This is a genomic window from Leptospira alexanderi serovar Manhao 3 str. L 60 (assembly GCF_000243815.2).
GTDB classification, from domain to species: domain Bacteria; phylum Spirochaetota; class Leptospiria; order Leptospirales; family Leptospiraceae; genus Leptospira; species Leptospira alexanderi.
In genome coordinates this window covers 1-47,777 of record NZ_AHMT02000050.1, presented here as the reverse complement: position 1 = coordinate 47,777, position 47,777 = coordinate 1, and the positions used below count along the sequence as shown (strand labels likewise).

Below are 47,777 nucleotides of genomic sequence, written 5' to 3'. Positions count from 1 at the left end.
AAAATTAGCCATATAGTTTTTCTTCCAACGACACCAGATATATTCTTGCGGATTTAACTCCGGAGCATAAGGAGGCAAAAATTCTACTCGAAGCCTTTTCTCATTTGCTTTTAAAAATTCATTCATTGCTTTGCTTTTATGAGCAGATAGATTATCCCAAACTATTAAAATCTTTTTGCGATTTTCCTTTAGAAGTATATTTAAAAAATAAATAAGGTCCTGGCTTTTAACAGAGCCTGTTATGATCTGGAAGTGAAAATCTTTTTTAGAAATAGCACCGATTACTGATAACTTTTTCCAAGACATCTTGTGACGAAGGATCGGTGTCTTTCCGATTAAGCTCCAAGTTTTATCGTATATGGATTCTGGCTGATTCCGCTTTCATCTAAAAATATGACCTTAAACCCTTCATTCTCTGCTTTTTTTTATACCGGGCCAAGTTTTCGTTTTCCAAGTTTCAATTGCCTTTTCATCTCTTTCCAACGCTCTTCTTTTAGGTTTTTGATACGAAAATCCTAATTGATGTAAAAGAATTCCTACGTAATCTTGATGATACGTTACTCCGAATTTTTTTCGTATGATTTCCGATACGCGATACGTTGACCAAAGTTCATTCGGATAACCGTTACTGATCGGACCTTTCAAGATGATTCTTTTTAATTCTTTCTTCTCTGAAATGGTCAATTTGGTCGGTCGACCTCGTCGACCATTCCATTTTACTCCTTCGATTCCTTCCGATTCATATCTTTCTCGCCAACGCATTACCGATTGCTTACTGACTCCAAGCTTTTTTGATACTCCGTAGCACGTGTAGCCTTTCTTCAATAGAGCAATTCCCTTCAATCTACGCTTTTCCAAACGTTTTAACTTTTCCCTTTCTAAGTTTTGCATTATGACAATGGGATATTATTGTTATATTTTTGGTACTCTTTTTTGTAGGGATCAGTAAATTCAACATGAAGCGTTGATATTCAGGAATCAATTCGAAAGTGAAATAAGTTTTTAAATCTTCAAAAACAAAGTCACTATGTCCGTTGATTGCGGATAATAGCTCTACATCCTTTATCGATAGGAATCTACTACAAGGGACAGGTTGATTATTGACAGGAATAACAAAATCTTTGAATCCAATAACTCTATCCATGAAATTGTAGCTGCGATAGCTGCCGTCTTGATTCCGTAAAAATAAAAAAAGAAATGTTGAATTTAGTAACGTGTATTTAGTGAATATGGCTGCATGGACAGAATCGAAAAATAAAGAATCTGAATTTTTCATATTGAAAATCATCGCATATATTGTTTTAATATTATCGCTTAATTCTTTAATCTTAACTTTATCGTAATTAATACCAAGATTTTCTAAAAGATCGCGCGTATCATCATAAAGATCCATTAGCTCTTGAAAGATTCCAAAGTTTAAAATACCATTGAACGTTATCTTAGAATTTCCGAATTTAATTTTTTTTGCTTCGGACAACGCTTTTAAAAACTTTAAAGAATCTAGTGCCTCTGGAAATAGTAAATCTGGTGGACTATTGAAATTTACATCTACATCGTTTTCGGTAATAGTAATCGTGAGAGAATTATTAATTTTCAAAATATTTGAAGTGGAATTTGAGAATTCAACAGAATACGACTTAAAATAGACTTCGTCATCAAGCAAAACTTCGCCAACTTCTGAAAATGTAAAAGAGCTAAATTCATTTTTAATAGGAACCGTGATTCCATTTATGAGTTTTGCGTAAAAGAAAGTATTTGGGGAATATAAGGATGATCGAAAATCCTTTTTTAGAATTGTTTTTGCGATAATTTGTATTTCTTCTTTTGGGTCTATTGAATTTATATCAATATAGTTTGAAAGATTCTTTTGTTCAGAATGGTTGTCGAGGAAGAATTTACAAATAAATTCTATTTTCTTCGCGTTCTCGGCTTCTTCCAATGAAATCTTAATTTTCTTTTTCGTAGGGCTGACGTCTTTTAAGTATCTTTGAATATTAATCGGCAATAGCAAGCAGTAGAAAATTTTATATACTTTATCATTTTCAAAGATTGGTCTTAAGAAAATAATACCACCATCGTTTAAGTAATTATTTAGATCACTTCTGTCAATGTTTATTGATTCATTTACAACTGCTTTCCGCATCGTTGATTTTATTTGTATTGGAATCTTACCTGTTATAGATTCTTTTTTGTTTGTATTGGGTTTTGAATAGAGTATTAAATGTCCGTCCCAACTTGGACCGCGATCATCTTTATTTATTCCTGAATCCAAATATTCACTATTTGTCAGCAAAGATTCAAAGATTGCAATTCCTGTTTTTTCAATTTTTGATGTGTTCATACTCATTCGATATAATTCAGATTAACTAAATATTCTTCAAAAGAAATATTCAGTTAACAAAATACAAATTTGAATTCGTGTCTGAAATTCTCAACTGCAATAAAGTTTTAATTCCTCAACAGGTTCGCTTTAAGTTGGTGAAAATAAATTAATTATTAAGAATGTATTTAATTGTCTTTAGAATTCTTCTTTAAGTAATTCTATGCAAGTCGCACCACTTCCGGTACTTGTCCGTTTCCAAGGGCGCGGAGCTGGTCCAACCGATTGGCCATCCCATTAACCACTCTACCCACCTCGGGTTCAGACTCCCACCATTCACACTTTGGTATTCCGGTCTCTGGCTTGAATGATATTGCGCTTGAAGTAGATCGCCTTCCGTGACCATCGACGCGGTTGGTGTCGGAAACTTCCTTACTGCGGTCGCAAGTCCGTCGCCGCTTTTTTTCGAAATCCCCTTCCGGTTGCTGTTTCCTGAAACTGTAGGAGTCGGCCATAGCCTCGGGTCTCGGACCTGATCCTTTAAGCATAACTGCTGTCGATGCCCCGAGGCTCGTTTTTTCCCTTCGACGATTTCGTTTAATTTCTCTTGCGAGATTTCTCCCCCAGCGCAAGCGACCGGAGTACGCCAATATCCAAATTCGTTTTCTAATATGGGGAGCTCCGGCGTTATCCGCTCCCAACACTCCCCATTCTGCATTGAACCCCACCGAGGCCAAATCCCTAAGAACTCTGTCGAGTCCACGTTTGGTAAGCATTGGGGAGTTTTCCACGAAGACGAATTTTGGTCGAACTTCGCAAATGATTCTAAACATTTCTTTCCAAAGACTTGATTGTTTTCCTTCGATTCCGGCGCCTTTTCCGGCAATGGAAATGTCAGTGCAAGGAAAACCTCCCACTGCCTGCGAAAAGTGCCAGCTCATTCAACTTCGTAATTCGAGATTTATTTATTAGGAAATCTTAAATTACGATTAGAGTTTGAAAGATTGATTTGTGGAGTATCGTGGTTTTGATCCTCTTCTGATCGAAACCACGACAGAAAAAAATTGAAAGAATCGATAACAACACGTGAAAGAATCGCCATTGAAAAATAAAAAAGAATTGTTGAGAAAAAAGTATAACTTAAAATCAAATAGAAAACTTCCGTGTTTGTCAAGGGAGTTCTCCTCTTTTAATCTCTTTTGCCTTTTGAATTCTCTTCTTTGCTAATTCATAAAACTTTTTCTCCTTTTCTACTCCTATAAATCCTCTTTCCGTTTCGATACAAGCAACGCCGGTTGTACCGGATCCCATACAATTGTCTAAAACCAAGTCACCGGGATTCGAAAAAGATTTTATTAAGAAACGCATAAGTCTCAATGGTTTTTGAGTCGGGTGCATTCCTTTCGCCATTTCCGATGGGAAACATAGAACGGAATCGGCAAAGCGTTCGCCTATATCCAAATACTGATATTCTACATGCTTCGGACCACTGAGATTAAAAACATTGGAATATTGTTTCATATTTGATTTTCCTTTTTTTTGAAACTTAGGATCGATTGTATATTTTTGTGGGTTAAAGATTGGCGATCGTTTGTAAAAAACTAAAATGTTTTCATGCGATTTGATGGGCATTTTCTTTGCGAGAAGAAATCCGGAAGCCTTCGTCTTGTACCAAATGAGTTCGTATCGAAACCATTTAGGATTACTGTTGATGAGCTTTGTAGTAAAAGGATGATTTGCTGTAAGTACTACGGCACCATTTTCTTTTAGAACTCTTTCATATTCTTTCCAAAGACTTGATAAATCAAGAACCTTGTCCCATTCGCAGTTGGTTATTCCGTAAGGAAGATCCGTTAAAATTAACTGAACAGATTTGTTGAGAATTTTAGGAAATATTTTGAAGCAATCGCCGTGATATAGTTTTACGTTTTGTTTTTGTCCTTTTGTCAAAGGGACAAACCCACGAGGACGCCGATCGCAAGGGATGGAATCGCAATCTCTAAAGTCCCTAAAACTTTTTGAAAATAGGAAGGCGAGTAAGTTACCTGATCGTAGGTATGACAAAAATACTCGGACCAACAAATCCGTTTCTTTTTTCGAATAAACTCTCCTTCTCTCGTTTCAGAAAGAAGCGTTACGACGGCCTTTGAAGATTCGATTTTTTCCCATCTTGCATGTAAACCCTCAAGGCATTGGAACCAGAGTCCACCTTTGAATTTAGCACAACCGGTTTCCCGTACGGGCGATGGAGTAAAGGTCTCTTGTTGTTTCGTAAAAGAAGAACAGTTAAGAGCGATGAATCCGGTAAGAAAAAAAATAAACATGAATCTCATCGGTTATTCCCCCGCATCCGTAGGAAAAGCACCGTCACAGGTTTTCTGAATCTCTTCGGGAATCCGCCTCGAATAACAGATAAGGCGGGTCCGATCGACCGAGTAATCGACAGGAGTTACTTTGTCGAACGTATCAGTATCCGAATTCATTTTGATTTCGATCCGGTTGACTTTGATAAAAAGAAAAACGAGAAGTAAAAGAAACGCCCGCGAGATAAGAAAAGTTTTGTGCGTTTGAAGAAACGATTTTAGTTTTGTAAGATATGAATTCAAAGAGTAAGTCCTTTTGTTAAAATAAAGAAATTACGTTTGAATGTGTTACGTGACTTTGACTAACCTCCCCCGCCGCGTGCTTTCTGGATAAACTCTCCCAAGGCTTTTAGGATTTCTCCCGTCTTAAACCAAGACATGAGAAGAACACCGGAAATTAAAAAAAGACCATAAACGCTTACCGCGCCGAACCCCTCGGAGACTTTCGCATCCGGAGAAGTTTTTAAGAGATAGAGACCGATTAAGAGAAAGAAAAGCCCTAGAAAGAATGCCTGGTTCGTAATTCGAAGCGGATTTTTTTCTACGACAAAAGAGTTTGAAAGTCTTTTCTCGTATTCAGCAGCTTCAGGTGAACTCGGATCGACTTTAAGAATTTCGTTTGCTGGAATTTTCTTTTTCAGTTAGTTCTCGCTTTTAAAATCTTTTTCGCAGTATCTTGATTGAATACCGCATAACAAAAGCCTGGGAAGCGCGGATTTGTTTTTTTTACGCGTAGTTCCGCGCCTTTGAAAATGGAAATAAGTTCAATCCATTCGGATTCTTCCCAAGTAGATTTCGTAACCGTGCAACCGAGAGACGATACACCTACATTTTCTTTTGTCGTGCCTTGTGCGTGAATGTTCAGACCAATTTTTCCGCTAAAGACTGGATCATCACTTGACCAAATATGATTTCCGTCTTTGTCGCGTCTAAAATTGAAGTTTGATCCTTGATTAAAAGCTTCGTGTCCGTGATGCGAACCGATTTTTACAAGATAGAGTCCCTCTTCCGTTCGCGCTTCCCCTTCCCTTACTCCGTACTTTTCTAACGTTTCTTCGGAAGCCTTACCGGGATCAATCGTAACGACTCTGCTTCCCCAAGATTTCCCGCCAGGGTAGATATCGAATAGAATGTCGTTAAACTTGTCGAAAGAATCGTCGTTTAGAACGACTTTGTTTTGTAGGACGCTGATTCCCCGGACGCCGATGAGAACATTTTCTTTTTCAAAATCAAGAAAGGGAAAGTTTTCACTCTCCTTAAACCTCGACTTTGTTTCCGCAATCAAACGAGGAATGAATGTTTCGTAATTCATGTCGGAGAGAATAACGAGTCTTACGGTATCGGTGAACGTTTTAAAAAATTTTTAGATCGGTCTTCGGAATAGTCATTCAAATAGAGTTCGATTCTTCCACCGTTTGATTTTGCGCGATGTCTTTGAAGTGAAAAATAGAGATTGATTGTGTCTTGGGAATTCGTCGGAAATTTCAAAACAAGCCTAAGACCGTTGTACACTGTCACGTAATCAAGAAACCTTTTCAATGCGTGTTTGGCGGGAAGAGAAACCGTTCCGTAGTGTGCAAATTCGATCTTGATCGACTCAAGATTTCTTTCCCGCGCAGATTTGTAGAGTGAAACTAAGTCCAGATAAAAAATCTCCGAAGATACAACAGACAGATTTTTAATCAAAAAAATGTCAAGACGCGACACTTCCCCAAACGAATGAAAAAACGGACCTTTTACCGTATATGGATTTGATTTCGTTTTTTTAAAAAGAACTTCTCTCCATTTCTTTAAAAACCAAAACGCGAATTGAGAAAGAAATAGAAGAATACTCGCTGCGTATCCAAGGACTCCGTGAAGGTTTTTATCCTTCATTTCTTTTAAAGAATCAAACTCATCCATTATCCCAACACTCCAAACGTAAATCCCGTATACCGAATTTTAGCAGTCTTCCACCATTCTTTAAGCTCATTACCAAGTTGTCTGATTCTGGCCCCAAAAAATGCGTTTTCCGCCGACATAGTCGTCCCGATGGATTCGCTAATCACACCAACCGACGTAGAATAGTTCGCAATCCCTCCGATGATTCCTTCTCCGTACGAAGACAGAAGACAGATCGCAAAGTATTTTAGAATTTGATCCTTTAGTTCTCTTGGAACTCGAGTTGCATGGTCGTATCCGGTAGTATAATCAACTTGATAGGCACCGGGAAGGTTTGTAATATTTTGATTGAGTGCACGAAACCCTTGAATTCCAATAGAAGAAATTCCGACATTGCCGAAAGGGACTCGTGTAAAGACCGCACGTAAAATTCCCGTTTTGTATTGAATCGTCGCTCGGTTTGTAAGGTCAAGAACCGTATTCCCATTCCAAGGAAGCGTTAAGACCCACCTATGAAGACGACAAATATTTTTTCTTCTCAGTTTAAGAAAGAAATTCGAACTTTTGGAAGGATCATAGTCGTATGTGTCATCCCATTCCGCAAAGCCTTCGATTCTACCGGTTTTAGGTTCTAGATCAAATCTTCCGGATTGCCCAACAAGTGGACGGGATCGAAAAAGCCTAGGATAAATATCCCAGTCAATTTCAGAGGCAAATGCCCGAACGGTTTGGTCACACCAATTTTTTAATTGGAAATCTTCAAGTTGAGTTCCGCGCGTAGTGAGAAGCGGTTCGTTCCCGAAAAACATGATCCGACGAAGCTCATCCGGATGAATGAGAGTTCCCCAGCCTGGAAGAGGAGAATCGGATTTTACAAGTTCCGGATAAATGCACGCACTAAGATCGTGGTACTCGTAATCCTCTTCCTGTTTGTTTAAATCTCCGTCAAATCCGTAATTCAAAGTAAAAAACAACCAAAAAAATATTTCATTCTTCTAATGTGCGGAATTGACTTCAATCGGAGAAGAGACCGGATTTCGCAAATTCAAGGTGCTCAAGCGGGAGTGTATGCGTCACGCCGCTTGTCAGTTCGCAGACTACACTTTTTCCGTCTGAAGCCACTTCTTTGATTTTTGCAAGCATTCCTCCCACGTTTGCCCGACCTTTCGCATACACTCGCATAATCATCCCCGGTTTTGGAAGTTTCGGACCGGTTCCGTACGTTCTTCGTTGTTCTTTGGAAAGGGATTCAAATTCCAGGTGTCTTTTAGAAATTTCTTTCTCTCTTTGGATTTCTTTTTCCGATTTTTCATTTTTGTAATTGATCCGGTTTCTTTCACTTCTTGCGTGATCGATTTTTTTCTCGCGGGGAGTTCTTACGTCTTCGTTTACTTTTGTGTTTCTAAACGCTTGATAATCGCCGTTTTTTCCGTGAACCGTGACCTTCTTTTTAACGAGTGCCGTGTTTGCGTTAGAAAACATGTTTAGTGTAGAACCTTCGTTGCATTGATCCAGAAACCGGAAACTTCGCTAACTCCGTTAAAACTTGCTTCACTCGCACAAATTGGCCGAAAGAATTGTTTGTCGCCTGACCCATGACGATCGTAATTTCGTAAATCCTGATCCGCGTTATTCCCTTTTACATGAATGGTCCACGCACCACTCGCTGCAATTTCGGTAATAAAGTACATTCGGTCAGGTGCGTTTAGAATTGTGTTACCCGGAGCCGTAAACTGGTTTTGAATTTCGAGACGATTGTAATCCTGAAACGTAAAAGACTTTGAAGACATAGACTGAACTTAACCGGTAAGTTCATATCGGAAATTAAGAGAAACGTATCCTGGATTCCGATATGCGAAAAGTACAAAACCGGGGTTTTGCACGTAAAAAACCCTGCAAAACCCCACATCCGATTTTTTAAAATTTTTTAATATCGGAGACAGTGAACGCAAAAAACGGAAGACCCCGAGGGGTGAACTTTGAACGAAATTTAGAACGAAGAACTCGAAGTAACGAAAACCAAAAACAAAATATAGACGCGAAAGTCGTAAACGATAGACTTCAATTCCTCGCAAAATCGTTTTTTAATCAGATCAATTCCGACAAAATTGCGGGAAGAAATCCCGTATATAACTACGACCAACTCCAACAAATCCGAGACGGTGTAAAGCTCCGACCGACATGGAGAATCCCTTACCAACAATTAAGAAATTCCACGTATGGTACTTCTCTTATTTCAGCGATTCACACAGTTCGGGTAGAGGATCTTACCAAATTCGCTTGTATTTCAAAAAAAACCGGTCTTTGGTTTCGAACCGAATTTGAAGAAGATCAGATTGACGATGAACTTAATTTCAAAATGCGAAAGTGCGGCCGTTTCTTCGAGAAAATGGGAGACTTGACCGAAGGTTGGCAGAACCGAGATCATCTAGGATCTGTTTTCGAGATGATGATTAGGGACACTCTCACACTCGATAGTATCGCGTTTTATTTGGTATATAACAGTTTTGGAAAGTTAATTGAGATCAGGTATCTTGATCCCGCGACAATCTTTCAAGTCGATCCGGAAAAAGGATATGGAGGGGACAAAGGAATTGCGTTCGTACAAATCATTGACGACAATATTGTAGAAACGTTCTCTTCTTCGGAAATTCTTTGGCTTCATAAAAACCATATCTCAGACGTATCGATGCGGGGTTTTGGATTCTCTCCGCTCGAAGCGTGTATATTGGATCTAGTTGCGGTCATCAATTCCCTCAAATTCAACCGAGATACTTTCACAAGACAGCACCCGCAAGGGTTCATGTCGTTTCAAGGAGACGCAACCCAAGAAGTAATCGAGTCGCTTCAACTTCAATGGCAGGAAATGATTTCGGGACTCGACGATTCACACAGAATTCCGATCATCGGCACGTCCGCCGGTGAAGTGCGCTGGACTCCTCTTTCCATTCCAAACGATATGTTATTCAAAGAGCTCATGCAGTGGTGCACGAGCTTTGTTCTCATGGGTCACGGAATGGACCAGTCGGAACTTGGCCTCAGACTCATCGGATCGCAGGCAACTTTTTCGGAAGGGAACCAGGTTGAAAAAAGTAAGCTTTCCATGACCCGCGCTAACCTTTCTCTTTTAACATACTTCGAGTTTTCGTTTAACCGAGTGCGCGAGTTTAGAGAAGATGATTTCGTGGGGATCGTTTGCGAATTCTCGGGAAAAAATCCGGAAGATGAAAAAGACAAACTCGCTAAAAATAAAGACGAGGTTTCAAACTGGAAACTGGTCGATGAAATTCGAATCGAACAGGACAAACCGACTGTTGCGGAAACTCTCGCTGAACTGTATGGAGTCAAGGAAGAAGATTACAAAATGGCGGGTGCCGTGATTCTAAATCCGATTTTTCAGCAAAATCTCCAGCTTCTTCAAAACAGAATCGAAAACTCTGAAAATGATTCCAATTCAGAATATCCTGAAATGGGATATTCTGAAAATGAGAAAGAAATGGAAACCGAAGAGGATTTAGATGAGGATCTTCTTTTTTAGAAAAGGTTTAGTTTTGCATTGGCGTTTCGCATTACACCGCCTATTGAATTAAAATAGCCATTGACCCAAATGGAATCAGGACCGCATGGAGAAAAATTGTAGATGGAAGCATTGGGACCTCCTAGACCGCCTGGAGGGTACCAAGAAAGAACGTTTAGAGAATTTGAGTCCAAAGCGGCAATTCCATTCCTTACCTGACCGCCTACGGAATCAAACCAACCGCCGATATAGAGGAACGAATTTTTTAAAACGAAACTTTTGTATGCGGTTGGGCTTGAAAATCCACCGTTTGGATAGTTAGACAGGAGACTTCCTGTCGTAGCATCTAAAACGGCAAAACCGCTTCTAGTTTGACCTGCGACACTCGAAAATTCCCCACCAATAAAAAGTTTTGATCCAGATTGTGCAAGACAACTGATATAGGGTACGGAAGTGCTAGAACTTAAAAAAGAAGGAGGAGTAAAAGACAAAACCTCCCCAGTAGTTGCGTCAACGGCGGCAAGTCTTGCTTTACTAAGTCCGCCAATTTTTTGAAAACTTCCGCCGACATAAAGAGTATTACCGTCTTCAGACAAAAAAAGTTTCTTGGGGTAACCAGTCGCCGCGCCGCTTGTCGGATACCAAGGTAAAACACTCGCATTCGAAAGATCCAGAGCCGCAATCCTTGCCCTTTGTACCCCGCTTATGCTTGTAAAACTTCCAGCAACGTACAAAATATTTCCTTTTTGACAAAATGTATAAAGTGTGAAGCCCGTACTTGTAAGGCCACCACTTGGATACCAAGAAAGAACGTTTGCATTAGACGGATCAATAGCCGCTATACCATTTCTCGAAATACCTCCTAGGGAAGAAAACGCACCTCCGACTAAAAGCATCGAACCGGTATAATGAAACGAAGAAACAAAGTTGATTCCCCCTACTCCGCCAGTTCCTTGAAAAAATGGAAGAAGGTTGCCAGTGACAGAATCAATCGCCGCAATACCGTTACGAACAACTCCGCCGATAGATGTAAAATCACCTCCAAGGAAGATTGTATTTCCAACTTGGATCACTGAGTAAATAGCCCCCGATGAATTTAAAGCTCCGATAGAAATTGGATCTACATAAGGTTTAAAATTTACTTTTTGGAAATGCGCAAATGGTAAAAACATTCATTAACCCATGTTTAAAACACCCGAAGAAAAAATTTGACCCCCCACTTTTATAAAAGAGTAAAAGTCTTTTCTTCCGGATAAAGAAGATGGTGTTGGAATAATGGCACCCGACCAGAGAAACGTTCCTCCAGACCAGGTAATTGTATACGGCGAACCAGTAGATTCAAAGACGACATTTACTACTTCGTTTTCAGTCATATTTGAAAACGTGATCGTAGCGTTTCCGCCTGTGATTCGAAAAAGATTCGAGGTAGAGCAATCAAGTGTCCTATTTCCCGCTGAAAATAGATTTGTAAAAGGAGAAGTTTGCCTGACGTAATCGCATAACGTCTTCATTCCTGGAAGAGAAAAAAGACTACCAAGTGAAGCTGGTTTAAATCCTCCTTGCGAGCTTGAATCAAAGATTAGAATCTCATTATTCAGTCCGGGGGAAACCGAAATGAAATTTCCCGAAGCGTCGCGTGTTACAAGTTGTCCTTTGGAGATTAATGTTTTTTCAAAATTGGACGAGGGCCTTTGATTGGATAAAAGGAGACCGTCCGAATCAAGAGTGGCGACACCGAAAGGTACACCTTTTTCGATAGAGTTTAATTTGGTTAAAATTTGAGATTGCAGGTAAGAATCTACGGTAATTCTCGTAGATATTTCTTCTAGAAGTTTTAAATCCACGTACTGACGGATTTGATTGTCCTTTAAATAATCGTTTTTAAAACTCTTCATTTGTATTCTACCACAATACGAACATTACGGTTAAAAAATATAGAACTTCCCGTAAACTGAATCGAAACATTTCCCTGATCGTCGAAATACCCGGTTACCGTAGTTCCCGAAGGAAAAAGAAAATACCATTTTCCTGCGTTATCCGATACACATGCGAAAACAGAAAGAATGGAATTTGAAAGACCTGTGCTGATAGCACAAAGACCGCTTGCGTTAGTTGTTCCTTCAAAAAATGCGTTTTTTACCAAAGTCCCTTGTGGCGCATAATTGCCTCCGAAGAGAAAAACACTACCTTGAGAAATCAACTGCATTAAAGACATTTGCAGTCGGTCAAAATATTCCCGGACTGAGTTTGCAGACGGTGCGAGTGAGGTTTCAAAAAAAGACGGTGAATTTGTAAGAATCCCGTTTGTAGAAGCTATGTTGTTATATCCTTTGAAGCTTAAAAAATACCAACTACCCTTTTCTAAAGAAAAAGCGAGTTCCCATGATCCACCATCAAGGTCTAATTGCCAGTCTTCAGTTTGGTCTTCAATTTTTTGACCGTTACGAAGAACAGTAATCGGATTGGTTCCGGCAAAATTGGAAATATCTAATATACCTACGACTTCGTTATCGTCCGGATTTAAAGGAAGTGTGATTGAGATTTGATTTAACGATACGTCACAAAGAACTCTTTCGTATTTGGTAGCGGTATGGGGGGAAGTTTTTACGGATGAATTTTTTAAAGAACCAAAATTTGTTCTCCAAACTCCGTCTCCTGACAAAAACTTTTCTCTGTCTGAAATAAGCGGTGCGGGAACTAGACCTTTTACTCCGTTTAAAAGTGAGGTTGAACCTTGAAACTCCGTGTCGAGTGCAAGAGTTCCCGAACTATCGGGAAGAAGATATTCCCTTGCAAGGTTTGTAAGGGATTTTAACACACTTCGAACACCGCCGGGTGACGTGAGTTCTAAACCGAAATTGGAATCAAGACCTGGGTAGCCGTTTGATGAATTTTTTTCGGACCTTAGTTGGTATTGCGGATGATCGTTTAGGCTAAGGCCGATTAGTTGAAAATGAAGGGCCGTTCTTGCGGTTGTTTTTAACCACCTACCGGGAGAGTTCATCGTTAAATCATTCGGAAGAATTATGCGAGTCGGATCGATTAGATCGGGGACAGGGGCCATTGACTGAGAATCGAATTGATAGAAAGAAAGTTCGTCTTCTACTTCTCTGATTTGTTTGTCGTTTCTTTCAGAATTGGGAATTGATTTTAATTCTAACAAACTTTGAACAGGAGTATTCCAATTCGCTAATACTTCTTTTCTAATCCAATCTAGGTTTACCGCATCATCCGGATCTATCGGAGACGCAACTTTTAGGTTAGTGAGTCCCGTATCGTCCGGAAGTCTGAATTCGACGTTTGAACCGGAACTTTTCAGCCTCGGTCCGTTTTTACCTAATTTGACCGAACTTCCGATTCCTCGAAGTAAGAAGTTAAAAACTGAGTTCAAGTTTAACCTAAATAAATTTCGATTAAAATTTGATTCGTATCGTAGGTTGTCGCGACTCTTAAAGAATTGATTCCACCGGCCCACGCAACAAATCCTTGAGAAGTCGGATGGTCGTGGTTTGAACCGTTGATTCGAACGACAAGCGGCGCGGGATCATCTTTTTTAACACCGATTGCAGTATCATCCGAGAGATATTTCGCAAGGATCAAAACATACTTAAACGTGATTCCATTTGGAATTGGAATTGTGACGAGGTTATCGGATTGCCTAATCGCTTTTGTAAGTTTTTGAGGCTGTTGGACTTGGAACTCGGTTGCAAATTCCTCCACTTCTCGTTCGATCGAAATTCCATTTCTTTGAAATAATTTAAAAAGAATTCTGTGAATTTCCATTCCTCTAAAATAATGAGAAATGAAAAATCGGAAGTTTCATTTCGGTTTTACAAGGATTCCGGCGGGAGAAACAAGCGACGCGAGTTTTCCGATTCCGTTAACAAGAGGTTCTGCATATTCACTAAGTTTTTCTATCCCTGATACGATTCCCGTAATCGAGGTTGAGACTACCGGAAGAAGTGTTTTTTCGATATTTTGCACCGTATTTGTAAGTTTCAACATAGCGCCTTTGTTCTCTTCGAAGAGTTTCAACATAGCGTTATTCAGTTCGTATCCAACCTTGGCCGCCTCTTCTCCCGTTTTGGAAGCAAATGTTTCTTTTTTTAAATTATCAAGTTCAAGGCCTTTATTGTATCCCGCATGTATGGAAGAATTGTCGTTTGAAAAAGCTCCATAACCAAATTTTAAAGACGACATTTCCGAGAAACTTCCACCCCCCATTTTGTGAATGATCCCGCGCGTGTTTGCATCCATTCCGGATAACGCCGAGGACATGTATTTTCCCGGATTTGATTCGGATTCTCGGATCGCTTTAAAAATGTCTCCTCCGTTTGCGCTTAGTGCGCTTGCCATGGAAAGGGAACCGAATATTCCACCGCCAAACGCGCCGCTTCTTCCATGATTTGATAATTCTTCGGCGAGTGACATGCGCCTATTGGGATCTAGTTTCGTTTTATCGGTTCGATTTAATCCCACCGCAAATTTCGAGTAATCGGAGATTTCTCCAGAATATCCTTTTGTGCGCAAGTTCTCAGAAACACTTGCAAGTTTTGAAATATATTCGGATTGACGAAGACCTGAAAATCCGGAAACGTTTGCTCCACCTCTTAAAAACCCAAGATCGGCGTGTTTGTTGTCTTTTCGGATCGTTTCGAGTTCTTTAACAACTTCACCGATTCCTTTTCCTTGCGACGCGGCAAACTTCATAGTTTCGGAATCGATCTGGTTTCCTTTACCAAAAATCGATTCACCCGTTATGCGCCCTTTTGCGAGATTTGCGGAAGCAAGTTCCGAGTTTGCAAAATATCCGCTTCCACCTCCGACATATCCACCGGTTGCGCCAATCGTTGCGCTTTGCGATTGCATAGCGGCGTGATATTGTTCCCCGATTGCAGAGATTGTTTTTAAAATTCCACCGGCAACCGCAAACGCTGCGCCTGCAATGGGGATCGCCATTCCCATCGCAGTCAGTCCGTTTCCTTTCGTATCGGCTCCCCCACCGCTATTTGTGGGAGGGGTTCCAATTCCAGGGAATCCACCCTTATCAAAGTTGGAATTCTGGATTTTTATTTCGGCTTTTTGGATTTGAATTTGTTTTGTTGCATTAGAATATTTTGATATTCCAGACTTCTCATTTTCTTCGTCTGCTTCTTCATTACCTTTTTTCTTTTTTTTGGAAGCGAGGTCTTTGGCGGTGGAAATTTTTTTGTCGAGTGTGTTATAGAAACCGCCGTGCTGTGTTTCATCGAGATCCGATCCGTCTGCGCCGAGTTTTAAGGCTCCAGCACTTCCTCCGTGATATTTAGAAGCAGCTTCCTTTGTATGCTTCCATCCTTTTTTAAAAGATGATTTGAGTTTTTTCCCAGAACCAAAGTTCCAACTTTTGGAATCAAAAAAAGAAAATCCTTTTTTTCCCTTTTTTGCAATCCTTTCTAAATCCTTGTCAACGTCTTTAAAATCCGGTTTTGCGTGGACCGTTATATCAAGCGATTCGGAAGACATTTAGATTCGTAACTCTCGTTCTATTTTTTCGAGTATTTCTTTTTTCTTATGTTCTCCCTGAGCCTGAATCTGTTCTTTCGAGAACCCTGCCTCGTCCTTTAGGATATTTATCATCTGCGGACTGATTGATTCGAGAAATTCGCTTGGATTCATCTTTTCGACCTGACGTTTCTCCGAAAGAAGGCGCGTTCGTTTCAGATATATTTCTGTGTCTATTCGGCTCAACGCTTCGATCAGGAATTTTTTCTGCTCGTGAAATAGGTTGCCGAGGTTCGTTACTCCGTGAGGTAGAATCTGAAACTCTTTTATCAGAATGAAATCGATTAGGTTTCTCTCGTCTGAAATTGCCTCCTCGAGTGTCCCGATTTTTTTTTAACTCGGTTTGAAACCAGTTTTCTTTTTTCTTGTATTCGTTGAAGAGTTTTACGACAAACTCTTTGTCTAGTATCTCCTCGAAGGAGTTAAATCGAAACGGAAAATTTTCCGGAAACTTTTGGATTACATAGTTGAGCGTGCATGTCGCGACTATGTATCCGTAAACCGAGTTTGGAATTGATTCAAGGGATGCGCCATTCAGACGTCTGGCGACAGCGATTTCAATGTCCAGCTCCGTGGAAGGATCTGCGATTTCAGCTTGGAAAATTAATTGTTCGCCTTCGCATCTTACCTGCAGAAATACGCGCCTTTCGGGTTCTAGAATTCTCATTCCGTGATTGTGAATGACCGAAATCTATCGGAAATTTCAATTTTTCATTAAAATTTGAAATAATCAAGATGTATCCGATTTTAGGATTTTCCAAGATTTCGGAGCTATTGGACATAGCCCTTGGTATGTTTCTTTTTGTTCTTATTTGTATTTTTTTACACTTGCTTGTGGGAAATAGTCCGTTTAAACTATGCTTGAAATTGTTAAATTCGGAGAAAATACCGATCAGATTCGTTTTATATGGACTCGCAAATAAAAATTCATCCTATCGAAGCTAACTTTTTAGTCGTAACAACTGAAAATAAAGAATATCCTTTGCCCGTTCTTATTTATAGCGTTGAGAACGAAAAAGAAAATTACGTATATGCAGAACTTTTAAGTTACAGCATCTTAGGTTATGGAAAAAATATCCAGGAAGCCAAAGAAGATTTAGTGAATCTCTTTGATTTGTATTCGTTCGATACTGCAAATTCTGAAAAACGTTCGACAATGATTCAGTCTGAGACCGAGAAAAAAAAGCTCTTCTTAAATAAGATCGATGTTAAAATGTGGGATTACTTTTTTAACCTAAATCCGCCAGGTCAGGAAGACTTTAAAGGTCTTCGTGAAGCACACTACGCAATCGCTTCTTAAGAATGCGACTAAGCGAACTTTCGAACATCCTTAAATCTCTAGGATGCGAAATTCATCCGGATACGAGAGATTACGTTATTGCTTCCGGAAGTAAAAAAATTCTCTTCCTAATCAAACGGAATTTAAACAGCGGGCATTTTGTTAAATGTCCAATTTCATTTTATAGTAGCGAAGATCCCGAAGTCCCGCTCAACTTACAATCTACAATCCAAAATGCACTACTTCTTACTAAAGACTGGAAGAAAAAAGAGGAAAGCGTTTAATTAAACGCTTCCATCGAAAAGTTACTTGTTCGCCTTCGCATCTTACATGAGAAATATGCGCTTTTCGGGTTTTAGAATTCTCATTCCGTGATTGTGAATGACCGAAATCTATCGGAAATGTTAAAATCTATAAAAATTTAAAGAAAAATTTATATTTTTTAATTATACGTGAATTTTGGACATAATTTTGGGTGTGTAAAATAATTCAAAAGTGTATTTTTTAGCACTTGATCGAGATCAATAGTCGAAGTATTGTAAACTTGAAATTGTTAAATTCGGTAAAAATGCCGAATGAATCAGTAGGAAAGTAAATCAGAGTTTTTATGAACCCTTTCGATGAAATCATTCCAATTAAAGCCATTTCTTTAATGAGTAAGATTACCCCCTCATTGAATTTTCCAGTTTTGCTGTATAAAATAAAAGGCGATGAGAATGATCTATTTTACGCAGAGCTATTAGAATTTAGCCAAATTGGAGCCGGGCGTACAGAAGAGGAAGCCGCTGAAGATTTAATTGAAGGTTTTATTTGGTATCTAAAAGAAGCGAATAGTAATGTTGAAAAAACAATGGTTGTACCATCTCCCAGAGAAAAAATGGAACTTTATAATGAGCTTCAATTAAGAAATCATCACCCTGCTGTCAGTTTTAGCGATTCTCCTTACCGCAACGATATTCCTAAATTAAATAAATCTAATTTAGTGTTAGCATAACTTATTTTTAATGGTCTTAGAGAACTATAAAAGATTTTCTGAGATATTAAGTAGATTATTGCATTTTGCTTGCGAAGTAAACCCTCATCCACCATTAAAGATAGAAGGGAATAAACCGGTCAAAGTAAGAATGAAAAGGACAAATGAAAAAGGTTTTGTTTATCCTTTTTCTATGAACTATTATAATCCTGACCCAAAATTTACAATAAGCCAATTGGTTTCATTAGGCAATACACTTGGATTACCTGAAAAATGGTGGGAGGAATAAAAGCGTCTAATTAAACGCTTCCATCGGTTCCCAGTCCACTAACTCAAACTCTATCTCTCTCCCCGACATTTCGTTATTCACTAGACTAAACCCTTCCGTATTCACTGCGCCAATTAGAAGTCCGATCCTTTTCCCCGATCGTTTGTCGATTATGAGAATGTCATACAAGTCATCCGCATGTGCATCGTCGTATGTATCGATTTTTACAACGCCGTCAACGGGAGTAGTAAGGATATGAAATTCACCCGAAGCGGTTCCTTGCCAGTCAAGTGATTTTAGACCTTTCGGTTTTCTTACACCCAGAGCTTGAATTCTTTCGATATGGTTGTTAATGTTCACGCGAATGGATTTCATAAAACCAACCGCTTGCCCGTTGATTTTCACAATCGCGTCGTTACCAGTTAATATATTCGGATTCGGTCTTGAACTTCTAGCCAAGTTTAGTTCCCCTTGCTGACGCCGCGAGCGACGTCTATTTGCAAGAGAAAAAACATAAAGTTAATCGGAGTAACGATCAGCCCACTGGGGAAAACGAAGTAGATTGCATCACCATCGCGGCGTATGTCAAAATTTTCATCAAAAGCGTCCTCACCCGTATAAATGTTCCGGGTGAGCCAACCGTATTGCGAAATATATACATTACGAAAACGTTGTGTAACTGCAGTGCGAATATCGGCGTCTGTTAGATTTGTGCCGAGTGCGTTCGGATCGGTTGGAACTTCGCCCGTAAAAGAAACATTCAGCCATTCTCTAAAATCTTTCACCAAAGCAAGCGCCGTGCAAACGGTAGAAGCCTGGTTTTTAATTAGGTTTTCTGTTTGATAACTGGTTAAAGCGAACTCGATTTTAAAAGGTCCGTTGTTTGGTTTTTGAGTAACAACAAGACCACCGGCGCGAAGAATCTTTTTTATTTGCATTTTAGAAAGAGCCTCAGGCGCATCAAGAATATTCAAATCTTTGAACGTAGCAGTTTCTCGGACATTCCCGGATGCCTTGATCGCATTGTGTAATACGGCAAGCATCCAGCCTGGATATGTTTTTAAAGAAACGCGGTCGGATGCGTATCTCGTGACGGGAGAGAACCCGAGAACCATATACTCGGAGTTCGTCGATTTAATATCGTCGATTCGCTGATCGATTGTGCGTGAAAGATCAAGACCCGCGCCTGCGAACCGTTCGTCGGAACCTTCCGGAGAATTTCCGTTAGCGAGTTTGTCCGCGAGATAGAGTCGAACCGTTTCAAGGGACGTGCAGACATTGACATAGAATCCTTTAACGAGTTCTGTATCGAAAACAGTATCAATCGCATTCAAGTAGTCGGTTGCGGTTGCAGGCGCAGAAGTCCCGCCGGCGAGATATGAAAAGGATGTCATATCTGCGCAGGGTTTTCTTTCTGTTCCCGCTTCAATTTCTGCAAGTCCGTTTGTAAGAAAAAACGTCTCCTGCCAATAGAGAAGAGATCGTAACGTGTATGGACCTGTCTTTATATCAATCGCGTCGGAAGAAGAAATGAAATCTAGAGTCTTTGTTTTTCGATCCGGTTGGGATAATAATACCGCAGAATACCCGGGACGTGAGTTGATAAATCCTACGAGTTCCGAAATTGTCTCGTAATCTTTAACCGGAACGGATAAATCCGCACTTCCATCGGTCGATGGCGTAGCGGAAAGTATAACTCTAAAATTTATACCGTCGTACGTCAAACTTGCAACACCGGCGTTTCCGGTATAAGAAATTCGAAACTCGTTTGCTTCGATCGGAGCCGAATTTACGATTCCGTCTTTGTCCCCTGCTTGGATTACAGTTCCGCCATTTGCAATGCGAAATCGGATTTGATTTCCGCGCGGACCGGGAATCTGTGCTTTGATAGTATTCGAAATTCCTGATGTAATAGAGGGTATGGAAATGGATGCGGATAAGTTTCTAGAAACATTTAACGCTTTGATCGTTTGAGGACCATTCGCAAACCGGGAATCTTTCGAAGGAGAAAATGCGTTGATTACTGCATCCGCCAACTCACCCGATCCGAGAATAGACCTTGCTTCGTCGGCACTCGTAAATTCCAAGATCCGTTTTGAGTTTGGAAGATTTGTATCGTTTGAAAAAAATCCGTTATCTGCCGAACCGATTAAAACTAACGTCGTGAAATCTTGACTGATTCCGCCAGACTGCGGTTTTGTTCGAAAAGCACCTCGCGCACCTGGCTGGATGTATCCGCGCCCAAGGAATTCAACTTCACGCGCGCCCAAAAACGGACTCCCAAACCTGCTCGTAAGTGCGGTTTGAAATTCTGTTTAGTTCTCGATAGAAATACTCGCGAAATCGCGGAGTAATCGTTTTTCCGAGTTCAGTTTCTTTTTTTAAAAGAAATTCTTCTGATGTTTGCTTTTTTGAAAGGGTGAGAGACTGTTTACTCTCTTTCCCTTTCAGATTCAGTCCTTGATCCAAGCCGTTTGTCCTTAAACCCAAAGTTATTTTCAAAACGGGTTCTACTTCGAGAAAGAGATATATCGAACTTCTTAGTATCGGGGAAAAGAAAACTTGGTTTTGTTCTAAAAATCGATTTGGTTTGAACGATACGAATCCTAATCTCAAACCCCCAGAAGGGTTCTGCGAAATCCATCGTTGTTAAGTTTGGTTCAGAATCTTCGGGAAGAAAAACGCTTATCCCCGGATGCAAAATTGGAAGATCGTTTGAAAGAAGTAAAGTAACTGCGAGTGACGAATCATAAAGAAACCGGTTTGTCGTTCTTCCCGCGTTTCCAGTTACAAAACCAGTGATAACGACGTCGCTTTCGCATGTAAATTGAAATTGTTGAATGTGTTTTTGTCTTGAGAAAGAATCTAAGAATGCTTTCGACGGAAGTCTTTTTGATTCCGGAAGTTCTGCAATCGATTCTAAATATTCCAAAAAGGAATTTGAGTTTTGAAAGTGAAGTTCATTGAGTCCCAAAAATTGAGTGTGTTTTTCAGTCGCGCACTCAACTCCGAGTTTTGGAAATTTTGTATTTGATCCTTTTGTAGAAATACCCTGCTGATAAAGTGGGTGACCGTGTTCAATGGGAACCGAGATATTTCGTTCTTCGAGTCCAAAAAGTGGAAGACAACTCCTAAAATAATCGACTACCGCGTCTTCGGGCGGTGCGGGATACGTGACAAGAACGGCTCCTTTGTCGCGTCCGTCTTGCCGTCGCGAGTCTTCTTCGCGGAGTGAAATGTCCATTTATAAAAAATAATGGAAGAATGAGAATCGGAATTAACGTTGTGTTGAAAAATACTTGGATTAGGAAAACCGTCGTCAAAATGAAATCTTACAAATTTTATAAATGCCTTTCAGTATTCGTATGCATTTTAATTCTATATTGCAAAAAAGAAAATTCGGAAGAAAAGAATATTCAAAAAATCGGCATCATCAATTCGAAAATTGGGATCAGACTATTTTTTGAACCAATCATGGGGCCAGGTTATAGGCAGTTAAATTTTCCATTTGGTACGGTGGTATCAATATTAGAAACAATTCCTCCCGAAGAAAATCGTGGATCAAAATACGAAAAATATAGTTGAGATAGACTCAAAAAATAAAAAATGTTTTGATCCCGTTCGATGGTACTAATTTTTCTTTTTTCTTAAAAGCTCCCTTATTAAATCCTTCGTGTCCATAGCAACCGCACTTTTTAGTTGTTTTGATTTTAACGCGCGCTTTACGTCTTCTTTAACTCCACTGAAAACTTTCTGCGCGGGAATTGCGGGTTGAAAAAAATCCCGACTGAACTGGTTTACAACGACGAACTTTACAAAAGATCTTTGAACGTGACCATTTTTGTACACCTGTTCTCTCGCAAAAACGTTTCCTTTCCCAGTCATTCCAGGGTCTTGTCTGTATTTGTACCGGTTCCGTGTCACAACCTGACCGTGCGCGTTAGGTTCTTTGTAGGTTCCGGTTTTTATTAGAACAGAATTGATTTCGTTGTGTTGGGGCGACACGGGAGTGCCGTTTTCGTTTTTGAAAATCGGAACAACAACGTAAGGTCCATGCGGACCCATTCTTGCGCGGCTTCCGCCAAGAAGTGCAGGACGCATATCATACCGACCGCGACCGTTCTCGATAACCTTCATGTAATTGTATTTACCTTGATTCGGATGAAAAACCTGAAACCCTCCCGGAATTTTTTTGATTAAAATCCCCCCTCCTCCACCGGCACGATTGGACATAGCCATCCTTCCCCACCATGCAGGTTTTGCGGAAAGAACGTTATGACTCCACGAACTTTTGGCAGCGACCGCGATTTTATTAAGGAGTTGTTTTGTTCTTGGAAACTTGCCTTTTTCGTAAAGTGATTCGTAAGAGGACATTTAAAAAAGGGGGCTTTTACGCACCCCAAAAGAATTCAGAAACACAAAATCATATTAAACTTAAAGTCTTACCGGAACGTTTGTGAAAACTCTAAACTTTTCAGGTGCTACGTTTTGTAAGACGTGATAGCCTTCCACGATTCCATGGCGACTTCTAAACGATCCGCCCGCGCCGTATGGAAACAAAGTTTTCGTGTATGGAAGCAGCTCCGAAAGAACCAGAGTTCTGGTCGCATCACTGGAAGATTTTGAGTTAAAATCTCCGACGACCATGATTGTCGTTCCGGGTAGATTTTCGTTCAAATCTTGAATAATCGTATTTGCACCAAGGTGATTTCGATTCACTTCGGTCATGTACAAAATCAGATTCGAGTCCGGTGCTGTTTCTCGAAAAATCACGTATCTTGTTTCGGGTGCACCACCGGTTTGCGGCGTTATTGTTAATTCCGCGGCGCCTCCGTTTGGAATTGAAACTTGGATTTCATTACACGCGCCTGAGAATTCTCTGAGAGTTCCCGAACAAACGCGGTATTTGTAATTTCCGACGTAACTTCCCGTGAAAAAAGAATTCGGAACACTTGCGATTGGATCAATTGTTACTGTCGGCGTCGGAGGCGAATCTGTGTCGCTTGTTGCGCCTTCCACTAAGTTCCCTGCGGCGTCGCGTCTCATAGGAACGCCCCACTCGTGGCGGTCCATCCATATATCGTCGTCAAACGCAATCACGTTTCCTTTCGCGTTCGAGTCCGCGATTCCATAGACGATATTTGATAGAGTAGTATTTCCAGGCGATTGGCTATTGTTCTGTAGTACAACGTTACTTCCCAATCGATCGAAACTTTGATCGTAGAGTGCCTTTGTGGCCGGGTGCATTTTTGCATAGTTCACAAGACCAAAGGCTTTTGTTCTAATTTTAGAAGAGTAATATTTTAACTGATCAATCGGAGGAAGCGATCCCCTACAATCGTAATAATATTCATTTCCAAGAGCTTTGATTTGTGTTTCGAAACCGTCTTGTTCGTTTCGATTTAATTTTTTTCGTCCGAACCAAATTCGTCTCATCTGGTTTTCCATCGCTCTACGGAGTGCTGAGTTTGATTGTATGAGCTCCGGATCTTGTGTGTTTTGAACCGTGTCTACGACTTTGTTAAACGTAAAACCTTCCGCGGTATAGTTTACTTCGTTGTAAAGCCTTTCCATCTGTGCATCTCTAAAACTCGGTTCGTCGGACTGCCCTATATTCGAAACTCTGTACCAAGCGCCGCCGTGAGACGTCTGGCGATTGTATTCGGCGAGTGTTTGCGTAATCGTTCTTCTTGGAACTTCTTTAAGAAATTTAAAGTCCTTGTCGGTTGAAACGATCGCGACTTCCACTTTATCCATCAACTGCATGGACAAAGTCGCACCCGAAGAATTGAAATCTACAAACGGACTTGCGCCGTTTTGGGCCGTGTTTGCTTGGAAACTTTTTTGAATTTCGAGTAGTTGATCTAATGAATACGGACCGATCATTATTTTTGAACCTCTCTGAACTCGTTTACAAATTTAAAAGCACGGTCTGAAAGTTTCCAAGTGGACTGAAAATAGGAAACGTCTTCTAAAGAACACTGACCGCATTCCATTCCCTTGATGATAAGTTGTCCGACTTTGTCTCTGCCTTCAACCGAAACATAATTTTGAGGAAGTATGTTTGAATTGGATTTCTGCACGGTTATTACAGGTGTCTTTTCGTTTGCCGGACGATTCGAAAGTCCTGTAAAATCAGATTTTAATTTTAGAAAATCGTCTTTGAATTTCAAATTTTCTTCGGAACGATCGAGAAGGTGTTCAATTGCCTCCGCAAGAGTTTCCTGATTGGATTTCAAGACCTCTAATGCGTTTTGAATATCAAAAAAGGAAAATTGAGCTTTTTCGATTTCGTCTTGCTTATCTTCTTTATCCTTCTTTTTCTTTTTGAATTGTTCTTTTTCCTCTTCTTCGTCTTCATCAGAACCATTTTCCGATTTTTGAATTTCGTCGAAATATGCGTCTACAACGTCAGATGCGAAATTCGCCGCAGACTCCTCGTCGACTCCTTGCGCAACCGCCCATTCTTTGATTTTTTCCGTGTCGGCAGTGATTGAACCTGCATCGAGTAGTGTCGTGGCTTTTAAAGCTAAAACTTTCAAGTCGGGTTCGTTATCGCCCGACTTCAATACATTGCTTACATTTACGCGTCTTTTAAGTCGCGTTATAGCGTTTTTGAGCATTCGTTTTCCTCGTTTAACTTTAAAAAAATTATATCCGCAAGGTTTTCTAAATCCTGACCTTCAACACAGAACTCGTTTTGAAGAATCGAACGCACCCAAGCGGAACGGATCTCGCCTTCTCTTGTAATTCGATTGGCAATATCGGAGTAAATTAAATCGACGTATCGGTCTTGTGCATCCGGATCGGATTGAAAGATTTTGGAAAAAAAATCCAGACGCCTTTCGATTCGAGAGAGTCGATCTTCATCAAAGATAACTTGAGGAGTTGCGGGCATGATTTCACTCTTTTCAAGATCCTTTAGAAATACCGCACCCTTTAAAAGCTGAACGGCAGTATCCGGATTGATTACTTCCTGGAGTGGCGCAATCGCGCATTTTTTTAGTAAAATCTTACGGATTGTTTTTCCAGAATAATCTTGAGGTCTCGCAAATCCTGAAACGGACGCACCCCAACCGTTGAAACCAGCTTGAAGCCCTTTGCGAATTTCTTCCGCGAACGTGTTCCCTGGAAAAAGACTTCCTTGGATGTATAACCCGTCTTCTTTGATTCCAAGACTTGAAGGAAAATCATCTTTAAATCCGATCCGGTTTGGCGATCCTATGATCGCTTCTGTTTTTGCTTTTTGAAGTTCTACCAGTTTTGAACCCGTAAGGGTTCCGCTTGTTTTTAACTCCCTAATTTCTTTGTCAATATGGTCGGTAAGATGATTGTAATCAAAATAACCTTGTTGCAGAAACGCGTCACGCATACCGCGGTCTTCATACGCGGATTTTAAAATGATTTCACCTTGTCGGTCTTCACGCTCGGAAGAGGCTTTGACTAGAATTTTGATCGCACCGGAACGTTCTTCCGGCGAGGCCTTAAGGATATGAAATGGGTGTAAGAAAACGGTATCCGTCATAAAAGACGGAATACAATGCAAATCGTTATCGGATTTTTAGTTTTTAGAGATTACCTTTTGATAAAGTTCTTAATTGCGAAATCGCCTCTTAGAAATCTGAAAAGGTGTATAAAGTAATTTCTTTCTAAAACAGTAAATGAATATAGATCGAGGCCCAAAAGTGGGTTCATTACCTTGGGAACAATTCCTTGAACTCCGTAAACGGTAAGCCCGAATCTATCGAATTTTCCTTTCATCGTAATTCCCATGTAAAATAGATTGTACAACTTTCCTTCTTCAATGCGAAAGTTTGCTATAATGTTGTATCGGGATTTTATCATGATAATTTTAAGATTCCGAATATACGAAAACTATACTAAGGCGGCCCCTAGTGGAACTCCCCGGATTCCAATACGCCTTGCCTTGTGTTTGAGATTTTATCAAGTCGGGCGAAATATTTTCATATACCCCAACCTCTTTTAAATCAATACAATTCTCATCTAAATAACACTTAGGATCAGAGTTATTTCCAATTGTTAAAGAAGAATTTCCGTCAAAAACACTTTCTACTCGTATCAAATTTAGAAATACGATAGAATTGATAGGCAGGTTTTCCCCTAAATTGTATGCTCCTAAAGGACTCGAAAAATCAAGTTCGATCCGCGAAACGTTCAATTTTTTAATTGGATTGGAAGATTGTATTTCATCGTTCGAAAAAGGTCCGAGGAAGGAAGGCATTTTTTACTCCTCCAAGTAATTCGAAGCCGACGGACTCCACTTGAAAGACACTTGCGTATTTGCTTTTACTTGCCCTTCGCTGAATTCGTCCACAACGTCCGTAATATACCCGAAGGTCGAAATCTCATCTTCGGGAAATGGATACTCCTTTCTTGGAGTCGTCGTTAGCTGAAACGGCATACCGGGTCGGATCGGAATAAACGGAAGATCAAAAGATCCGTTTGCAATTTTTAATTCTTCCAAATTGCAAAAAATGGAAAATAGCATATCTCTGATTCTTGAAAGTTCACCCTTGTAATTTTCTTTTTTCCCGGAACTTAAATTCTCTTCTTTGAATACAAGACCGGGGATCTTTACATGCAAAAGCCGCGGGCCGAAAATCGATCTGATTTTGTCCTCGTATTTCGGTTCGGAAAGCACAGTTCCAAAAGTTTGAAATGTGTTTTGGATAACATGGACCCCTGAAACAACCCCTTCTTCTGATTCTTCAATTTTGAAATTTTTTAGATCGTCTAAAAGAAACACATAACCCTGATCGATACCGGCGGATCTTAGATCCCGGTATTTACCGTCTTTCGAAAAAAAATAAAACGGAGTCGGACGAAAGACAACTTTGGATTCGTATCTGCCTACCTCGTATTCTTCGAAACTGCCGGATCCGATTTCACCAAAAAAAACGCCTTTTCCGAAGTGATCTTCAATTTCAAAAGATTCTAACGGATCGACAAAAAGTTCATAGAGCGGTTCGCAGAGATAGGAACGAAGAATTTCCCAAAAATTCACATACTGACCGATTGAAAATGAACTAAGAACTTGGGATTCATAAACGAAGTGTTCCGTGTATGCTTTTTTGGGAGGAAGAAAAGTGAGAAGCGCATCCGGATCTTTTTGGTCCGTCGGACAAAGAATCTTTTTGTCTGAATACCGCGGAACATTCAAAAGTTTACAAAAAAATTCGTCCCAAAAGTTCTTTAAAAGGTCGCAGAGTTGACCCTGCAAAAAAACCTTTGCCGCGCTTGTGATTACGCCTGCATAAGATTCTTGGGTTCTTGTTTGCGGTTCTCCTTCGGTTCTTTGAAAATCTAAAAATAGATCCGTATCGGAAAGAACGGTTTCCATCGGTGAAATACTAACAGAAACAAAACTTTTTCCTTCGGGTGAATACTCGCGGTTTGCGGTTTTCACCTTACCTGAGTTTAATTTTTTAAACCGGACTTCTTTTGAACCATTGGATGAGTTGTCATAATACAAGAAAACGATACTACGAACTCTGAAAATATTCTTGAACCGCTTTGATTCTCCGTCTTTTATTTCAGATAACGGAAGCGGATCAGCTTCGCCTTTTTGAACTAAATACTCTTCTTGATAGGGAATCGAAAGAGAAATTCCGCCGCGACCGGCGGACAAAGACCTGTGTGACCGGATATGAGTAACGTATTCGATGGGAAAAAATATTCCTTGCGATGAGCCGGGAAGTCTAACTTCAATCCCAAGGCGTTTCGGAGGAATTGAAATATCGGTTCGTTTTGAGATAGAAAGAGTTTCGTCTGTGGATTGAGGCACAAGAGCGAATATATACGAAATCCGTTATATCGGCGGACCCGATTTAGTCGGTGCGAGTGGGCCTGGGCTATACGTATGACCGTGTGAGTTAAACTCCTTACCGGATGATACGATTCCTTCGCCGGATTCAATTTTGCCTGTGGCTTTGATTTTACCTGTTTGATCGGTATCGCCTTGGATTTTTAGATTTCCCTCGATTTCAACGTCAGATTCAATTTTTAGTTTCGAAAGAGTGAATTTTCCTTCTCCCGTTTGGAAGTTCAGTTCAAAGACAACGCTTTGTGACGAGTCATACACTTCAATTTTGTTTGTCGTTTGCCTGACCGCATATCCGGATTCGTGAAAATCAATTACGTCCGTTTCCGGATCGAGAAACGAAAACTTTTCCCAAAACCGCGCAAGGTTTGAAAGATCAGTATCTTTTGTCGGGAATGGAAAGACCTGCGTTACAATCGGGCTTCTGTAAGAACCTGACAAAAACTCAACTAAAACGAGTTGGTCTTTTTTGATTCCGAAGGCGCGTCCATGCGCGTTCCCGGAAGGGAAAAGGGCCAGACCTAAAGTTCGAACGTTTTTAAAAATCTCTCCGAAGGTCGTTATCAAATTCACTCGAAAACGGGGAAGAACTTCTGTAACGCGTGCGATTACAGGAGGCGCAATTCTTGAATCCGGGGACTGCGGCCTTTCCTGCCATTCGAAAGAATCGTTTGAAAAATTTCTCATACAGACAAAACCACGCTACCGCCGGAAATCGATTCGATTCGGAATTGAAACAACAGATTGTCTCCGTCTTGGATTACATTTAAAAAACTCGCGGAACGTATTCGCGGATCGGACCGAAATTGATTTAAGAATTCTTGAATGTATTTCTTTTGAATGATCTCATCGGAATGAATTCCTAAAGGAATCGGATTTCCGAGATTCAACTCTTGAAAGAGCGAGCCTTTAGGAATATCAATCAAGTCGAGCTTTTCGTTTATGAGTGCCTCATCCCCTTCCACAAGCGCCAAATCACCAGTCGGCGAAACTTCAATTCCACGGTTAGAATTTAGGCGTATATCACATCCTAATAATGCAATTTCCAAATCTTTTGGATTTGGGTCTTCGGGAAGAGTTGTAAAGACGTTTGTATTTGTTGCAAAAGGAATTCGGATTGATCGTTTGAGACTCTTTGAAGAATCCTGAACGTTATTGTACCTTGCGAGTGCTTGACCCAGTTTTAGGTCTCCCAATTTTTCTTTTGCGATACTCTCCCAGGTGTCACCGGGGGAGGTGTAATAGATTCCGAACTCGTTGTCTACGGATGCGTAATTGATCGCGGCCTTGGTTTCAGTTAAAATTTCTTTTGCGGTAAATGCGTATCTGTAAACGTCGTTGTCGATCCAAAGACTCAAATCAGCGTTTGGCTGGAGTGACATTGCCTCAATTGAACCGGAAGAATCTACTGGAATTAAAAGTTGGGAGATAAGGGAAATGAGAGCTTGGCACTCGGTAACGGAAGAGTCCAGGTTTTGGCGGAATTCTGCTTCGTTGGAACGTGCTTTTCTATTTGCCTCATCGATACGATTGGAAATCTCTTCTGCGTGAAACCCACGCCTTTTTTTTGGATTCCAAAATCTTCTTTTGCACTTTCAAACGTTTTACGCGCAAGACGACCTTGTGAGTCAAATTGATCTTTCATCCTTTCCCAAGAAGTGGAAAGACGTTTTATGCCGGAAGAAAAAACTTTCAAACCGTTTGCGGCTCCGAGAAGCGCGCCGGAAAGTCGGAGTGGAAGATTGACCAAATTTTCAAGTTCGTTTACAAAACCTGCAATCGTCCTAAATGGACTAAATCCAGAGCGAACTAGTTTTCCGGTGATTCGAGATTCCAGTTCTTTTACGACTAAAAGATTTAAAGAATATTTGTACGTATTCGTATCCGAAACCGAACGTGAAATCGTAAACCCACTCGCGGGAACAATCACCTCAACCGTGCGGCCACGATCATAGTCACGGAAAACAAACGCGTGCGTTCTCCAGGTAAGTCGTTTTTCAGAAAAAAGTTTTGTGATCTCCTGCGCTTGTGAGTCGGTGGATGAATATTCCACTCGTTCCAGGCTTCTTGCAAAGTGTAAAGAAAACATAAAGTCTTGAAACTCAGAAAGTCCAGAACGGAAATCTCCACCGGCAAGACTCAAATAACTACTTCGAATTTTGTCGTAGTGAGAGGTAAGTTTATTTTTTAGAATCGCTTTCCCGGCAGAGAACGCGGACTGAATAAATCCGGAACCCGAATCCCCTGGAATTGATGATTTTGGTTTCTGCGGTAGCCCAAGATGGTAAATATGAAACTCACCTTCGAGTTTGATTTCGTGATTGTCGGGTCCGTAATCGATGACCACGACTCCGCCGAACGTTTTTTCGGAGTTCGTGCGGTTTTTAAAATTCTCTGTGTAGGAAAGCGGTCCATTGACAAAAAAATATTCAGACGAGTTCAGTGAATTGTGGGAATAGGTACCGTTTTTTAATTTTTCGTAAAACGCGAAAGAAAATACGTTTTCCGGTTCGTACGTAGGAGAAAGACTCCCTGAAAATGCGTTACTCGTTACCGAGTTAAAACCGGACTTCGCAACATCTAAAACACCCACATCCACACAGTAAGAAGGATTTTCGTATCGGAGGATTCTCCGATTCTAATTCGCAATTTACCTTGTCCTTCGTGACTGCGCCTTTTATTCCAAAGACCGAACTCGAGTATCGTCTCGCGATCCAAAACTACCTTGTCGCATCCGGATCGAGGCTTTCGAATTTCAATCCGGGTTCACGTATCTCTACGTGGATTTCCGCGATCGCTTCGGTTCTGGCCGAAGGCGACCTTAGAACGAAAAACGGATTTGAATATTCCATCCAAGAGGGAATGTATTCCGTTTTGGGATACTCAAGACTTCCGGGGCTCAAATCCGTAGGGATTGTTCGAATTGAGATAACTGGACATTCTGAAAACGTTATATTAAACGTTTTTACTTTAAATCTTTTCGGGCTTAGTTTTGAATCGGTTGCACCCGTTACGATTGCAGTCGGAGACACTTACGCAGAAATCGAACTCCGCGCAAAAGAACCCGGATCGGATTACAACATTCGAAGGCTTTCGATTAACACAAGCGAAGGTCTAGGAACCGTAAGTGTTGAACTTCCTCCAAATACAAGGATTTGGAATCCGACGGATTTTGCCGGAGGAACGAACAAAGAATCCGAAGAAAGTAGGCTCAAACGTTTCAGGAATTTTATTATCTCACTCGGGCGCTCAACCTCACTCGGAATCTATACCGCGGCGATTTCGATTCCGGGGATTGCGGGTGTGCAGCTCACAACTAATAAAAATCCGGTTTCCGGAGAAACTGAATTTGGTTGGATCAATCTCTATGTTTCCGATGGAACTTCAAATCCACCACAGACCCTTTTAGACCTCGTTCAAAAAACAATCGAAGGGGATCTAGAAGATCCGGAGAACTTTCCGGCCTATGCCGCCGCAGGAACCCAAGTCTGCGTTTTTAAAATCCCCGTAATCGGGATCAGCGTTCGTTTTGAACTCGATATATTTAAAAACTCGCAACTTTCTCCAGAAAATGCGCTCATCATAGCGACTAACGCGGTCACGTCTTACATAAACACGTTGGCAGTTGGCTTTGATGTTTTACTCAAACAGATTGAGGCAACGATTCTAAAATCTCATCCGGATTTTTACAGAGTTCGAATTCTAGAATTTTTTGGAAAACTGGCAAATGATCCGGTCCCCTCCCCTCTTCCAACACTTGCAGACATATCCGTTCCCTCGACTCACCTTCCGAGAACCGGCGGTACGTCCGGAGGTTTGATTTCCGGAAGTGCGACAAAAGTGGATCCGGCATGACAGACAACAAATTACTCGCGAGACTTCCTCAGTTCAACGAAACCGATCCTGTTTTCAAAGAACTCTTCGCAGACAAAGAAAGACACGAACTTTCTCCTCTAACCAATATCAATGATATAAACGCAGGCGCTACATACAACTCGGTCGAGTGGCACCTGCGATTTCAAGAACTTGCGGCGCGTTGTTCTTCTTTGTCCGAAGCGGAAGGTCATTTCTTAAGAAAATGGGCGGAGTTCCTCGGAATTGAACGCCCTGTCGGGATGAATGATCCCGAGTTTGTCGGGTACATCCTTGGTTATGTTCTTTCAAACGAACCTACTATCACAAAGACTGCACAACTTTTTCCGCGCCCGACCTTTGCGGTTCTTCGTCCCGACGAGCTTGGTTTTGCAAGTGACGTCTCGGCAACGGACCTTAGTCTCACTCTTCCAGGACCTGGAACAAAAGCTGTCTCTTCAATCATTACCCCCGATCGTTTGGTCAGCTATATCATATCAAACGACCTTTCGAATTTCACCGACCTTTTACTCACTGAACTAAACCGAATTCTTGCGGCGGGTACAGCCGTATACATTGGAGAAAGCTAAACATGTCTGAGGCTCAAGTAACTATCACAAATAACGAAGTCAAAATTTACTATCAAAACCAATTTCAAAAAATTACTGCACAGGATATTAACAGAATGTCGGGTGCGGAGACTGAAAACTCGATTGTTCCGGTTCTTTTGTCTGCGATTCTTGCAACGATCGGTCAGGACTCTGAAACCGCGATTGGTTTTGAAATAACATTCGTAAATTCGAATACAATCCGGGTTAGTTCAGGGATTATCATTCGAACCGACTCTGTGTATATCGTACCGGAGCTTTTACTTTCGCCGAGTTCCGGTTCCCTCGAAGGAATCTTCGAAATTGAACTCACGTCCTCTCTCACTGACCAGAAAGCGGTTCCGCTTTTTAACACTCAAACGGAAAGATTCACTCCACAAGCTCGCCCGACACGGAAAACTTTTTCCTCGCAAGTGTTCGAACAGTGGTCGGCTATTTCTGGAACTCCACCCGTATCAAATAACAGAATTGGTCTTTTGTCATATCGAAAGAATTCGGTCGGCGGTCCTGTCACCACTCTTTCCCGACTTCTTCCCGTATATGATCCGAAACTTATCGGAATTGATGTGGATCTTGATCCCGATATCGGGGAAAATGATTCACTCGCCGAAGCCATCAACTGGATTTACAATCACTTCGAAAACAAAGACTTTCTAAAAACAACACCCTCGCCCGGATACGACAACGCAAACTTTCGAATACGAACACAAGGAAACCTAGCCTTTTGGAGTAAGAACGAGGGAGGGAACTGGCTCCCTTTCGCATAACCCCGCCCGTGGGTCCAAGTTCACCCGTTCCTGGAGCGGGCGGCCACTGGGCGGGGAATATAGGCTCAAACCGGTATGACGTGTATCCGTTTGGATCATATACGATCGGAGATTTTTGGCACGTTGTGGATGCTCATATCGATTACGGATCTACGGTTACGGACTGCAATACGTGCGGGGGACAAGACTCCTGTCACCAAGTAGGGCCTTGGTTTGACTGTCTTTCTTGCCCAGGAGGGTATTCGCGTTCGGTCAGCATCGGGCTTTGTTGGGTCGGTGGAAGCCTTTTTGTGCCTTGCTGTACTGTGACTTGTTGCATCAACTCATGCAATACTTGTAATATTCCGAATTGGTATACGAGATACCGCGTTTTTAAATACGAATTTTTACAGTGGAAGCCCGTTCAAACCTATCAGGTCGCCGGACGGTATTGGAGTTAAGATTCTGCAAAATGAAACAAAGAAAACGGAATATTATAACAAACGGCTCTCCCTTTGTCTTTCCTGTCCGCTGCTTCTAAAAACCTTTCTCTCCGAAAGATGTTCTTCCTGCGGCTGTTTCGTGCGGCTCAAAGCAAAACTCGCCTCTCAGTCTTGTCCGATAGGGATTTGGGGGAAAGAATAACGGTATGGGATGTTGTAACGGAGGTAAAAACACATTGAACCAGGATTTAATTTTACAGCAGATCGGACAACTAAGCCAGATCGGAAAGAACAAAGGGAAAAGCGACGAAGAAGCGGGAAAGGATGCGTTTCGGTTTGTGAAAAGTCTTCTTGTTAAATCGCAGGAAATCGCAAGAAATTATCCTACCATAAATAAGGAGTTGATTTTTCATCAAATGGCTTCTCAAGCATTTTCTCAATATCACACAAACGACAACCAAGATGAGATTTTAGATACGGTAACAAAATCCGTTTCTGCTTTTGTGGAAATGAGTAAAAAACTTTCCGAGGAATTCGCCGTATGACCTCAATTATTTTTAAACTCATCCATCCGTTCCGGTTTTTACGATCGGGTCTTTTTACTTCCATTTCTCTTTGGTCGTACAAAAAAACAAAATTCATTTTTCGAAACTACTGGTCTTTGATTTTTGAGGAGATTCCCGTTTTTTCTTTCAACGTTGTAAAGCGCAATAACCAAAAACCCTTTAGCAGTTTTCGAATCGCGGTTCTTGGTTTTGAGTTGGTGGTTCTTTTTTACAAGAAGTAAAATACTTGCGGTCAGAGGTTATCCCCTTGGCCGAATTGTAAAAATTTTTCATAGTCTCCGAGTAAATCCTCCTTTACGATAAATTCTAAAAGTCTGTCTCGATCGATGTAGGTTCTGTCAATACTTTGCAGGATTTCATCAAAGACCCTGTGTGTTAGTTTTTGAAAATAGAGACCTTCGGTTAAAAGTGCGCGGATTCTTAAAACTTCCGGATGATGCCTAAAGGGTACGTTCAAAGTTTTTCTCCCACTAGTAGAACTTACCCCGCTTTGAAGTATCGGAAACGTTTTAGGTTATGTGACGGTTTCAGACTTTAATACGTTAGAAAGTTCGATTGCTTCCTCTATGTCTGCGAGAAACGACCTCGCAAAAAGCATAGGAATACTCGAATCATCCTCAATTTCTTTCAGTTTGGATTGAATCGAGTTTTTGATTAAAGTCAGGTCTTGGATAATGACTCCTAGTTTCCCAAGAATCGCGACTGAATTCACTCCTTTGTCCGAGGTAAGCGCAAGCGAAGCGGCAAGTTCTTTCGCAACATCCGGAGACAAAGACGTGATGTTATCGCCTAAAACTCGGTTATACGTTTTCATAAGGGTCTCGACCATGACTTGAAGCATTTTTGTATTCGCAGACGCTTTCTCTCTGGAACCGACTATATTATGAGCTTCTTTTTGTACGTTCGATGCCACGGAATCAAAGTCGAAATTCTCAAATTCTCCGGACTGTAATTCTTTGATATAGTTTTGAAGGACACTCGGACCGCGACTTCCGTATTTCGAACGGTTTTCTTGGTACCATTTAAAGGCGCGGATCTGGATTGTAGAATTTGGTTTTCCGTTTGCGTCTTTTGTAAAGGTTCCGATCACTTCCGCGATTCCTAAAGGAAGTGATCTGTCTTTTTTCTCGATCAGACGAAATAGTTCGGGACAAAGATTTGTAAGTGAAAGTCGTCTTTGAATCTCACCGAGTTTTTTTCCTAACTCTTCTGAAATTCTTTTTTCGTCCCACCCGTCTTCTATCATCTTCGCATACGCTTTGGATTCGTCGGTTGGATTTACTTGTCTTCGTTGGTTCTCCGAAAGTTGCGCGGCCAGTCTTTTGTTATTACTCGCAAACTCTTTTACAACTACGGGAATCTCTATATTCTGGTTTAGCTTTCCTTCCTCGATTAATTCTTTTACCGCTTCGTAGCGGTGGTGTCCTGCGACAACCGTCCACTGATCGTCTTTGAAATCGATGGTCATAGGAAAACCAGGATCGTATCCGTTTTTTTCGATCAGGACTTTTAAGGAATCGATCTGGTTTCGGTCATAGTCTTTTTTCGCGGTGTATTGCTCGATGACCCGGATCTTTGGAAAGGGAAGACTTGTCGGATTTGTATATCCTTTTTTCGGGCGTTCCACTTTTGGTGCGGCTTTTCTTTTACGTTTTGGTTTTACTTCTTTCTCATTTTTATTTTGGGGTTCTGAAACGATCTTCCAGCCGTCTTCCTTTTTTTCATGCGTAAGACCGTCGTTCCAAACTTTCTTAGTTCCAACCATATCCGCAGGGCGACCAACGTCGACCTTTAGGATTAAGTCAAATGCGTCTCTTGTTTCCTGGTTGGATTTTCGCACCCTTTGAAATAGTTTCTGCTCTTCGGAAAAGGAAGACGTATCCGCACCTTGAAAATTAAATTCATATTGAAGAGGTTCACTCTTTAGAATCTGAAATTCTTCTTTAGAAGTTTCACTTTTCAGAATTTGAATTTCGCGGGCGTTCTTTCTTACCTGCAAAAGTCTCGATTTTAAAAATTCGATTTTTGGGTTTTTAAGTTCTCTCTTTGTATCCCCTCTTTCAAGCCACTCCTTAAATTGAGGAAGTGTAAGAGTCACGATACTTCCAAGTCCTTTCCAGTTTTTTGAATAGTTCTTTAGGTATCCGGCGCGAGCGGCTTTTTCATCGTGAAACCCAAGCATAATCTTATGTTCATCGAAAGATCCGTCTTTGTTTTTCTGGTTGATTATAAAAACAATACCCGACTCGATGTCCGGACCGACGAATACGTCTACGTGATCCCCGTCCGCTCCTTTTGTGCGCTTTAGGTATCCGTAGTCATAGTGGATTTTATTTTTCCATGTGTTGCCGTCGTGGTCAGTTCCTGATCGATACGATCCTTTTTTGTTTTCGATCGTGATCGGAAGACCTTTTACCCAGATATGAGTTTTTTTGTAGTTCCCGGCGCGAAGCTGGGAGGGTGTAGGATCTGATTTGAGAATGTTTGAAAACAGACCCGAAGAGACAGACTTGTCTGTCTGTATTTTTTCCTCTTCGTTTTCGTTTTGGAATTCGGTTCGTTCGAAAAGGAAGTCTGATAAAAACTTTGCGCCGAGTGCTTTAAACTCTTTTGCGAGTTTCTTTCCGGCTTCCGGGGAAAGTTCTTTGGATGAATTTTTTAGAACGCGGAGAAAACACTTTCTCGAAAGGAAATTCAGTTCTATCTCTTTCCATTCTTCTCCTGCCTCATCCATAGCCCATTCTTGCCAATCGGAATTTTCCTTTGACATAGCAAGGTGAACTTTATCTAAGATTATTTCCGCAAGTTCCGGGTTAATTTCTTCTTTCTCTAGTACCTTCAAGGAAAAAGAAAACCCAGACCCGTTATACCGCTTCCGACGGCATTATGATTTCGATTTTTGTTTCGTTTCTTAGTTCATGGATTGCGCTTACAAGTGCGCTTCTTTGATCGCGGTCGAGAGATCTTACAAACCCCTTAAAATCCCCTGTCTGAAATAAAGATCCCCAAGGCAAAATAACAATCGCCGGATTTAATTTGTGAAGAAGCCTAAACGGTCCGACGAAAAGATCCTCAATCCGTTTTACAAAGGTCGGGACGTCTTTCACTGTTGCGGGATCATAGTGCAATGTCATAATTTGACCTGGAATTTCCGACTTAAATTGAATTTTGTGGATCCACGACTTAACTGCGATTTTATTCATTCCATAGAGATACAAAGGAAAGATTAAAGAAAGCCTCAGTCTGTGTTTCAATTCCGCGAGATAGTAAGTAAGAATCTTGTGAATTTGCGTTCTCTCAAAGGTTTGTTTGAACCTTTTCATTTTTTCTTTTAAATTGAACTTCATGTAAATTTTTTATTCTCCTGGAATCCCCCGCGTGTTTAAATTCGAGATCGGTTTCATTTTGAATAGCTTTGGCTTGTCCCGGTCTTCTCCGGAGCCACCTTCAATGAACCCGGATATTCGAAACGTCGAGTGATAGTCATAAATGAGAGAATAACCGTTTCGCGGCTTATCGGTTAGCCACTTGATCTTTGAATCTCCAAAGAGTATAAAATCTTTTCCTTTCTCGTGCGTTACAAGGCCGTGTCTACCTTTTGAAAAAATCCGGTCTATATGAGAGACAGGAGAATAAGAAAGTGTATCGTAGTTTCCAGTTTGAAATTGGATATACTCGGAATGCCTGAGCGTTGAGACAAGAAGCGTTACTAAATCCCCTTCACCCATGCGATAACCTCCGCCAGCGACGGCCATCAGTTCGCCTTCCTGAAACGTGATTTGGCTTCGATCAAAAATTTTCCGCGCATCCGAATCTTGACGATACGTTTTATATGCAACCTTGATTGGATACAGGAACTTGAGTTTGAAACGGAATAGCCCCGTGACCCTTTTTGGAAATACGACGCTATTAAAGGTGAATCCTGAAAACTCTACTTCCTCGGGTTCGCCTTCTCCGGAAATAAAGAAAACTTCTTCAACGCCGACGATCGCACCGAGTGGAAGTTTTGGAAAAAGAACGTATTCGTTTTCTCCTGTCCCCTCTACAAAAAGGCTTTCGGCCATCTTGACCTTGTAGCGGAGTAAAACGCTATTCCAGTATTTGAGGTCCTCTTCAACTTCGAAGAACTCTTCGTGGATTCGTTTGATCGACAAGGGTTTAAACGTTTCTCTTGAGATAAGAGTCGCAGAAGAGATTTCGGAAATCGGAGCAAAACGTGTAAAGACCTTCTTTCCTTCCACCCTGTAAGCCATTTCTTCCGAGATTTCCAATTCCTCTTGGAATGTCCTTACCAAGCCTTCAAAACAGAATTTGCAATCGGGAATTCTTTCCTCTTGCGGACACGGACAGGGCGTAAGCCTGTACCAAAGCGCAGACTCACCCCGTCTGTCGATCATCTCCTCGTTTGTTAAAGGAGTAAGAACATTCGGTTTTGTTGTGATCGAAAAAGGGGTTGTACCCCCAAGGCCCGATTTTCGCAATGTATTAGAGTCTTTGAATGTGTGTGGCTTGCGTTACGAACTCGGATCGTTTTTTGTCGTAACCGCGACGCAGTTCAAAAGAGACGGTCATTCCCACCTTTATGTGTTCGTCCTTTATCTCAGAATACTTTGCATTGAAAAAGTAATCTCTTCCGTCCGAGGTGATAAATCCGAAACCTCCTCGATTTTCTGTTCTGTTCCAGGGTACGTATTTTTTGATTGTTCCTATAAAGTAATCTTCTGTAGTGTCTTGCATTTCCAACTGATGTAATTTGCGAGCCAAGTCCCCGAATCTTCGGGTTCGTGACTACACATGGGTTCCTCCCAGACCCCAATTGAAAATAACTCAGTTTTTGTTATCGGGCCGTATTTTCTTTCGAGCCTGATTCGTTCCTCGTTAGCCTCCTCGTTTTGTCTGTATCTTTCATTGGTGACGAGTCTTCGTTTTGCGTCCCGGACTCTTCCCTCTCGAAATATTTCTGCGATTTCATCGTCGTCTTCTTCTCTTTCTTCTTCAAACTCTTCGTATTCGTGCGAACAGTTGGGATGAACCGGACAGCAAAGCCAAAACTCGGAAGTCTTTCGGTCAGCGTTGCTTTTTCCCGGCCACACCGCTGTGGTTGTAACTGGATCACCGTAAAACTGATCGGCTCCCAAAAAAACAAGACCAAGTGATTCCATATACTTTTTGTCGTGTAAGTGATCCAGAGAAGGAAAAACGCGCGCGATTTGGCCTAAGAATTCTTGGCACGTCTCACAACTCACAGGTTTGTGATTTTCTTCATGCAAAGAATTAGTAACTTCCGCCGGCGAAACGCACATACGTCACAGAGGGTCTCTCGTTTGCGAGACAGAGAAGTTTTCCGTTGTTAAAGTTTATCTGAACCTCGGTATATGCAAACCGAGCCATGTCCCGGTTTAGATGATCGGTGACAAGTTTCTCATATCGTCTTTCCCGACGTCTCCTGAGTGAATCCGAAATCCCTTCTTCAAAAAGATCTAGGCTTTCTTTGATTTCGTCGTCATCGGGTGAAATCATAAGGGAGCGGATTTCTTCCTCGGTTGCGTTTCGCGCGAGTGCTTCCGCGATCTGTCTTCGATACATCTTCGTAATCAGCTCATACGCCTTTCCTTTTCTTTCTCCGTTTTTGTCATATATGGCAAGCCATTCCGCGCCTCTACCTTGTGCATATAGAAGTCCATATGTTTGTTCTTTCGTGAGTCCAATCTCTTCTTGTAAAAGTTCAATGCCTTCAAGTCCCGGAAGATTGTTCGCCTTTGCGGTCTCGGAGAATTCCGGCAAAGTCATTTTTTTAAGTTCGTCTTCGTTGACTCCGCGACCGAGTAAGTACTCTGCGACATATCCAAGGATTGACGCCTTGTTTCGTTCGTTTAGATAGATCCGGTTCCAGTCTTGCGCGAGAAAATCAAAAATCTCCTGATCGACCGTTTCTAAATCTTCACGTCTTACGACTCCTTCGGGAAATTCTAACGTTCCGGTTTGATTTCGAAGATATGAGTAGTCTTGACTCGGTTCAGGCGATATATTTAACGTTCTTGGCATATACCTCGGCCTATCAAGTAACTCCCCAAAAAACTTTCTTCGCAAAGCTCCGAACACGTCCGACCAAGTCGATTTTGAAACTCGAAAATGAATTCCGTTCTTTGGATCACCAAAAAACGCGTATTGGAGTGAAAGAAAATAGAAAAGCCAGGCATAGGTCAGTTCACGGACCGAGCGGTATTCTGAGAGCGGAGATTCCCGTTTCAAAGTGAATTCTCCTTATCTATCTCGATGATTCGGTAAGAAGTTTTTCCGCTTTCCAAAAAAGGATATGAAGAATCGTATCCCGAGAGTTTTGGTTAAAGGTCGCAGAAATTACGGAATCAAATACGACTTGCCTGTCTTGCGCGGAAAGAGACTGCACGCGATTGGAAAACTCGGTATCGGTTTCGATAGTCCCAAAACGGATTCCAGTCTCACGTAGAATCTTATACGCCTTTGCAAACGTAAGATACAAAATCGTATCCCGATTCTGTGAATTCGATATCGAAGAAATAAGGCTGTCAAAAAGGGTTTGTTTTGATTTTTCGTCTAAACCCAAAATTTCCTTTGTAATTTCTAAATCCTGTCGGTCTTCTTTTTTTGCTTCCTGTTTTGAAATCTCTTCTAACTTTTCTTTTTCTAATTCGATCCTTGCGTCCGTCTTTTCCATGTCTAACCTCGTTTTCTTTTTTAAGGCTACTTGGTTTCAAGGAATCGGAATTTAGAATCTATTCCAACTCTCCCCGATTCCAAAACGGGAGAGTCTTTCTTTCCTGAGTGCATCAAGACCTTTCGGTTTTTGACCCATTTCTTTTTTTAGTCTTGCGAGTGAAGACGTTACGATTTGATTTTTTTTACCGACTACCCTGAGTGAAAAATACCGGAGTGCGTCCATTGCGTGGTCGTAATTTTTAATCGGAATCTCTTTCGCGTTCTTGTTATCCTTCGGATCCTCCCAAGAGTAGATTGAGAATTCTTCGATCGTATGAACGCACGACCGAAAGATACGAAGTTTGATTCCTTGCTCCACCTCGAGTAGTCTTATAACGGCCTGGATTCCGGTGGAAATATCCTTGTCGGCGGTGAGCGTTAAAAACCCGCACTCGGCCATAGTCGCACGGTCCTCCGCGTCGTGGTCGGCTGTGATAAAGAGATTCGGTTTACGTTTTGTTTTTAAAACCTCGCAGTGTGCGCGGACTGTTTTTTCGGAAACGTAATACTCGTCCGCGAGATACCAAGTTTCGTTCGACTTATCGAAATAGAACCAAAGGAACACGAAAGGGTTTGTGTAACCGAAGTCGATCGCACCGGCACAGTCCCAGCTTAAAGGAATCTCAAACGGTTCAACGATTGCAGATTCAAATTTCGGATATACAAGACCTTGAACGTCTACCCACTGTCCGAGATAAAGCCGGTCTCGTTCGATTCCCGTCATCTCTTCGAGCATCTGTTTATACTCATCACTTATATACGGGTTGTCGAGTGGCGTCCAGTGCCTGCGACTCATCCTCGCTATGCGGTGAAGTGGTAACGCGTTTCCAATTTCAGGGTCTTGTCTAAGAACGAAGTATTTATATATCCAGTGGAACCGGTTTCTCGGGTTACAATCTACAATCAGTTTGTTTGTAAGATCGGGTCTTACAAACGAGAGACGAGTTTTAATTTTTTGAAACGTGGAATACGAAACTTGAGTCGCCTCGTTTATAAAGATCGTGTTATACTCGGTTCCCATGATCTTTTCCACACGGTCGGAATCATCAAGTCCCGCGCCGTAAATCTCAGAACCGTTCGTAAACGTTACGATCAAATCCGATTCGTTGATTTCATAGTCGCGGCCTTTTACAAAACCCATGTCTCTGAGGCAAGGTAAGAGGGTTTGTTTCCAAACGGAAAGTCTTAGGTGATTGAGTCTATAACGAGCGATTAGGTGACGGGATTCTTTGGAGATCCAAGCGCGTGATATGATCGCTTTTATGACGAGATAGGTTTTACCGGATCTTGCACCGCCGTCGTAGCAGATTTCTTGGATATGAGGATCGGACCAATCTTCTTCAATCGCAAGGGATTGTTTTTCACTAAAGACCTTGGATCTTTTTTCAAATTGAAATTTCTTATTTTGTAAATTCTCCCGCTTCTTTGTCTTCAGGTCTCATCGTCCCGCCGATCAGCTTTTCAATCGTTCCGGGCTTCTCACCGACTCCTGAGACAATTTGAATGTTGACCGTTGCTTTCTCGTTTCCGTTTCCGGACTCTTGCCTTATAGTTTCCGGCAAATTGAGGGATCGGAGAAGCTCGCGGGTAAGTAGATTTCGAGATTTTAATAGGAGTGAAATTTCCATATTCGAGGTTTCAGAGTCATAAAGCTTTTCCCGCAAAAGGTCCAGGTACTGAGTCGCTTCCTGATTCAAACGTGCTAGCGCCGTGACCTTATCCGTCAATATTTGCACCGCGAATTCTTCCCTCAAATTTCCTACAATTTCCTCACGGTCCTTTGTCCAAGCCCGTCTTTGAACGAAGTTGTCTAAAGTCTTGTAGGAAATTTTAAATTTCCTACAAATATCTTCCCGTTTTTGTCCTCTAAGATATTCGCACCGTATGAGTTCTATTTTTTCTTCGGAAAGTGCGTTATATGAAACCTTTTTCTTAGGTTCCTTTGTTTTTTTTGGAAAAGATCTCTTCCCCACCTTTTTTTTCGCGACCGCCATTTGTAAAAATTTAGTGTCTTATTCTTAATCGTACAAAAAGTTTTCTTTCTTCTTTATTAAGCAAGTTTCCTGGCAAAACTTTGAAGATAGTTCTTTGCTTCAGTGCACGAACGAGAATCCAAATCGATTCCAAAAAATCGTCTTCCGTTTTTAAGTGCGGCCTTCCCTACCGTCCCCTCCCCTACAAACGGATCAAAAACAAGTCCGCTGTATGGACTGCCTGCTTTGATACAAATTTCAAAGAGTTCCTCGGGTCCGACCGCCGTATGACGGTTATGGGAATTCGGGGTTGCAATTTGCCAAACCGATCGTCTGCGCGCTGTGAAGTCCTGATTTTTGATTTTGTTTTTGATGATTCTGTTTTTTACGTTTGTCGGATCTTCCGCGCTTGTAAGGGAAAAGTTTTTGAGGCTGTGCGTTTTTTCGAGGGAATGCTCATTCACCCCCATTGCTTTTAAAAGTGATTTTGGGTTTTGATTTTCGTGATGGATTCCGTTTAAGGGAACGACAATCGACTTGAAATCAAAGAAATACCTCTCCTTATCTTTTACGAAAAACAAAACATACTCGTGCGAGTTTGTGAATCTTTTCGTAACGGATTCCGGCTTGCAAGACCCCCGATTTCCTTCTTTCGTCGTAATCGATTTGGCCCACACAATTTCTTGAATAAAATGGTATCCGATTCGACTCATCATCCGCACAAATCCGGATGGAATACAAAGTGCCTGCCCGTCTCGAAACGTGTCCCCTATATTGACAAAGATTGTCGCAGAATTTCTTAAAAGCGGACGAACTTCTAAAAATACTTTTCGAAGATTTTGTAAATAGTCCTTCGATTTTCTTTCTCTTCCTATCTCCATTTTCAAATTCAAATCGTCCTTATCAAGATACGTCCTTTTTTGAAAATACGGTGGTGAGGTCACAACCGAATCCACTTGACCTATATATTCCTTTGTCTCTTTCAAGGTGTGAATGATTTGAGCCGCATCGCCGTGGAGAATTTCAAAACTCATACAATTTTCTCCTGACAGAAAAGCGCAATTGACTCGAACAAATTATTCGAACACTTCCATTTCCCTGACTCAATTTCTGCTAAATACGACTGCGAATATCCTAACGCCTGTGAAAGCTGAAACTGTGTAAGACCGGCATCCTTCCTAAGTTTTTTAATTCTCTCTGCGGTTTCCAGATTTTCGTTTTTAAAGGTTTTGTTAAAATATTCGGACTTTGCGGCATCGATACATTCTTTTACGACTGTTTTGAATTTCCCTCGCCACTCATAATTGAGATTCCTTCCGGAGACTTGGAGGATAAAGTTTTCGTCGGACAGACCGCTTAAATTTACTCTGAGGCCCTTAATTTTCTTCTTCGCCCAAAGCTCAATTACGGTTTGTATGGTTTCGTCTTTTGTAGATCCGTTTCGAATTTTTTTCAGATCGGATTTGAGTGTTGCGACTGCTATGCCTGTCTTTGAGGAAATTTCATTTAACCTTGTTATGGTTATTTTCTCACAGGTCAAAAATTCGGGACAAAACTCTTTATATATCTTGATCCTTGTTTTGTGACCTAATTGTTTTTTTAATGTATTTCGTCTAATTAAATAACTTAGCTCGTCTTCCGGATTTACTTTGTATCCGTCGATTTGCTTCCATCCAAGCAGTCTTACGGCCTCTATTCTATGCTCACCCGATAGACAAAGGTAGTTGTCATTTCGAAAATCGTATTTTACGGATATGGGTTCGTGTAATCCTTCCTGTTGTATATTATTTGCTAATTCTCTAATATATTCCGGTTCTTTTTTTTCAAATAACTCCTTATTTTTTTCGTGATACTTTATCTTGTGAATCGGTATCTGCTCTATTTTTAAATTAGTTTTGATTACGTGTAAAAATTGGCGTTCTTGCATACCCCCTTGTTATTTTTTCGTATTTAAAAGAGTCCTTTCGTTTTTTTAAATTCCTTGAAAATAATTAAGGACTGTCCCCTTTTATCAATCAACAAAACCTTTTATTCTTTTTTGCGAATGTAGTTTAACAAAAAAGAATTACGGGGGTTATTTCATTCTCCCCGCGTTAGTTTTCAGATTTGATTTTATAACCTCCTTATTTTAAGCCGCTTCGCCGTTTTTCCAAACTCTCGTTTTTATGGGTCTGTAGTTTGTCTTTTTGGTATATACGTATTTTTGTACGGAATACTCCACTCCTAACGGCGCGCTTTGTTGCAGATCCAACGCCTTTTCGATCGCTTTTTTTAAACCTTCGTTTCCCGTAAAACATTCATGACCGGCCGCTCCCCAAACCCTGGGGGAATTATTTTGAGGGGCTATGTGTTTGTAGATATGATATTCTATTCGTTGGTCCATACTAACACTTTACGCCACGTCGTCATAGCCCTTTTGGGATTTTAGTATTCGAATTGCATCCATATATCTGATTGCATCACGGCGGTTCATATATAGATGTTCTTCGTCCTTTTCTCTTACAAAAAACGTATTTGTTTCTTCTAAGGGTTTTCGAACTTTATATTCTTTTTCTTTCTCGTACGAAATCGGTTCTAGTACATTTTGGTTGGTTAAATTTAAATGGCTCATGCAACACTTTCCTTTGAATTTTCTTTCCCATTTTCAATTATTGTTTTTTTAATTTCTGAGTTTTGAATAAGACCCGGATATATTTCGTTTACGAATTTTTCGAAAAGGATCTTTTTCGTTCCTTCGTATTTTAGAGGATCTGAGTTTTGTTCGTAATATTCTAATTGGGGTTTGAGTAACTTAGTTTTACCCCATACTAAAAAGCATTTGTAGGGATCTAAGTCCTTTATCTCTATTGGTTTGTCTGGCATCGGTTTTCTCTCATTGAATTTGGATAGATTTTGTTTTTCAGTTCGCATGATACTTTTTTCAGCTCGTCTTTCTTCTCTTACAAATAACCTGGACCAAAACTTAAATACGGATTCGGGACTTACCGACTGTTCATACCAAAACTTGGAATCTTGTTTTCTCAGTTGGATGAGTATCTTGATCTTGCTTTCGATAACGTTCCATTCTCCTTTAGAAAATTCAAAGAGTAAGTTGAGTGCTTTTAGTTCCGAGGCCGGTTGTCCCATTGCGCTTCCGTGTTCCTTTAAATAGTAGTCTTGGAAGTTAGTTAGCCAAGCAGCCGGGAATTGAAATCGCGGATTCTCTTTTTGTTTGTGCTGATCTTGATTGTGTTCTTCTCTGCGCGCTTGTGCGGGCGGGCGGTACTCTCTAGAAGCATTTAGTATTTGTGAAGAGAGTACTTGTTTTGATAGTCTTTGGTATATAGTATTTGGTAGGGTTTGATTTTCCGGGCTTGGATTTACCGCGACTGGATTTTCCAGGTGTGGGTTTCCCTGTAGTGGTAAATCAATTCTATGATTTTCTTCTTTCTGAATTTTTATTTCTTTTTCTATTAAAAGTTCCTTTTGTTCTTCTCTGTGCGCTTGTGCGGGCAGGCGGTACTCTCTAGAAGCTTTTAGTATTTGTGAAGAGAGTACTTGTTTTGATAGTCTTTGGTATATAGTATTTGGTAGGGTTTGATTTTCCGGGCCTGGATTTACCGCGACTGGATTTTCCAGGTGCGGGTTTTCCTGTAGTGGTAAATCCGGTCCTGGATTTTCCACTACAGGACTTTTTATTTCTTCTTCTGCAAAAAGTTCCCCTTGTTTCAATTCCTCCTTTTTAGAACGGTTCGGTATAGACTCAACGTCTGGCTTTTGAGATTCTTCGAAAAAGTACCATCCCGATTCAAATTTACCGGTTATAGTATTTCGAGTTTTTCGGTACTCCGCATAGCCAAAGGCAACTAACTCCTTAAATCCGGATGAGATACTTGACTCTTTGTCGGATTTCAGTCTAGTCATCCCTTTTACGGACATCCTCCAGTTATCCGGGTAACGTAAGGCTAATAACAGGATCGCCGTTGCCTTCAGGCTTAAGCGTCTGTCGTCTATAAAATGATTTTTGACTACGGTAAAGTTTCGGTCTTTTGGTACCCGATATACTCTTTGATTCTCATTCATAGATTAAACTCTTATTATGCGGCTTCGTGATTTCGGTTAGAGGCTACTTGCAAATAACGGGAAAACGGAATGTCTAATCCCCGTTTTCCTTCTTGTTCCCACTTCGTTTCGATATAGTCGAGAACTCTCTCGACCTCAGTTACGGAATGCGAATAGTAAAATAGATTCCCCCTATCTAAGAAACTAAGGCCTAGCTCCCCTACTCCGATTCGGATTTCAAAGTCGGGTATTTTTAAGTTTTTGTACAATCCGAGATCTGTAGGTTGTATCCGAAAATCCTTCTTATATAACAATATTTCGATTCTTGCTTTATTCCGAATCCTGAACCGGTCTACTAGATCCGGATTGTTTGCCTCAATTGGTTCCAACTATTTTTCCTCGTTAGTGATTTTTTTGTTCTTTTTCTTTTTATAGATGGGCTCACTCTCTTTCTTTATCATCACACGATCGATTTTTCAAAGTTCGTATCTTGGATGACCCATTTCTGTTCCGACTCTGTTTTGTTCGGATCTTTACAGTGAGTTATCTTTGAATACCCGAACAAATTCAGATTCTTTAAAATCTCATTCGTCTCGTTGCGGTATTTCCAGTGTATTGAGAAAGTTCTTTACGGAATAATTTGCCTGCGGCCTTAGATACAGTGCGTTGTAGAGTAGTCCCAGCTCGGCTGGCCCAAGCCTCTTATCATTCAAGAAAGCGCTGTCCACGCCAAACTGTTCGTTTATTTTATCTGTGTAGTAACTTCGAATCGCCCGGAGCTTTTTCATACGGCTACCTCCAAGATACGGTTAGAATTTTTAATT

Annotated in this window: 55 protein-coding genes and 3 pseudogenes; 10 read left to right on the top strand and 48 right to left on the bottom strand. The window is 41.0% G+C overall.

All coding sequences use genetic code 11. The features are described from left to right. The 12 genes and pseudogenes from LEP1GSC062_RS25610 to LEP1GSC062_RS15775 form a co-directional block, all read right to left on the bottom strand. Nucleotides 1-891 (bottom strand): annotated as a pseudogene (locus tag LEP1GSC062_RS25610) (IS630 family transposase); the annotation flags it as partial. Further along, nucleotides 845-2,341 (bottom strand): hypothetical protein, encoded by a 1,497-nt coding sequence (locus tag LEP1GSC062_RS15825; protein WP_039942347.1) that lies wholly within the window; start codon nt 2,339-2,341, stop codon nt 845-847. The gene LEP1GSC062_RS15825 and the pseudogene LEP1GSC062_RS25610, both read right to left, overlap by 47 nt. Before the next feature lie 200 nt (nt 2,342-2,541). Continuing rightward, the gene (locus LEP1GSC062_RS23335; RefSeq protein WP_010576941.1) at nt 2,542-3,261 is read right to left on the bottom strand and encodes a DNA cytosine methyltransferase; all 720 of its coding nucleotides are present in this window, start codon (nt 3,259-3,261) and stop codon (nt 2,542-2,544) included. 229 nt (nt 3,262-3,490) lie between these two features. Then, nucleotides 3,491-4,270 carry a DNA-methyltransferase gene (locus LEP1GSC062_RS15810; RefSeq protein ID WP_020984757.1) on the bottom strand — a complete coding sequence of 260 codons (780 nt, stop codon included), beginning with the start codon at nt 4,268-4,270 and terminating at the stop codon, nt 3,491-3,493. After that, nucleotides 4,267-4,653 carry a hypothetical protein gene (locus tag LEP1GSC062_RS15805; protein WP_020984771.1) on the bottom strand — a complete coding sequence of 129 codons (387 nt, stop codon included), beginning with the start codon at nt 4,651-4,653 and terminating at the stop codon, nt 4,267-4,269. Before LEP1GSC062_RS15805 ends, LEP1GSC062_RS15810 begins: the two co-directional genes overlap by 4 nt. A gap of 3 nt (nt 4,654-4,656) precedes the next feature. Then, nucleotides 4,657-4,803: a hypothetical protein gene (locus LEP1GSC062_RS24990; RefSeq protein WP_244265118.1), complete on the bottom strand. Its 147-nt coding sequence runs from the start codon at nt 4,801-4,803 to the stop codon at nt 4,657-4,659. Between the two features lie 182 nt (nt 4,804-4,985). After that, complete coding sequence (locus tag LEP1GSC062_RS22140; protein ID WP_078125848.1) at nt 4,986-5,324, bottom strand: hypothetical protein; 339 nt, start codon at nt 5,322-5,324, stop codon at nt 4,986-4,988. Then, nucleotides 5,321-5,995: a hypothetical protein gene (locus LEP1GSC062_RS15795; RefSeq protein ID WP_020984764.1), complete on the bottom strand. Its 675-nt coding sequence runs from the start codon at nt 5,993-5,995 to the stop codon at nt 5,321-5,323. The genes LEP1GSC062_RS22140 and LEP1GSC062_RS15795 overlap by 4 nt, the downstream gene beginning before the upstream one ends. Nucleotides 5,996-6,015: 20 nt before the next feature. Continuing rightward, nucleotides 6,016-6,585: a hypothetical protein gene (locus tag LEP1GSC062_RS15790; protein WP_020984766.1), complete on the bottom strand. Its 570-nt coding sequence runs from the start codon at nt 6,583-6,585 to the stop codon at nt 6,016-6,018. Further along, nucleotides 6,585-7,526, bottom strand: coding sequence for a hypothetical protein (locus LEP1GSC062_RS15785; protein ID WP_039942355.1), 942 nt, complete (start codon nt 7,524-7,526; stop codon nt 6,585-6,587). The genes LEP1GSC062_RS15790 and LEP1GSC062_RS15785 overlap by 1 nt, the downstream gene beginning before the upstream one ends. 52 nt (nt 7,527-7,578) lie before the next feature. Then, nucleotides 7,579-8,046 (bottom strand): hypothetical protein, encoded by a 468-nt coding sequence (locus LEP1GSC062_RS15780; RefSeq protein ID WP_020984768.1) that lies wholly within the window; start codon nt 8,044-8,046, stop codon nt 7,579-7,581. A 2-nt stretch (nt 8,047-8,048) separates the two neighbouring features. Beyond that, entirely contained in the window at nt 8,049-8,354 is a 306-nt protein-coding gene (locus LEP1GSC062_RS15775) for a hypothetical protein (protein ID WP_010576934.1), read from the bottom strand. A gap of 152 nt (nt 8,355-8,506) precedes the next feature. On the opposite strand from LEP1GSC062_RS15775, the gene LEP1GSC062_RS15770 reads away from it, so the two are divergent. Continuing rightward, a complete protein-coding gene (locus tag LEP1GSC062_RS15770; RefSeq protein WP_020984763.1) occupies nt 8,507-10,102 on the top strand; it encodes a phage portal family protein in 1,596 nt (531 codons plus the stop codon). Here LEP1GSC062_RS15770 and LEP1GSC062_RS15765 read toward each other — a convergent pair. From LEP1GSC062_RS15765 to LEP1GSC062_RS25605, 6 genes and pseudogenes are all read right to left on the bottom strand, one after another. After that, nucleotides 10,099-11,253, bottom strand: a complete 1,155-nt coding sequence (locus LEP1GSC062_RS15765; RefSeq protein WP_010576931.1) for a hypothetical protein — start codon at nt 11,251-11,253, stop codon at nt 10,099-10,101. The two genes, LEP1GSC062_RS15770 and LEP1GSC062_RS15765, sit on opposite strands and share 4 nt — an antisense overlap. A gap of 3 nt (nt 11,254-11,256) precedes the next feature. Beyond that, nucleotides 11,257-11,760, bottom strand: a pseudogene (locus LEP1GSC062_RS15760) (hypothetical protein); the annotation flags it as partial. A 212-nt stretch (nt 11,761-11,972) separates the two neighbouring features. Then, entirely contained in the window at nt 11,973-13,472 is a 1,500-nt protein-coding gene (locus tag LEP1GSC062_RS15755; RefSeq protein ID WP_010576929.1) for a hypothetical protein, read from the bottom strand. Nucleotides 13,473-13,474: 2 nt separating this feature from the next. Next, nucleotides 13,475-13,864 carry a hypothetical protein gene (locus tag LEP1GSC062_RS15750; protein ID WP_010576928.1) on the bottom strand — a complete coding sequence of 130 codons (390 nt, stop codon included), beginning with the start codon at nt 13,862-13,864 and terminating at the stop codon, nt 13,475-13,477. Nucleotides 13,865-13,900: 36 nt separating this feature from the next. Beyond that, entirely contained in the window at nt 13,901-15,586 is a 1,686-nt protein-coding gene (locus LEP1GSC062_RS15745) for a hypothetical protein (protein ID WP_020984775.1), read from the bottom strand. Between the two features lie 46 nt (nt 15,587-15,632). After that, nucleotides 15,633-16,292 (bottom strand): hypothetical protein, encoded by a 660-nt coding sequence (locus tag LEP1GSC062_RS25605; RefSeq protein ID WP_020984772.1) that lies wholly within the window; start codon nt 16,290-16,292, stop codon nt 15,633-15,635. A 240-nt stretch (nt 16,293-16,532) separates the two neighbouring features. Here LEP1GSC062_RS25605 and LEP1GSC062_RS15730 point away from each other — a divergent pair, with 240 nt between their 5' ends. From LEP1GSC062_RS15730 to LEP1GSC062_RS23715, 3 genes are all read left to right on the top strand, one after another. Continuing rightward, nucleotides 16,533-16,925 carry a hypothetical protein gene (locus tag LEP1GSC062_RS15730; RefSeq protein WP_010576925.1) on the top strand — a complete coding sequence of 131 codons (393 nt, stop codon included), beginning with the start codon at nt 16,533-16,535 and terminating at the stop codon, nt 16,923-16,925. Nucleotides 16,926-17,511: 586 nt separating this feature from the next. Beyond that, nucleotides 17,512-17,898: a hypothetical protein gene (locus tag LEP1GSC062_RS15720; RefSeq protein WP_010576923.1), complete on the top strand. Its 387-nt coding sequence runs from the start codon at nt 17,512-17,514 to the stop codon at nt 17,896-17,898. A gap of 10 nt (nt 17,899-17,908) precedes the next feature. Continuing rightward, a complete protein-coding gene (locus LEP1GSC062_RS23715; protein ID WP_010576922.1) occupies nt 17,909-18,166 on the top strand; it encodes a hypothetical protein in 258 nt (85 codons plus the stop codon). Nucleotides 18,167-18,172: 6 nt separating this feature from the next. Here the strand turns inward: LEP1GSC062_RS23715 and LEP1GSC062_RS15715 are convergent, their stop codons facing one another. The 13 genes and pseudogenes from LEP1GSC062_RS15715 to LEP1GSC062_RS15650 form a co-directional block, all read right to left on the bottom strand. Then, a complete protein-coding gene (locus LEP1GSC062_RS15715; protein WP_010576921.1) occupies nt 18,173-18,604 on the bottom strand; it encodes a hypothetical protein in 432 nt (143 codons plus the stop codon). A gap of 2 nt (nt 18,605-18,606) precedes the next feature. Continuing rightward, nucleotides 18,607-20,415 (bottom strand): hypothetical protein, encoded by a 1,809-nt coding sequence (locus LEP1GSC062_RS15710; RefSeq protein WP_010576920.1) that lies wholly within the window; start codon nt 20,413-20,415, stop codon nt 18,607-18,609. Further along, nucleotides 20,402-20,614: a hypothetical protein gene (locus LEP1GSC062_RS24985; protein WP_020984770.1), complete on the bottom strand. Its 213-nt coding sequence runs from the start codon at nt 20,612-20,614 to the stop codon at nt 20,402-20,404. The genes LEP1GSC062_RS15710 and LEP1GSC062_RS24985 overlap by 14 nt, the downstream gene beginning before the upstream one ends. Next, nucleotides 20,577-21,389, bottom strand: coding sequence for a hypothetical protein (locus tag LEP1GSC062_RS15700; protein WP_010576919.1), 813 nt, complete (start codon nt 21,387-21,389; stop codon nt 20,577-20,579). Before LEP1GSC062_RS15700 ends, LEP1GSC062_RS24985 begins: the two co-directional genes overlap by 38 nt. A gap of 386 nt (nt 21,390-21,775) precedes the next feature. Further along, nucleotides 21,776-22,519: a hypothetical protein gene (locus tag LEP1GSC062_RS15690; RefSeq protein ID WP_010576917.1), complete on the bottom strand. Its 744-nt coding sequence runs from the start codon at nt 22,517-22,519 to the stop codon at nt 21,776-21,778. A gap of 60 nt (nt 22,520-22,579) precedes the next feature. Then, on the bottom strand, nt 22,580-24,031 hold the full coding sequence (locus LEP1GSC062_RS15685; RefSeq protein ID WP_010576916.1) for a hypothetical protein: 1,452 nt from the start codon (nt 24,029-24,031) through the stop codon (nt 22,580-22,582). Further along, the gene (locus LEP1GSC062_RS15680; RefSeq protein ID WP_010576915.1) at nt 24,031-24,768 is read right to left on the bottom strand and encodes a hypothetical protein; all 738 of its coding nucleotides are present in this window, start codon (nt 24,766-24,768) and stop codon (nt 24,031-24,033) included. The genes LEP1GSC062_RS15685 and LEP1GSC062_RS15680 overlap by 1 nt, the downstream gene beginning before the upstream one ends. Next, a complete protein-coding gene (locus LEP1GSC062_RS15675) occupies nt 24,750-25,670 on the bottom strand; it encodes a hypothetical protein (protein WP_039942343.1) in 921 nt (306 codons plus the stop codon). The genes LEP1GSC062_RS15680 and LEP1GSC062_RS15675 overlap by 19 nt, the downstream gene beginning before the upstream one ends. A 50-nt stretch (nt 25,671-25,720) precedes the next feature. Beyond that, a complete protein-coding gene (locus LEP1GSC062_RS15670; RefSeq protein ID WP_010576913.1) occupies nt 25,721-25,990 on the bottom strand; it encodes a hypothetical protein in 270 nt (89 codons plus the stop codon). 7 nt (nt 25,991-25,997) lie between these two features. Beyond that, the gene (locus LEP1GSC062_RS23710) at nt 25,998-26,387 is read right to left on the bottom strand and encodes a hypothetical protein (RefSeq protein ID WP_010576912.1); all 390 of its coding nucleotides are present in this window, start codon (nt 26,385-26,387) and stop codon (nt 25,998-26,000) included. Between the two features lie 3 nt (nt 26,388-26,390). After that, the gene (locus LEP1GSC062_RS15660; protein WP_020984773.1) at nt 26,391-27,950 is read right to left on the bottom strand and encodes a hypothetical protein; all 1,560 of its coding nucleotides are present in this window, start codon (nt 27,948-27,950) and stop codon (nt 26,391-26,393) included. Nucleotides 27,951-27,974: 24 nt separating this feature from the next. Then, a complete protein-coding gene (locus LEP1GSC062_RS15655; RefSeq protein ID WP_010576909.1) occupies nt 27,975-28,673 on the bottom strand; it encodes a hypothetical protein in 699 nt (232 codons plus the stop codon). Then, a pseudogene (locus tag LEP1GSC062_RS15650) lies at nt 28,670-30,579 on the bottom strand (hypothetical protein). Before LEP1GSC062_RS15650 ends, LEP1GSC062_RS15655 begins: the two are co-directional and overlap by 4 nt. A 71-nt stretch (nt 30,580-30,650) precedes the next feature. Between LEP1GSC062_RS15650 and LEP1GSC062_RS15645 the strand changes: the two are divergent. The 6 genes from LEP1GSC062_RS15645 to LEP1GSC062_RS15625 are packed head-to-tail and all read left to right on the top strand — an operon-like array spanning nt 30,651 to nt 34,180. Next, a complete protein-coding gene (locus tag LEP1GSC062_RS15645; RefSeq protein ID WP_039942353.1) occupies nt 30,651-31,841 on the top strand; it encodes a baseplate J/gp47 family protein in 1,191 nt (396 codons plus the stop codon). Then, on the top strand, nt 31,838-32,428 hold the full coding sequence (locus tag LEP1GSC062_RS15640; protein WP_010576905.1) for a hypothetical protein: 591 nt from the start codon (nt 31,838-31,840) through the stop codon (nt 32,426-32,428). Before LEP1GSC062_RS15645 ends, LEP1GSC062_RS15640 begins: the two co-directional genes overlap by 4 nt. Nucleotides 32,429-32,430: 2 nt before the next feature. Continuing rightward, on the top strand, nt 32,431-33,213 hold the full coding sequence (locus LEP1GSC062_RS15635; protein ID WP_010576904.1) for a hypothetical protein: 783 nt from the start codon (nt 32,431-32,433) through the stop codon (nt 33,211-33,213). Nucleotides 33,214-33,221: 8 nt separating this feature from the next. Continuing rightward, nucleotides 33,222-33,653, top strand: coding sequence for a hypothetical protein (locus LEP1GSC062_RS24980; protein ID WP_020984776.1), 432 nt, complete (start codon nt 33,222-33,224; stop codon nt 33,651-33,653). A gap of 4 nt (nt 33,654-33,657) precedes the next feature. Continuing rightward, nucleotides 33,658-33,837 carry a DUF6171 family protein gene (locus LEP1GSC062_RS25600; RefSeq protein ID WP_039942350.1) on the top strand — a complete coding sequence of 60 codons (180 nt, stop codon included), beginning with the start codon at nt 33,658-33,660 and terminating at the stop codon, nt 33,835-33,837. A gap of 4 nt (nt 33,838-33,841) precedes the next feature. Next, a complete protein-coding gene (locus LEP1GSC062_RS15625) occupies nt 33,842-34,180 on the top strand; it encodes a hypothetical protein (protein WP_010576903.1) in 339 nt (112 codons plus the stop codon). 253 nt (nt 34,181-34,433) lie between these two features. On the opposite strand, the gene LEP1GSC062_RS15615 is transcribed toward LEP1GSC062_RS15625, so the two are convergent. The 17 genes from LEP1GSC062_RS15615 to LEP1GSC062_RS24970 form a co-directional block, all read right to left on the bottom strand. Then, the gene (locus LEP1GSC062_RS15615) at nt 34,434-34,658 is read right to left on the bottom strand and encodes a hypothetical protein (RefSeq protein ID WP_010576902.1); all 225 of its coding nucleotides are present in this window, start codon (nt 34,656-34,658) and stop codon (nt 34,434-34,436) included. 57 nt (nt 34,659-34,715) lie between these two features. Next, nucleotides 34,716-37,043, bottom strand: coding sequence for a ParB N-terminal domain-containing protein (locus LEP1GSC062_RS15610; RefSeq protein ID WP_010576901.1), 2,328 nt, complete (start codon nt 37,041-37,043; stop codon nt 34,716-34,718). Between the two features lie 22 nt (nt 37,044-37,065). Beyond that, complete coding sequence (locus tag LEP1GSC062_RS15605) at nt 37,066-37,548, bottom strand: hypothetical protein (RefSeq protein ID WP_010576900.1); 483 nt, start codon at nt 37,546-37,548, stop codon at nt 37,066-37,068. Nucleotides 37,549-37,557: 9 nt separating this feature from the next. Further along, a complete protein-coding gene (locus LEP1GSC062_RS15600) occupies nt 37,558-38,682 on the bottom strand; it encodes a hypothetical protein (protein WP_010576899.1) in 1,125 nt (374 codons plus the stop codon). 4 nt (nt 38,683-38,686) lie between these two features. Continuing rightward, nucleotides 38,687-38,938 (bottom strand): cold-shock protein, encoded by a 252-nt coding sequence (locus tag LEP1GSC062_RS15595; RefSeq protein ID WP_010576898.1) that lies wholly within the window; start codon nt 38,936-38,938, stop codon nt 38,687-38,689. Continuing rightward, nucleotides 38,908-39,471, bottom strand: coding sequence for a hypothetical protein (locus LEP1GSC062_RS15590; protein WP_010576897.1), 564 nt, complete (start codon nt 39,469-39,471; stop codon nt 38,908-38,910). Before LEP1GSC062_RS15590 ends, LEP1GSC062_RS15595 begins: the two co-directional genes overlap by 31 nt. Nucleotides 39,472-39,475: 4 nt before the next feature. Further along, a complete protein-coding gene (locus tag LEP1GSC062_RS15585; protein WP_010576896.1) occupies nt 39,476-40,453 on the bottom strand; it encodes a hypothetical protein in 978 nt (325 codons plus the stop codon). Between the two features lie 16 nt (nt 40,454-40,469). Continuing rightward, complete coding sequence (locus LEP1GSC062_RS15580; protein ID WP_010576895.1) at nt 40,470-40,898, bottom strand: hypothetical protein; 429 nt, start codon at nt 40,896-40,898, stop codon at nt 40,470-40,472. Nucleotides 40,899-40,949: 51 nt separating this feature from the next. Beyond that, on the bottom strand, nt 40,950-42,374 hold the full coding sequence (locus LEP1GSC062_RS15575) for a PBSX family phage terminase large subunit (RefSeq protein ID WP_039942337.1): 1,425 nt from the start codon (nt 42,372-42,374) through the stop codon (nt 40,950-40,952). After that, nucleotides 42,340-42,933, bottom strand: a complete 594-nt coding sequence (locus LEP1GSC062_RS15570; protein ID WP_010576893.1) for a hypothetical protein — start codon at nt 42,931-42,933, stop codon at nt 42,340-42,342. Before LEP1GSC062_RS15570 ends, LEP1GSC062_RS15575 begins: the two co-directional genes overlap by 35 nt. A 56-nt stretch (nt 42,934-42,989) precedes the next feature. Continuing rightward, complete coding sequence (locus LEP1GSC062_RS15565) at nt 42,990-43,946, bottom strand: DNA-methyltransferase (protein WP_010576892.1); 957 nt, start codon at nt 43,944-43,946, stop codon at nt 42,990-42,992. Further along, the gene (locus LEP1GSC062_RS15560; RefSeq protein ID WP_020984767.1) at nt 43,943-44,839 is read right to left on the bottom strand and encodes a ParB N-terminal domain-containing protein; all 897 of its coding nucleotides are present in this window, start codon (nt 44,837-44,839) and stop codon (nt 43,943-43,945) included. Before LEP1GSC062_RS15560 ends, LEP1GSC062_RS15565 begins: the two co-directional genes overlap by 4 nt. A gap of 201 nt (nt 44,840-45,040) precedes the next feature. Further along, nucleotides 45,041-45,295, bottom strand: coding sequence for a hypothetical protein (locus LEP1GSC062_RS15555; protein ID WP_010576890.1), 255 nt, complete (start codon nt 45,293-45,295; stop codon nt 45,041-45,043). A gap of 9 nt (nt 45,296-45,304) precedes the next feature. Then, nucleotides 45,305-45,523 (bottom strand): hypothetical protein, encoded by a 219-nt coding sequence (locus tag LEP1GSC062_RS15550; protein WP_010576889.1) that lies wholly within the window; start codon nt 45,521-45,523, stop codon nt 45,305-45,307. Further along, nucleotides 45,520-46,974: a helix-turn-helix domain-containing protein gene (locus LEP1GSC062_RS15545; protein WP_039942335.1), complete on the bottom strand. Its 1,455-nt coding sequence runs from the start codon at nt 46,972-46,974 to the stop codon at nt 45,520-45,522. Before LEP1GSC062_RS15545 ends, LEP1GSC062_RS15550 begins: the two co-directional genes overlap by 4 nt. Nucleotides 46,975-46,988: 14 nt before the next feature. Next, nucleotides 46,989-47,342, bottom strand: coding sequence for a hypothetical protein (locus tag LEP1GSC062_RS15540; protein WP_039942333.1), 354 nt, complete (start codon nt 47,340-47,342; stop codon nt 46,989-46,991). Between the two features lie 195 nt (nt 47,343-47,537). Next, nucleotides 47,538-47,741 carry a hypothetical protein gene (locus LEP1GSC062_RS24970; RefSeq protein ID WP_010576886.1) on the bottom strand — a complete coding sequence of 68 codons (204 nt, stop codon included), beginning with the start codon at nt 47,739-47,741 and terminating at the stop codon, nt 47,538-47,540. Between the last annotated feature and the right edge of the window lie 36 nt (nt 47,742-47,777).

Coding starts and splice junctions, on each gene's coding strand:
- LEP1GSC062_RS15825 (WP_039942347.1), bottom strand. CDS start 2,341: ATGAACACATCAAAAATTGAAAAAACAGGAATTGCAATCTTTGAATCT.
- LEP1GSC062_RS23335 (WP_010576941.1), bottom strand. CDS start 3,261: ATGAGCTGGCACTTTTCGCAGGCAGTGGGAGGTTTTCCTTGCACTGAC.
- LEP1GSC062_RS15805 (WP_020984771.1), bottom strand. CDS start 4,653: ATGAGATTCATGTTTATTTTTTTTCTTACCGGATTCATCGCTCTTAAC.
- LEP1GSC062_RS24990 (WP_244265118.1), bottom strand. CDS start 4,803: ATGAATTCGGATACTGATACGTTCGACAAAGTAACTCCTGTCGATTAC.
- LEP1GSC062_RS15795 (WP_020984764.1), bottom strand. CDS start 5,995: ATGAATTACGAAACATTCATTCCTCGTTTGATTGCGGAAACAAAGTCG.
- LEP1GSC062_RS15790 (WP_020984766.1), bottom strand. CDS start 6,585: ATGGATGAGTTTGATTCTTTAAAAGAAATGAAGGATAAAAACCTTCAC.
- LEP1GSC062_RS15780 (WP_020984768.1), bottom strand. CDS start 8,046: ATGTTTTCTAACGCAAACACGGCACTCGTTAAAAAGAAGGTCACGGTT.
- LEP1GSC062_RS15775 (WP_010576934.1), bottom strand. CDS start 8,354: ATGTCTTCAAAGTCTTTTACGTTTCAGGATTACAATCGTCTCGAAATT.
- LEP1GSC062_RS15765 (WP_010576931.1), bottom strand. CDS start 11,253: ATGTTTTTACCATTTGCGCATTTCCAAAAAGTAAATTTTAAACCTTAT.
- LEP1GSC062_RS15750 (WP_010576928.1), bottom strand. CDS start 13,864: ATGGAAATTCACAGAATTCTTTTTAAATTATTTCAAAGAAATGGAATT.
- LEP1GSC062_RS15745 (WP_020984775.1), bottom strand. CDS start 15,586: ATGTCTTCCGAATCGCTTGATATAACGGTCCACGCAAAACCGGATTTT.
- LEP1GSC062_RS25605 (WP_020984772.1), bottom strand. CDS start 16,292: ATGAGAATTCTAGAACCCGAAAGGCGCGTATTTCTGCAGGTAAGATGC.
- LEP1GSC062_RS15730 (WP_010576925.1), top strand. CDS start 16,533: ATGGACTCGCAAATAAAAATTCATCCTATCGAAGCTAACTTTTTAGTC.
- LEP1GSC062_RS15720 (WP_010576923.1), top strand. CDS start 17,512: ATGAACCCTTTCGATGAAATCATTCCAATTAAAGCCATTTCTTTAATG.
- LEP1GSC062_RS23715 (WP_010576922.1), top strand. CDS start 17,909: ATGGTCTTAGAGAACTATAAAAGATTTTCTGAGATATTAAGTAGATTA.
- LEP1GSC062_RS15700 (WP_010576919.1), bottom strand. CDS start 21,389: ATGGACATTTCACTCCGCGAAGAAGACTCGCGACGGCAAGACGGACGC.
- LEP1GSC062_RS15690 (WP_010576917.1), bottom strand. CDS start 22,519: ATGTCCTCTTACGAATCACTTTACGAAAAAGGCAAGTTTCCAAGAACA.
- LEP1GSC062_RS15685 (WP_010576916.1), bottom strand. CDS start 24,031: ATGATCGGTCCGTATTCATTAGATCAACTACTCGAAATTCAAAAAAGT.
- LEP1GSC062_RS15680 (WP_010576915.1), bottom strand. CDS start 24,768: ATGCTCAAAAACGCTATAACGCGACTTAAAAGACGCGTAAATGTAAGC.
- LEP1GSC062_RS15675 (WP_039942343.1), bottom strand. CDS start 25,670: ATGACGGATACCGTTTTCTTACACCCATTTCATATCCTTAAGGCCTCG.
- LEP1GSC062_RS15670 (WP_010576913.1), bottom strand. CDS start 25,990: ATGATAAAATCCCGATACAACATTATAGCAAACTTTCGCATTGAAGAA.
- LEP1GSC062_RS23710 (WP_010576912.1), bottom strand. CDS start 26,387: ATGCCTTCCTTCCTCGGACCTTTTTCGAACGATGAAATACAATCTTCC.
- LEP1GSC062_RS15655 (WP_010576909.1), bottom strand. CDS start 28,673: ATGAGAAATTTTTCAAACGATTCTTTCGAATGGCAGGAAAGGCCGCAG.
- LEP1GSC062_RS15640 (WP_010576905.1), top strand. CDS start 31,838: ATGACAGACAACAAATTACTCGCGAGACTTCCTCAGTTCAACGAAACC.
- LEP1GSC062_RS15635 (WP_010576904.1), top strand. CDS start 32,431: ATGTCTGAGGCTCAAGTAACTATCACAAATAACGAAGTCAAAATTTAC.
- LEP1GSC062_RS15625 (WP_010576903.1), top strand. CDS start 33,842: ATGGGATGTTGTAACGGAGGTAAAAACACATTGAACCAGGATTTAATT.
- LEP1GSC062_RS15605 (WP_010576900.1), bottom strand. CDS start 37,548: ATGAAGTTCAATTTAAAAGAAAAAATGAAAAGGTTCAAACAAACCTTT.
- LEP1GSC062_RS15595 (WP_010576898.1), bottom strand. CDS start 38,938: ATGCAAGACACTACAGAAGATTACTTTATAGGAACAATCAAAAAATAC.
- LEP1GSC062_RS15580 (WP_010576895.1), bottom strand. CDS start 40,898: ATGGAAAAGACGGACGCAAGGATCGAATTAGAAAAAGAAAAGTTAGAA.
- LEP1GSC062_RS15570 (WP_010576893.1), bottom strand. CDS start 42,933: ATGGCGGTCGCGAAAAAAAAGGTGGGGAAGAGATCTTTTCCAAAAAAA.
- LEP1GSC062_RS15565 (WP_010576892.1), bottom strand. CDS start 43,946: ATGAGTTTTGAAATTCTCCACGGCGATGCGGCTCAAATCATTCACACC.
- LEP1GSC062_RS15560 (WP_020984767.1), bottom strand. CDS start 44,839: ATGCAAGAACGCCAATTTTTACACGTAATCAAAACTAATTTAAAAATA.
- LEP1GSC062_RS15555 (WP_010576890.1), bottom strand. CDS start 45,295: ATGGACCAACGAATAGAATATCATATCTACAAACACATAGCCCCTCAA.
- LEP1GSC062_RS15550 (WP_010576889.1), bottom strand. CDS start 45,523: ATGAGCCATTTAAATTTAACCAACCAAAATGTACTAGAACCGATTTCG.
- LEP1GSC062_RS15545 (WP_039942335.1), bottom strand. CDS start 46,974: ATGAATGAGAATCAAAGAGTATATCGGGTACCAAAAGACCGAAACTTT.
- LEP1GSC062_RS24970 (WP_010576886.1), bottom strand. CDS start 47,741: ATGAAAAAGCTCCGGGCGATTCGAAGTTACTACACAGATAAAATAAAC.